This is a genomic window from Lactobacillus sp. WILCCON 0058 (assembly GCF_057198005.1).
Genome location: NZ_JBUBHM010000001.1, coordinates 2,067,142 through 2,124,812, shown reverse-complemented (window position 1 = coordinate 2,124,812; position 57,671 = coordinate 2,067,142). Strand labels below are relative to the sequence as shown.

The window sequence follows — 57,671 nt, the reverse complement described above, 5'->3', positions numbered from 1 at the left end:
TATCAGCGATAGAATATGGTTTGATACTCATTGGGCTAAGAAATAAATTTGCGCTTGATGCGTTAGAAAATATAATGATGAGGATTAAATAATTCGTATTTGCTGTCAAATATTTTTGATAATTGTAAAGATGTGTAGATGAAATGAATGATAGTGCTAAACAGTCTTTTGCTAATTTCGGTTCAGTATAAAAACTTGTGTAAATGACTGAGAGACTTAGGAAGCTTTCCGCGATAGTTCCATTAACCGCAGGGTAAGCACCCAATAGCAGAGTATATTAAAATCCCATCCTAGCAATGCTAAGATGGGATTAATCAGTTTATGGGACTTTACTTGCAGTGGAGCTGAACATTCTCAGCCCATGGTAAATAGGCTTCCAGACGTTGATTGTCTAATAATGACAGCTCATTGGGCAGCTTGTCTAGAAGATAGTTGATATATTTGAATTGATCCAAGCCATTTTGCTTGGCAGTTTCGAGTATGCTCATAATGATAGCCATGGACTTGGCGCCGGAACTACTCTGTGAAAAGAGCCAGTTCTTGCGTCCCATGACTATCTCTTTGACTGCTCGTTCTGCTCTGTTGTTGGACAGTTCAAGGCGACCATCTTTTAGAACGTTCATGAACTTGTCCATGTGCTTTATGCAATACTGGAAGGCCGTCCCCAGCTTGCCAGAAGGCAACACGGAGATTGATTTCTTGGAGCACCAGTCGGAAAACTTCTCAAGCAGAGGCTTTAATTCAGACTGACGCTTCTCGTATCTCTCTTCAGCGGAAAGATCTTCCCAAGCGTGCTCCAGGCTAAACATTTGATTACAGTAGTGGATCCCTTGATTAGCCACTGAAGTTGCGTCTGATTCTCTAGCCTTGTCTTTAGGCAAGGAGTCATGGAATTTGCGTCTTGCATGAGCCATACAGCCTACAAGAGTCACATCCTGTTGGCTTAATCGTAAATAGCCAGGATATTGATCATAATGAAGGTATCCGCTGAAGCCTATGAGGAAATCCCACGCTTCGGCGCCTTTTCGTGATCCATGGTGATACAGAACAATCGGCTTCTCGGCATGCTTGCCTGATAAGAAGGTCCAGACGTAGTCTTTGGCTCTTTCGCTGTCTAAGACTCGATATGGCGTCTCATCTGCGTGAATGACATCCAGCTTTAGCAGCTCTTTTCTCAAGAGTTCGTGAAGGCTGGATAGGTAATACTCGCAGACTTTGATGTGCCAATTCGAAACCGTCTTGTGATCAAGCGGAAGGCCCATACGCCGCAAGTCCTTCTCCTGTCGGTAGGCAGGAACCTTGAGGACATACTTCTGATAGATCGTATCAGCGATCAAAGAAGCTGAGCCAAGACTGTTGGTTAACGGTGCCTTGGGTACAGGTGCTTTGATAATCTTGTCAGCTGGTGCCTCATCACTGCAGTGCTGGCACTTGTAAGAGTGTTGGATGTGATCGATTCTCTTAACTTGGGCTGGAATGTACAGCAGCTCTTTTCTAGCACAGAAGCTGCCGATCTCTTTCAGCTCGTGCTGGCAGTCTGGACATGTAAGGTCATCCAAACGATGATGAACCTCCTCGCCCGGCAGAGAATCTAAGATATCTTGCTTTCTGCCGACTTGCTTGCGTCTCTTATAGGTAATAGTTTCGGTAACGCGAGGGTAAGTCCTCGTCATCTTGAGAGGCGTTGTCTTCCTCAAAAAGGCTCAGCTGATCTGGGTTGACAGCTCTCTTCTCGGAGGACTTGCCATAAAGCTTATTAGTCAAATAAGCAACTTGTTCAGTAAGAAGGGCAACCTGCTTGAGCAATTCTTCGTTATTTGCTTTGAGCGCTTCGATATTAGCTTTAATGCTAACTTCCCAGGCCAATCAAACTCAAGTCGCCTAATCAAGTGCTCTAAACCCGCAAAAATACTACATTTTTAGCACATCTTTGCTTGCATTGATGTGCTTTTCTATGTTATAATTTGAGTATGATATCATACTCAAAGAAGGAGGCCATCATGTACTACAATTGCCTGGTTAATATTCCTAAAAACACTGGTAAAATTTCCAGAAATAAACGGGGGAAGACTACTTACATCGAATACACTTATGCTAGAGAGTACCTTCCAGAGAAGAAATACAACGTTGCCAGAAGAACGACCATTGGGAAAGCTGACCCTAATCATCCGGGAATGATGTTCCCTAACCCCAACTTCGAAAAATTCTTCCCTGATGTTGAGATTCTCGCCGAAGGAACGACGGCTGAACCAGTCAATGAATCCAGAAGCAGCTGTATTCGAATTGGTGCCTTCTCTGTAGTCAGACGAATTATTGAAGACTACAAGCTCGCTGAACACTTGAAGCGCTGGGATGATCGGGGAAAAGGACTGCTCCTTGACATGGCCGCTTACTCTGTTATCGCAGAAAGCAACGTGGCTCAGCACTTCCCGGATTATGCCTACAACCATCCATTGATGACGCCACAGAATAAGATTTACAGCGACTCTACAATCTCTCGCTTCATTCGCGAGATCGATGACAATGACAGGGTCGACTTCTTGAACAGCTGGAACGCCACCCATGACAAGAATGAGAAAATCTACGTTTCCTATGACTCCACCAACAAGAACTGCAAGGCTGGAGATATTGAGATGGCTGAATACGGTCACCCTAAGAATGACGTTGGCGCACCAATCATCAACTACTCGATTGCTTACGATATGACCAATGAGAAGCCCCTGCTTTACGAGAGCTACCCGGGCAGTATCGTTGACGTCTCGCAGCTGAAATACATGCTGGAGAAGATTCGCGGCTACGGCTATAAGAAAATAGGCTTCATCCTTGATCGCGGGTACTTCAGTAAGGCCAATATTCAATTCATGGACTCGTGCGACTATGATTTCGTGATGATGGTTAAAGGCAGAGCCTCCTTTGTGCACGGCTTGATCATGGAGCACATGGGTGAATTCGAATCAAAGAGAGCCTGCTCAATCAAGGCATACCGGACTTACGGCATGACTGTTAAAGCCAAACTGTACGCGGATGACGACACTGACCGCTACTTCCACATCTACTACAAGGCCAAGAAGCAGGCCAGCGAGCGTGCCAGACTGGAAGCTGATCTGGACCGAATGGAAGCCGAGATGGACAAGATAAAAGGCAGAGAATACAAGCTTCCCAAACGATACGAGCACTACTTCAAGCTCACCTACCACAAAGACAAGTTCTATGGCTACGAGGAACGGGAAGATGTCATCGAACGAGAGCTGCAGCTGTGCGGCTATTTCGCGATCGTGACCTCCGAAAAGATGACCGCTTCAGAAGCTTTGAACCTTTACAAGAGCCGCGATATCTCAGAGAAGCTGTTTGGCAGTGATAAGACTTTCCTTGGCAACCGCTCATTTAGAGTCGCAAGCAGCCAGGCAGCTGAAGCTAAGATCTTCATTCAGTTCATCGCTTTGATAATCCGGGCAAGAATCTACACGCTTCTGAGAAAACGTAAAGCCGAAATGCCGGGCAAGCCTAACTATCTGAGCGTACCTTCAGCACTGAAAGAGCTCGAAAAGATTGAACTGATACGACAGCCGAACGGCAACTATAAGCTCGATCACGCAGTCACGGCTACCCAGAAAGTAATACTAGGCGCTTTTGGGCTAGACGAAGAATGGATCAAAGCACAGGCAAGACTGATTGGAAAAGACATTAAGAACGCCGCAATGCCGGAAGAACAGAAAGACGATGATGAAGAGGATTGAAATTAATGAAGGTAAGATCTTCACGTTTTTATAAAAAGTATATGAAAACGTGGAAAGACTAACATAATATGCTATGCTATTAGGCCGTTTCGATTTTCTGTGCAGCTTAAAGTCCACTGAGTTAGGTCACTGAAGTACAATAGCTATAGAGCTTTTTGTACAGTTAGAAATGTGATGAGGAAACTAGAAATGTTGGACAAGATCAGATTTGACGACTTAGTGGAAGAGTACCAGAAGGACTTTGAGTATAGAATTCATAGTGATCATTCTTTGTGGTTAGCAATAGCATGCTTTCAGAATAATTGGAGCTTAGATACCAAAGATTTTGAAAGCATGTTTGCTGATGTTGTGCGGAATGTAGGTGAAATTCTTAATCTCAATACGTTTACGTTTGATCATGATACACTGTTGGAATTAGTTGAAAGATCGCCAAAAATGGTCCGTGCAATGATGGTTGATCTGTTTGACGAAAGTCAAGACATCGTCAATCGAATCAAAAACTTTGAGCAGCAAGCCAATGAGTTGCTAAATGGGGACAATGTTTTAGATGAAGAGACGATCAGCATGTTGCTCTGTCTTAATTCACCTAATAAATACAGTGTATTTAACTTGCGAGGTTGTCAGAGACTGGCTAGCTGGCTCAAATTAGACTATGAATTCGAGCAACAAGCTACTGTCAAGAATCTACAAAATTGGTTAGTCGTAGCCCAGGAAATTATTGAGCAATTATCTGATAATCAGCTACTGCTTGATGAGTACATGTACTATCTTGAATGGGATACTGAAGAGGAGTCGAATTATCTACATTACCTATGCGACAAGTTCGGGAATGATTTTCAATGGTCTGCTGAAAAGGATTCTAAACTTTTGGTCCTAGCGTCCGATATCTGTAATTATCTTGCCCAGCATCGTGATTTGGCTCCTGCAATTGGTCAGAAGCAGTATTGGTGGCTGAATGCTAATCCCAGTTTTTGGAACTTGTCTGATTTAAAGATTGGTGAGGAGCGCTATTATACCCTTTATAGTGAAAGCGGCCATAAAAGACGGGTCTTCCAGCATTTCTTGGATGCAAAGGTTGGTGACAAGGTTATTGGCTATGAATCATATCCTAGCCGGAATGTTGTAGCTTTGATGGAAATCAGCCGGGCTAGTGATGGTGAGGCAGTCTTTTTCAAGAAAATCGAAGAATTTGAACATCCAGTGGCTTATAAAGACCTGCGGCAATGCCCGGAACTGAAAGACTTAGAAGTTTTCATCAGCCCAACCGGCTCACTATTCAAGGTAACTGAAGATGAATTCAACTTCATCATGGATAAGGTCAGAGAGCATAATCCGGTGGCATATACTAAAGAGAATTTCCTTTCAGAAGTTTACATGCCAGAAGCAGTCTATGATCGCTTAACAGCACTGTTAAAGTACAAGAAGAACATAATTCTGCAAGGTGCACCTGGCGTAGGCAAGACTTTTGCGGCTAAGCGGCTGGCGTATGCAATGATGGGGCAGAAAAAGGATGAAAATATTGAGCTGATCCAGTTCCACCAAAGCTACACTTACGAAGACTTTATGATGGGCTACAAGCCAACTGAACAGGGCTTTGAACTTCGCTATGGCAGCTTTTACCGCTTCTGCAAACGGGCAGCTGAGCATCCAGATGAACCGTTCTTCTTCATCATTGATGAGATAAATCGCGGCAACTTAAGCAAGATTTTTGGTGAGCTGCTTATGCTGGTTGAAAAGGATTACCGGGATCAGCCGATAACTTTGTCTTACACGGATGAACCATTTGCCGTCCCAAGCAATGTTTATCTGATTGGTATGATGAACACTGCTGACCGCAGCTTGTCGATAATTGACTATGCTTTGCGGCGAAGATTCAGCTTCTTTGATATGAAACCAGCTTTTGAAAGTACTGGCTTTATGAAGCAGCAACTAATTTCCGGGAATGTCACTTTTGACAGATTGATCAACCGAATTGAAGAACTCAATGATGAGATCAGCAGAGATCCTTCTCTTGGGCCAGGTTTCTGCATTGGCCACAGCTATTTTAGCAATCCCGAAGGGAAATGGACGCTTGATAAACTAAGACTGATTGTTGATTACGATATTTTGCCGATGCTGAGGGAATACTGGTTTGATGACCAGGATAAGCTGGAGCATTGGGAAAGTGCTCTGCATGAGGTTCTCAATGATTAAAGACAAGAGTATCTTCATCAAGAACGTCTACTATATGCTGAGCTATGCATTTGGCAACCTGCATGAAACAGAGTATAAAAATATCGATAAGGGAAGCTTTAATAATTTGGATAATCTGTTTGCCGCAATCTTAGCTAAGGGGATCGGCAAGCAGCTTAAACAGGGCCTGTACCGTGAATATGTAGCTTGTCATGATAATTTGCCGGCCGTCCGCGGCAAGATTGACCTGGTTGAAACTATCCGCAATCAGCTGGCTTGCCGGAAACTTATAGCCTGTGACTTTGATGAGTTATCTGCCAATAACTTATACAATCAAATTCTAAAATCGACTGCTTGGCAGCTAGCGTGGTCAAAGAAGGTTGACAAGAAATATCGGGATCAGCTCAAGAAAGAGCTGGTCTTCTTTAGTGAGATCGATATGGTTGATCTGTCTAAAGTGTCCTGGCAGAAGATCCGTTTTCACCGCTACAATCAAAGTTACCGGCTGCTACTAGGGTTATGTGAACTGCTGACTGAAGGCAAAATCATGGACACAGAGCAAGGGACATTACGGTTGACTGACTTTGCTGATGATCAGCGGATGTCGCACCTGTATGAGAAGTTCATTCTGGAGTATTATGTGCAAGAGTACGCCCAAAAGTATCGAGGCTTTACCGCGAAGGCTGCCATGATTCCATGGCAGCTGGATGATGGCAACAATAATTTATTGCCAGTAATGAAGTCGGATGTGCTTTTGTCATATGGTGGCCGGAAATTGGTAATCGATGCCAAATATTATGCTCATAGCTTACAGAGCAACTTTGACACGAAGACGATACACTCAGCTAACCTCTATCAAATTTTTGCCTATGTTAAGAATTTGGCGGCCATGCGTAGGGATGATACGGTAGCAGGGATGCTCTTGTATGCCAAGACTGACGAGGAGATTGTCCCAGATGAAGACTATCAGATGAGCGGAAACCAGATCAGCGTGAAGACCCTGGACCTGGGGCAGGAGTTTCCGTTTATCAAGGAGCAATTGGACAGAATTGTAACAGAATACTTTGTGGAATTGAGATAAATCGTAACACGTCAAAACAGGGGAAGTTTCATCCATCTGCGCCGTAATTTTTATCATTTTTGGACAAACACTTACAAATTGTCCGTTGATTTAATCCGCTTTCGGGCATATTATTGATGGTAGCCGCTGGTTGCTATTAACGATAGGCAATATATAATACAGGCTGGAGTAATTAAGGGTTCTCCTAAAACGCAAGATATGATATGTTCTATTCTGTCCGGCTTGGCGTGAGTACCGGACGGTCTGTTTGCACGTTGTAGCAACTAGCGGTTATGGTTTAAAAATGAGACAACAGTTTTTGGCGACAATCAGCCTTAAGAAAGCGTGATCCGATGTCCGAAGATCTTAAGTTGCGTATTGCACTCGTGTTTAGGGCTGAAGTTGCTGAAACTGGCTTTAACCACGTCAGTGTAGTTCACTTGATGAAGAAGAGCGGTATTAGAAGGCAGACTTTTTACGATAACTTCCAAGATAAATATGATTTGCTCGGTTATACAATCCAGGCAATGATGGAAGCCGATGTCGAAAGCAACATCGACAGGCTGGATTGGGAAGAAGTTATCGCACAAGTCTTCTATAGTGCTGAGCAGAATAGGGATTTTTACAAAAGTGTGTATTCAAGTCAAAAAGAAATCGATGTAATTGGCGAGATTTCGCGGCATATCGCAGTGCTGCTACGAAAGATCATCACAGACGAAGGCATGACCGACAACCACAGGGCCAGCGACTTTGTGACGGTTTTCAGCATTGGCTTGACCTATACGATGATTGACAACCTCTTCAGCTATCACCCGCTCGACTACGATGTAATCGCTGACCGGGTTAATAGTGCCTTGCATTTTACACTCTCTAATCACACTAGTGAGAAATAAATGTTCTTTCCGCGCCCCCCTTGAAACGTGCTCTCTTTGTGTCAAGGGGGTTCTTTGTGTGCTATAATGTAGGTACTAAGATAATGAACCGGAGTCCACATCTGATGTGCAAAAAATGGTACCAGCTGATTACTTGTGCCGAACCGGTTGGGGCGCTTAATAGGCGCTCTTTTTTTACGCACTTTTTTGAACCAACTACTCGCTCTTTCTATAGAAAATCTCTTCCCCTTTACACGCGTGCTATAATGTAAAGTCTGAGTGTCTAAGTGGAAGCTTCGGCACTTAACTGTTTAATCGTGTGTTTTTTGAGGAGGAAGAGATGAGGATATTTATGGCCGTATTATGGCCTATATTGCTGGTAGCATCTGCTGCTATGGTAACGATCAGCTATCGTAAGAAAAAATCTGGCAAGGCTGATAAAGATTACTATTCAGTTAGAGGGTGGGGCAGCTTTGCCTTTATGTCCCTGCTAGGCGTTATGATGAGCTATCTGCCGTTAGGAATTTCAAGTGTAGGCGGATGCCTCTTTATTGCCACTTTTGTTTTGATGTATTTTGCCTACAGTAAAAAAGAACACAAGTTAAAGGTACAAAAGGCTACCGCTTGGCTCTTGCTGGCCCTTTCTTTTGTGACTGTGGGTGTTGGCAGCGTAGCCGCGGAAGAATACAGTCCGCGGACCAAAGTCGTGGTTAAGTATACTGGCGCTAAGGAATACCAACAAGCAAAAGAAAAGAATGCAGCGCTGATTTCTGCCAAAAAGGCCGCCTTACTGGCCTACGCGCCTCTGGCTAAGAAGGTTAAGAAGCTGGAAGCTCAGGAAAAGGCCGAAAAAGAAGCAGCCGCAAAGGCTAAGCGGGAGCAGGAAAAGCAAGCAGCTGAAGCCAAAAAGGAGGCTGAAGCCGCCCGTAAAGCCGCGGAAAAGCAAGCCGCTGCCGCATCTAGTGCCAGTGATTCAAACACTGATGACTCAGCTGATACTTCAAGTGACCAGCGCGGTGATATGAACACGGCTGATTCTCAGAAAATCGTTGGTAATGTCAATTCCAAAATTTATCATGTCCCTGGCCAGGCCGGCTACCGGATGAATTCGTCAAACGCTGTCTACTTCAACAGTGAAGAAGAAGCGCAGAGAGCAGGTTACCGGAGGGCTAAGAGATAATGAAAAAGAAAAGAATGATTTTGATATGACCCCCGAAATTAGGACACTAATTTCGGGGGTTATTTTCATGACTAAATACACTAAAGAAATCAAACTCGCTATTTACCACGAATGGGTAGACGATCATAGAAGAGGCACCTACCTCAGCCGAAAATATGGGATGGAGCGCGGAGGAATCCAATATTTGGTAGACTTGATCCAAAAGCATGGCGAAGACATTTTGGATCGCCCACAACAGAAATATACTGCTGATTTCAAGCTTGCTGCCATTGATAGAGTTCTGCTAGGTGGTGAAGCTCTTAGGCAGGTTTCCTTAGACTTAGGGCTTACAAATACAGGAATTCTTGCAAATTGGCTTCGCTCTTTCAAAGAAAACGGGTATACTGTCATTACCAAGAAGAAAGGTAGACCACCCAAGAATGCCCAAAAGCAAGGACAAACAACGGATCAAAGAGCTGGAAGAGCAGGTAAAGAGGCTTACAGTCGAGCTTGCATACATAAAAAAATTGGAGGCCTTAATTCAAGAACGGAAGAGCCAAGAAAAGAAAAATTAGCTCGTGCAATCACTGAATTAAGGCAAGAATTGCGGCTTAGCGTTAAGTACATTATCGACGTTATCAATGCCAACCCTGGATTGCCTCATATCTCAAGAAGTAACTACTACTACCAAATCCATAAGCCTGATAAGGATTCTGGTAACCAGAAGCTGATGGATAGAATCAAAGAGATCTTTCTTGAACACAGCCGACGCTATGGGTACCGGCGAATTTACGGACAGCTTCGCCGGGAAGGCTATGAGATCAACCATAAGAAGGTGCAGAGGCTCATGCAAAAGATGGGCTTATTCGCCATCGCAATCCGCAAGAAACGTAAATACAGCAGCTATTACGGCGTTCAAGGCAAGATCAAGCCAGACTTAATCAAGCGCAATTTTTACGCAATTATTCCGGACAGACATTGGTTTACCGACGTGACTGAATTCCATCTTAAAGATCAAAAGCTCTACCTTTCTCCAATTATCGATGGTTGTACCCAAGAAATCATCTCCTACAACATTTCTAGGCACCCAGACCTTAAGCAAGTGATGACTATGCTAGATGACGCATTTGAGAAGCACCCGGCTCTTAACGGGCTTATTTTCCACTCAGACCGTGGCTGGCAATATCAGCACCAAGCATATCAAGCGGCTCTGGCTAACAGAGGGATCGATCAGAGCATGTCCAGGTTGGGTAATTCTCTTGATGACGGCTTAATGGAGGGCTTCTTCGGCATTCTTAAGCGGGAGATGTTCTACGGCCAAGAACATAAATACAAGGACTTAAATGAGCTTGAACAAGCTATTCACAAATACATCGATTACTACAACAACGTAAGAATCAAGACAGGACGAAAAAACATGACCCCGATTGAATATCGGAATCATGTTTTAACAACCTTAACGGCGTAATACTAAATTGTCCCAATTTTGGGGGTCACATCATTTTTGCTGCTGGCGCGGCTGTTCTGCTTTTTGCCGTGACTTCTACCAAGCCGGTTGATTCCCAGAATTATCCAAAAATTACCGTTAAGACCAAGCGGGTCAATAAGTATAAAGATAAGATCGAAGATTACAAGTCTGATAATCTTATTTTAGAAGCTGAGACTGATCGTATTAAAGGTGAGACAGAGGAAGCTAAGGAAAAGCTGGCCAAAATGCCGGGCAGTAAGACCAGCCAAACTACGTCCACGAAAGAAACTGCTTCTGCTAAGCCAAAGCAAACTGACCTGGCATCCCTGACTTATAGTGGGCAACTGTCTACTGAAGTAAATAACAACCAGCCCGACTTCAGTCAGAGTGACCTCTCAACCAGCCGCGGTGCCTGGCAGACCTACGGCAATCTGGACAGCTTGAACCGGGCTACTACGGCCAATGCAATGCTAAATCAGTCCTTGATGCCGACTGCTAAAAGAGAACCCTTGCACTGGGATCCAACTGGCTGGCACAATAAGCGGATTTCCAGCGGCTGGCTCTATAACCGGAGTCACTTGATCGGCTACCAGTTGACTGGGCAGAATAACAACCCGAAGAACCTAATCACTGGTACGGAAGAAATGAACGTATCAGGGATACTGCCATACGAAAATGAAGTAGCTGACTATTTGAAGGAGTCTTCAAGCAACTACGTCCGCTACCGGGTTAAGCCAATCTTTAAAGGCGATGAGCTTCTGGCCCGTGGCGTTCAAATGGAGGCCAAGTCTGTTGGCAGCAACGCGGTTTCCTTTAACGTCTATGTCTTTAACGTCCAGCCCGGCGTTGTTTTGAACTACAGTGATGGTACCAGCCGGGTACAGAATTAAATAGCATTAGAAAAAAGTTCTCTGCAACTGTTAGACTTCACTTCTAACGGAGCAGAGAACTTTTATCTTTTATGGACTTTAACCCATTACGTCAAGTGCAGTGTATTGAGCAGCACAATTCCCACGGTGAAAAATACAATGGAAACTATCGAAAGCGATATGCAAAATTTAAGATCAATTTGATATTCCCCATCGGCAAAAAGCTTCTTAATGCCGATAAACAGCATCAAAATTATCAAGTAGATGACGATTAGGTACACGCCACCAACTATGAAGGCATATCCCAGAGAAGCGCTAGACAGATTCTTTAAGTCGCTAAACAGATTTCCAAGAATCTCGACGGAGCCCATCATGGCGAAGGACATTGCTGTAAAGATTCCTAAGATCCCGACAAACTCTGAGTAGATGCTTTTTACTTTCTGTTGTGCCTTCTTGGAGTTCTTGACAGCCTTCTCAGCTGCATCGTTTGCGCTTTGGGCAGTACTGTTGATGTAGTCACGCTGGTAGCAGCTTAGCTTTATATGACGTTCAAGCCGTCTAAGATTGTCCGTCTTACTGATATCAACAAATTCTTTAATTCCTTGTGAAAGACTATCGAAATGGCTTTCATTGCTCTTGTTGCCAGTAGTAATTCCCATGAATTTTTCAAGATTGGTAAAGCTAGTTGGGGATAGAGCATATATTTTCTTGCTTATTTCAGGATATGCTCTAGCAAGGTTTTCCGTTTTGCAAAACGTAGTGAGGGCATTTATTACCTTGTCTTGGTTAGCTCTTTTGCTGCTTATATATTCTACAAAAGTGTCAATAGAGTGATTTATGATTTGCTGATCAGAGATTCGTGAAGCCATGGGCTTAAGCCTCGCAGTATTGTGAATCGAAGTTGTTGATATAGCAGCTTTCGATCTCTTGATTGGTATAGTCAGCAGCTGAATAGTTCTTTATTTCATCCTGATAGTTTGACCAACTAGAATCGTTATGAGTCAATTCCATCAGTCTCCAAGTCGGGATCTCAAGCAACTTCAGTAGTTCCGATTTAAGCTTAGGAAAAATATCGCGGCCAACGTCAGCTACAGAAATAGGAGGAATAGGTATAATCGTCAAAGTATCGAGTGAAAAGTCAAAGGCTTCATCATGAATCGGTGAAGACCCATTTGATTTAAAGCAGTCGTAAACCTCTCTTTCTATGGGGCCATACTGCCACTTGGCAAATTCTCCATTTATCAAGCGAGTTTTGTACTTGTGCAGGTAGAATCCCTGCAAGAAGAACAAAATCTTCTGAAGCTTTAAATTGGTTAATTCGATATTGTTTTCCTTAGCAGTATCGATTACAAAGTTTGAAACCCTAAAGACGTCAAATCCCTTGTCCATGTTAATCGCTCCTTTCTCTTGGTATACATTATGTTATTACCTTGGGTTCAAAAGAGCAAGGGAACGCATTCGGCCACTTAACACTATTCCGAAAGAGTAAACGATTTGCCTTACACTAAATAGAATCAGTAAGGCCCGCACCCAATCATGGATGCGGGCCTTCTTCATTTCAGCCACAATTCTTCGTATTCCCCGGCAATCGTGGGCCAGCTGTAGGCATGCGCGACCCGCCCCCGGGCCGCCTGGCCAAAGTCTTCAACCGCCTGCTGGCTGAAGCCTTCAACCTTCTCGATTAACCGCCGCAAACTCCCCGGCTCCTTGCTCCAGTAAAGGCCAGCCCGCCTGGCTACCTCCTGGTTGAAGGCAACGTCGTAGAGCAGGTTCAGCTTGGTGCTGCTGAGGCTCTCCAGAAGGGACGGATTGGTTCCGCCGACTGAGTGCCCGTGCAGGTAGGCGTAGGCATTTTCCCGGATTTTTCTGAGCAAATCCTGGTCGTAAACCGTGCCCACGAACTTGATCCGCGGGTCTTGCTTGAAGTGCAATTTCTCTTCTAGTTTTGCCAAAAAACGCTCGTTAGCCGTGGTGATAATGGCCAAATCCTTCCGGCTCTTGCTGGCCATAAATTCCTTGATCATCGTCTCAAAATTATTCTCCGGCACGAACCTGCCCACAATCAAGTGGTACTGCCGGGCGCGCAATTTTTTCTCCTTCAGCCAGTTCTTAAAAATCTGGTTGCTATCGCCTAAGGGACTAGCCGCCAGCTGACTGCCGTAAGCGATAAAGGCGGTCTCTGGCCGGTACTTGCCGTAAGTTCTTAAAATATAGCGCTCAATTTCAATCGAGTCACAGATCACCTGGTCGCAGTTTTTTACCATCAATCTTTCCGACACTTGCCAGTACTTCCGGATCAGCCAGGGCCACTTGCCCCGCCGCCATTCATGCCCGTCCGGGTTGATGAAGACCTGCCCGCCTAAGCGGTGGATCTGCTTCACGTACTTCTTCATAAAAGGCCCAATCCTACAGGCTAGGATGTAAAAAATCGGTCCCTCAAGCTCATGCCGCTTGCAATAATCGATCCCATAGTCCAGAGCCGCCAGGTCATAATAGATCGCCTGCGCCGGACCCAGCTTTTCCGGTACCCGGATCTTAAAACAATTCGCGCCCCGGTACTTAAAGCGGATGCGGCTGCCTTCCATGGCGCCATCCCCGTTTTCCTTGCAGGCCACATGGTACTGGATCTTTTCATGATCCGCGTGCTGGTTGAGGAGCTGCTTGACGAAGGTCTCATAGCCGCCATAAGAGCCCAGGCCCTTAGAACCGATAATAAATACATGTCTCTCTTTCAGAAAAATCCCTCCTCACATCCCCGTTGGCTTAAAGAGCAGGCCAAGGGTTTTAAAAATCAACCGCAAATCCAGCCACAGGGACCGCTGGTTGATGTACTTGATGTCTAATTGCACCATCTGGTCAAAATCGCCCTCGTTCCGGCACTCCACCTGCCACAGGCCAGAGCATCCCGGCTTGACTAAGAGCCTTTGCCAGTCATATGCGCTGTATTGCCTGGCTTCTTCCGGCAGGGGCGGACGGGGACCAATCAAGGCCATCTCGCCCTTAAGCACATTGACCAGCTGCGGCAGTTCATCCAAGCTATACCGCCGCATCATCTTCCCAATTTTGGTCACTCTCGGGTCATCCTTGATCTTAAACATGGCGCCCGCAATCTCATTTTTCTCCAGTAAATCTTTTTTCAGCTGGTCCGCCCCCTCGATCATGGAGCGGAACTTCCAGATTTTGAAAGCCTGCCCGCCTTGGCCCAGGCGGGTTTGCGAATATAAAACCGGTCCGCCGTCTTCTAATTTGATCTTTACCGCCAAATATAAAAGCAGGGGGGAGAAGAGGGCCAGGCCTAAGCTGCTCAAGCCCAAATCCAGCAAGCGGCTGGCCGTCCGGTAGACCGGCCGCCCCTTTACTTTCCGGTAGTTGATTTTTTCCATCAGTCATCACCTCGCTTAAACAATGCCCGCCAGTCTGCCGCCGTCAAAATGCTGCCGGCAAAGACCAGGCCGGCGAAAAAGATAGTCTGCCAGTTGACCAAATCCCAGCCGCCCGCCAGAACCGTAAAGAGAAAGGCCCAGGCCGCGTAGGTCACGTTCAAGGCCATCGCCTTGCTTGGCCCCACTTGCTCAATAGCCTTGTAGTAACAGAAGTAGGAGGCCGTTGCCATAGCGCTGGCACCGGCAAGCAAAAATCCCAGCTTACCCGGCCCTTTAGTCACCAGCTCGCCCACAAAGTCTCCCGCTTGCAGGGCCGTGACCAAAAGCATCCCCGAAATTACTGCCGCCGTAGTCTGCCTTATCTGCAAGGCCTGCCCGGTCTTGATCCCGCCCTTAAAGCACTTGGCTAAAATCACTGCCTCTAGTCCCCAGCCGCCGGCGCACATAATAGCGCTGGCCAGGCCCAAGACTATATTGTCTTCAGTCACTTGCCCGCTAGTAGTCAAGCCATATACTCCGGCTAAACTCGCTAAAAGGCAGACCCAGCGGGAGAGGGGGAGCCTTTCTCCCAATAGCAGCTGGGCCAGGAGGGCCCCAACCGCCGGAAAAAGGGCGCAGGCTACGGCCCCTAAGGCTGGCCCCATGAATTTGACCGCTAAAACATAGCCCGTCATCCCGACCGGGCCGCCAACCGCCGCGGCTAAAACGATCCAGCCGCCGCCTTTTTGCCAATTTTTCCAGGCAGACCTTTCCCCGGACGCTAATCTCTGCCCCCACAGCCAGAAGCAAGAGAGGCTGTCATGGAAAAAGGCGCAGACGAAAGGGGCTAAAAAGGCGGCCTCTAAATCCCGGCTGAAAACCGGCAGAGCCACCGCCCCGCCTAAGAGCAGGGTTTCTACTGCCCAAGTGATGCCAGCTAAAATTCCCGCTAACATGATCGCCTTCCTTCCTATTTAATAGGAATGCCCCAGCCGCTGGCAGCGGATGACCCGGCCCAGCTGGTAGATGTAGCAATACAGGCGCCCGTCATGGCGGAAGTGAAAGCCAATCGCCTCGTTGCCCCGCCCCTTGATGGGCTTGATCCGGTCCAGTTGTCCTTCATCGGTAGCTAGAATTTTGGCGCATTTTTTCAAGATATAGGACCGGGAATCCTCTTGGTAGGTCTTGTCGAACTGGCGCAAGTCTTCCAGGCTGTCGAATTCCTTGATATAGCCGGCCGGGAACCTGGCCAGCCGCATCTTGAGCAGGTCTAAGTTTTCGGCAAAAATTTCCTCCCAATACTTGCCACTGGCCGCGTCTCCCTTTTTCTCCATGATTTGAAAAAAGCGCTGGGAAAAGTCTTCCCGCCAAAAGGCATGGCCCAGCATGTACCAGGAATTTTTCGCCGACCTGGTCACGCGGTCGATATAGCCCTCCTGGTCAGTTGTGATGCCCCATTCATCAGTTTCACCCTGGCTGTACTGGCCGGCGTAGTAGCTGCCGGCCTTTTCCAGGCCCAGGCGGAAAGGGTTGGACAAAAAGTAGTTGTCTGCCGAGCAGATGAAGCTGTTTCTGATCACGCCCCGGGCCAGCCAGAGACTGGCCGCGCTGTTTTGCCGGGCATAGGCAGGGTTGTCGATCAATTTCACCCCGTACTTGCCCTTTAAGTAGTAAAAATGCTCTTTCTTGTAGCCAGTAACGATGTAGATGTCGCTGACTCCGGCCGCTTGGAGCTGGCGGATTTGCCGCTCAAGCAGGACTTCCCCCTTGACCTCGATCAGGCCCTTGGGCTTGTCATAAGACAGGGGAGCAAAGCGGGCTCCGGTCCCGCCGGCCAAGATTACCGCGTTGTCGGCGCACGTCATTAGGCCACCCCCGTTCTTTTCAAAGCTATTGCCGCGTACTCCTTGGCATAGCGGTACTGCCGCCGGCCGTAAGGGGCCAGGGCCTGCTTAGGCTGGAAGGCCTCGCACCAGTTGGACCAGAGCAGGCCGCAAATGGCCATGTAGCAGTAGATCTTGCTCTTGATATTTTCCGGGCATTTTTTCTCAAAATATAAATCCAGCAAGTGATCAAGTTCCGCCCTTTCATAGCCGGCGTAGATGGCAAACATGGCCAGGTCCACGTGCGGGTCCTGCATCCCCGCGTACTCCCAGTCGGTTAATTGCAGTTTGCTTTGTCTGCCTTCTCGGTAAAAAAGGCAGTTATCGGCCACCGGATCCAGGTGGGTCAGGCAGCTTTCCTTTGGCACTGTGTCTAAGTAGGGCTTTAAGCTAAAAATCTGCCCTTTAGTTTCCCGGTAGTCTGGGAAAAGGGAGGGGCGCGGCCCCCTAATTTGTTCATAATGCTTGATCTGGGCAAAAAGGTCGAAGCTATGTGGAACTGCGATCTTTGCCTGGTGCAGGCGTTTGATTTTTTCTATCCAGCGGACTAGGTCAGCTTCTTTTTTGGGGTTACAGGACCGGGCCTGGGGTAAAAAGGGGCTGAGCTTATAGCCGGTTTCCGGATCCAGGTAAAGGGGGGAGTCGCAGAAATTGTAGGGGGCGATGGCCTGGTAGACCGCGGCTTCCCGGGTCCGGTCGATAATTTGCCGGCCAGGCCTGGGTTGGCGGAAGTGGTAGCTTTTTCCGCCATAATCCAGGCGGAAGGAGTGGTTGGTCATGCCCTTGTGTAAAGGCACGAAATTCAGTTCATCAGGGTCAGCTTGGAAAAAGACGGCAAGCGCCGTGACTGCCCGCTGACTTAAGTAGGACATGTGGTCACCTTCTTTTTCTAAAAAACTCGAGATATATCTTGTCCTAACAGCTTAGCATGGCTGATGGATAAGATAAAATGACATCTTTTAATTGCACCAAAAATTCTGCTTATGGTTAAAAGACTATTTGGGATAGATCTTGTAGTCGTGGTGGGGATAGCGGTCCTTAGCCGGGGGCAATTTTTCATAGTCCCCGTAGTATTCCCGCAAGATGGGAGCAGGATCAGCCGGAACGCGGAAGCTGGACCCGGCAAAAGGGGCGTACTTGCCCTCCCCGAAGTGTTTTTTCTCCAGCATGTGGACCCCGCCATCCGGCCAGGCCGGGACGCCGACCTTCTGCCGGCCCTCTTTCGTTTTGGTAAAAATGATCCGCTGGATTTTTTCATCAACGGCCTGGGCAAAGCCCTCGCCCCAGATCCGGTCAACCGCCTTTTTGTAAATTTGGTGGGCACTTTTGGTCAAAAAGTTCTGGGGCCAGGTCGCCGCGTAGGCGTAGTAGGCCATGTTGACTAGCTTGCAGCGGCGGTAGAGCTGGCGGGCCACCGGGTAGGAAGAGCCGTTTTCGTCCAAGGGGTAGATGTCGGTGAAGATGCCGGCAGAAAACTGCTCGGCGGGCTTGGTGGAAACGAACTCGTAGTCCTGGTTGCTAAAGCGGGCCAGGCCATAGGGATAGCCCGGGCTGTTTTCCCGGGTCGCGATCCGGTAGGGAGCAGGAAGGTCTTTTTCGCAGTAAGCGATGAAGGCCTCGTAATCCCGCCGGGGCATCCAGATGTCGGTGTCATCGTCCCAGGGGATAAAGTCCTGGTTGCGGACGGCGCCTAAGAGGGTCCCGTAGGCCAGGTAGTAGGTCAGGTCCTGCTCTTGGCAAATCCGGTCAATTATCTGGAGATTGTCCAGTTCGACCGCTTGTATCTCGCTAATTGTGAGTTTTCGCATGTCTGTCTCCTTCAAAATTCGTTTTTTGCTTTGTAGTCAAATAATTTAGCAGGCCAAAATATGGCCCGTCAAGTCTGGAAAACTTAAGAAATTCTTTCCTCCTCGTGCAAAAAGTTGCTGGAAATTTCTGAAAAGAAGATTTTTTCCTATTAGGCGACAGCCGCAAAAAGGCGGGGGATTTTTTCACAAAGTCAGTAAAAAATAAGCACGGAATCCGGAAGAACGGGAAATGGTCTTGTACAATCCTGCACTTGTGTGCTAATTTATTGCTTACAAAATTTCACGCGAAGGAGATGACCAATGAAAACACGCGACCTGCGCAAGCTCATTAAACAGCAAGGAGGCTGGGACCTGGTCCGCCAGTACGCCGCGGCCGGCAACCTGCCCCTGGCGGCAGGGCAGCTGCTTCTGCTTGGAACGAAAGAAAAGGCCCTGGAGATCCTCCGCCTCAGCGCCCAGTACCGGGTCAAGGAGAAGCTGGCCAGGCGGTACCGGAAGGAGCTTGACCATTTGGTTAAGCTGCACAAAGATGCTGGGGAAAAAGAGAAGGATAAAAGTAAATCTGAAAATGACCAGCCCTATGTCTGGTTCTGCTGGCTGCAAGGCTTGGCCACGGCCCCGCAAGTCGTCAGAAACTGCTATAAATCAGCTTTGGCGGCTTACGCGGGAAAAGGGAAGCTGACCTTGATTACGGAAGACAACTACCAGGACTATGTGACTTTTCCGCGGGAAATCCAGGCGAAAATTAAGCGCGGAATTATAGATGGCGCGCATTTAGCCGATTTGATCCGGCTGGAGCTCTTGATCAATTACGGGGGCATCTGGACGGACGCGACCGTTTTTTACAGCGGGGATTTGCCGGATTTTCTGTTTAAAAACCGCCTCTTTGCCTACCAGATCGTCAAGCCGGGCAGGGACGGGCAAGCCATCCCCATGTCCAACTGGCTCTTGGTTGCCCCGAAAAGAAACAGGCTGCTTTTGATCACCCGGGACCTGCTCTATGCTTACTGGAGAAGGCATGACAAGTTGCTTGACTATTACATTTTCCACATCTTTTTCCAGCTGGCGGCTGAGGCCTGCCCGGAAGAATTTGCGGAGGTAATCCCTGTGGACAGCGGGGCCCCCCACCTGTTAGGCCAGCGCTTATTTGACCAGTATGAGCCGGATTTTTGGCAGGCGATTAAGGAGCAAACTAGTATCCACAAGCTGTCTTACAAGTTCCCGCCGGGGATGTTTTTGCAAAAGGGGACTTATTTTGCCCAAGTCGTGGCGAAAGGAGGCAAAAATGGCTAAAGAGAAGAAACTGGCGTTAGTGATCTGCTACTTCGGTCCTTTCCCGGCCTACGCGGATTTATTCTTCAGATCAGTTAAGGAGAATCCGGCGACTGACTTTATTTTGGCCACCGACCAGCTGGTCAAGAATCCCCCGGCCAATCTCAAGATCAAGTACCTGACTTTGGCGGATTTACGGGCAAAGTTTCAAAAGAAGCTGGGCTTTCAGATCCGGCTGCATGCGCCTTACAAAATCTGTGACTACCGGCCGGCCTTTGGCTGGCTCCTGTCCGACTGGCTCAAGGACTACCGCTATTGGGGCCACTGCGATTTGGACCAGGTCATGGGGGACTTGGAGAAATTTTTGCCGGAGAAATTACTGGAAAAATACGACAAGGTCTACCAGCATGGCCATCTGACGGTCTTTCGCAATACTTTGACCAACAACCTCCGCTTCGTGGCCAAGGGGGGTCAGAACTTTCGGCAGGTTTTCCAGACGGACCTGCCCTGCGTCTTTGACGAGGTGGAAGGAATCCAGAAAAAGTTTGCCAGACTGGGCGCCAAGTGCTGTTTAAAGCGGGACTTCGCTGATATCTATTCCTGGCGTGAGCAGATGAGGCGGACGACGTCATACTTGCGGGGGCGGGAGAAGAAAAAGCTGAACAGTGCCCGCCAGGTCTTCTTTTATGAAAAAGGCCGGGTCTACCGGGCCTACTACGCTGGCGGGAAAATGAACTATGAAGAGCTGGCCTACCTGCATTTTCCCAAAAGGCGGATGCGGCAGAATTTTTACCAAAGCGATTCCTACTTTATCGGCAAGGATGGCTTCTACGCTAAAGAACCGGGTTTTAACGTGACCATGGGGGAGATCAAGCGCTATAACGGCTTTAATCTAATTGGGGAAGCCCGGGTGAAGCTGGCTTATTGGACCTTCATCTGGAGTCGGCGCTACCACAAGTACGTCCTTAAGCGCTAGTATGGTAGTCCGCCTGCGCCGGCAGAACCTGGTCACCCTTTACTTAAGCGGGCAGATGGTCTGTTTTGCCTGCTTGAATCAAGTCTGTCCAATGCCTTTGGCCGACAGCCAGGATGAAATTTTGGCCGTTTTTTGCCTGATCGGGATCGCCTGGGCACTAATAAGTAAGCGGCTGGGCCAGGAAAAAGAGGGACTATTGTTAAAAATTTGCTTTGCCCTGATCCTTGTGGAAAGCCTGGGGTTAATCTCAAACGGGATGTCGGGGCTAATTGGCGGGACACCAGTCTTGGTCGATGCCTTTAAATTGGTCAAGCTGCCCCTGGTCCTCTTTTATGTCAGCTGTTGCTTGCGCCCCTGGGAAAAAAGGACGCTTGTGCGCAACCTGCTTTTGGCCAGTAAATGCTTTATTCTGCTGGCTTTTCTCGGCGGCATCGTCAATCTGGCGGTTGACGTTGGCTTTAGCTACGACCTCCGCTACGGGATCCGGTCCTATAAGTTCATCTATGAGAACCCGGCGGCCTTAAATGAGGTCCTGCTGGTCTCCTTAGTGCTGATTATGCTGGGGGAAGGAATTGGGGAAAAGAAGAAAAATGAGCGCGGACTTAGGCAGAGCAAGGCCTGGCTCCTTTTGTACCTGGCAACTGTAGTCATGACCTTGCGGGCCGGGGGAATCGGATCCAGCGGGATTTTGCTTCTGGGCCTGCATTTTGAGAAAAAAGGGGTCCGGCTAAGCTGGAAAAAAGGCGTCAGTGCGGCTTTTGTGGCTTTTTGCCTGGGCTATCCCCAGGTTAAGGAGTACTTCTTCAGCGAAACGGTCAGGTCGAAATTGCTTAGGCATTCCCTGATCGTCCTGCGGGACTATTTTCCTTTAGGCAGTGGCTTCGCGACTTACGGGTCAGACCAGGCCTTTAAGCACTACTCCCCCCTTTATGTCCGCTTTGGCTTCCACCACGACTACGCTTTGGCCCAGGAAACGGGCTTTGCCATGAACGACAACTTCTGGCCCATGCTTTTGGCCCAATTCGGCCTTTTTGGGGCCTTCCTATATGTGTACTGGCTAGTTGTCCAGCTGGGCTATTGTTTGAAAAAAGCTCCGCCGGGTCAGCCGCGGGCCGGGGCTCTGGGCCTCATTGCCTTTTTCCTGATCAGTTCGGCGGGCAACCCGATTTTTACCAGCGCCTCGGGAGTCTTTCTGGCAATAGCTTTGGGCTTGACCAGTGATTTTTTGCAAAAACAACAAGAAAGATAGAGGAAAAGAGAATAGAGAGAATAGAAAGAAGGTGACAGATGGAAAAAGTTGAGAAATCGCTGTCCCGCAATGCCCTGGCCAGCGGCCTGCAGACGGGGACCCGCCTAGTTTGCGCCCTGGTGACTTACCCCTATTTGGCCAGGATCTTGCGGGTTGACCAACTGGGTCAATATGACTTCGCGGCTACGGTTGTCAGCTGGGCGGCGCTAGTGGCGGGCCTGGGAATCTACGCCTATGGGGTTAGGGAAGGGGCAAAAAAGCGGGATGACCCGGAAGAGCTGTCCCGCTTTGCTTCGGAAGTCCTGGTCATCAACCTGGCCTCGACCTTACTGGCTTACTTGGGTCTGGCGGCCTGTCTGCTTTTTTCCAGCAAGCTAAGGGAATATGGACCGCTGATTTGGACCTTGAGTACTAGCATTATTTTTACCACCCTGGGCTGCGAGTGGCTCTATGCGGTTCACGAGGAATATGGCTACCTGGCCTTGCGCAATATCTGCTTTCAAATCTTGTCTTTGTTTTTGCTCTTGACATATGTCAAGGACGAGAGCGACCTTTTGCTATATGCTTGGACTACGGTCATTGCCAGCGCCGGGGCCAACTTGGTCAGCTTTATCAGATTGCGTAGGTATTGCAGCTGGTCTTTGACCTGGCGCTTTTCTTGGCAAAAGCACCTCCTGCCCATCTTCGTCTTATTCGCCAACGCTCTGGTCAACCTGCTTTATGTAAGCGCGGATGTAACCCAGCTGGGAGTGATGACCAGCGACTATTATACGGGCCTGTACTCGGTGGCCAGCAAAGTCACGGCCCTGCTTAAGCAATTGTTAGGTGCCGTCATCGTTGTTACCGTGCCGCGTTTGGCTTGCTTATATGGGCAAAAGGGCGGAGGCCTTTTTCAAAAATTGGCCCGGCAGATCGCGGATTTGCTAGTGACGCTGGCCTTGCCGGCTGCTTGCGCCTTGTTTGCCTTAGGCGAGGAGGTTGTCATTTTAACCGCGGACTTAGATTTCGCGCCGGCCGCGGGGGCCATGAAACTTCTGGGCCTGGCCTTGGTCTTCTCTCTTTTGTCCTGGTTTTATATGGCGGCGGTTTTAGTTCCGGCCCGGCAGGAGAAGGCGGCTTTGCTTGCAATCAGTATCGCTTCTGTAGTCAATATTTGCTTGAACTTCCTGCTGATCCCGGCCTTTAAGGAGGCAGGGGCGGCTTTAGCAACCTTGCTTGCCGACCTGGTGACTTGCCTGGCTTGTTACTTTTTGGCGAAAAAGTCGGCCCGCCTCTTGCCCAGCGGAAAAAAGCTGGCCAGCAGCCTGCTCGGCTGCCTCTATGTTTACTTGGTTTGCCAAGCTGCTTTAGCTAAGGGCCTAGGGCCAGGAGCGACAGTCTTTTGGGCTGCCCTCTGGGCCATCCCCGGTTACTTTGTGATTTTATATCTGCTTGGCAACCGGGTCTTACTGGAGTTTAAGCGCGGAAGTAGACGGGAGTAAGAAAGGAGGAGTTTTTGTACAAATTAGACAAAGAAACTTGTGAAACGGCAGCGCTTACAATATAATGTGGATATTAGACTGAACTAGAAAAGGAAAAGTACAAATGAATGGATTTTTAGGAGAGTTCTTAGGAACGATGATTTTGATCGTGCTGGGTGTCGGCTGCGGGGCCGGGATCAGCTTGAATAAGGCTTACGCTAAGGGGCAGGGCTGGCTGTTCGTCACCCTGGCCTGGGGGATGGCGGTAACCTTCGGCGTTTACGTGGCTGGCCAATTTGGCTCACAAGGTCACCTCAACCCAGCGGTAACTATTGGCTTCGCGGCCTTTGGCTTCTTCCCATGGAGCCAAGTTATGCCGTACTTGCTGGGGCAATTCCTGGGCGCCTTTGTCGGGGCAGCTCTGGTAATCCTGCACTACTACCCGCACTTCAAGGCGACCAAGGCTGACGAAGGCAACAGCGTGGGGATTTTCGCGACTGGCCCAGCCATCAACAATCCTGTTTTCAACTTCTTGAGTGAAACGATCGCGACTTTTGTCTTCATCTTCACCTTGCTCAACCTGGGCAACTTCACCCAAGGCTTGAAGCCATTAATTGTTGGTTTCTTAATCATGGTTGTTGGCCAGGCTTTGGGTTCAACGACTGGCTTTGCCTTGAACCCGGCCCGGGACTTCTCACCTCGTCTGGCTTACGCGATTTTGCCAGTGCCAAACAAGGGCGGGGCTAACTGGGCTTACGCCTGGGTTCCTGTCTTAGGGCCAATCGCCGGTGGTCTTTTAGCTAGCGGCCTGCAGGCATTGTTAAAGTAGAATTTTTAAGCCAAAAATTTACCCTTGAACTCCGGCGCGAGCTCAAGGGTATTTTTGCCTGGAAAAAATCGGTTATAATCTAAGGCAGAAAGGAGCCGCCATGACCGACTACTACACATCCGGTGAATTTGCCAAGCGGGCCCACGTGTCCGTCAGAACGATCCGCTACTATGACCAGCAGAACCTCCTCAAGCCTTCAGCCAGAAGCAAGGGCGGGGCCAGACGCTACAGCGACGCTGACTTCGCCAAGCTCCAGCAGATCCTCTTGTTAAAATACCTGGGCTTTTCCTTAGGGGAAATTCGCGGCTTGACCCTGGGAGCCAGCGACCGGCGCCGCCTCCTGGATTCTCTCCAAATTCAGCGGCGCCTGGTGGAAGAGCGGATTGAAGAAATGACCGCCGTTGAAGCCGCCATCGACTCAACCACCCAAACCTTGGAAGCTGGCAAGCCCGTTGACTGGAGCCGGATGTTGGAACTGCTCCACCGGTCAACCATGACCCAGAGCCTCAAGACCCAGTACCAGAACGCCACCAACATCTCTGCCCGGATCCGCCTGCACCGGGATTACTCCATGAACAAGGAGGGCTGGTTCCCCTGGCTTTTCCGCCAGCTGGACTTGACTCCTGGTTTAAAAATCTTAGAGATCGGCTGCGGGAATGGTGAACTCTGGGCTACCAGCCACGACCGCCTGCCAGAGGACTGCCAGGTTATTTTGACCGACATTTCAGAAGGGATGCTGGCCGATGCCAAAAAGGAAATCGGCGAAGACAGCCGCTTTTCCTATGACCGTTGTGATGCTGCCCACTTGCCCTTTGCCGACGAAGAGTTTGACCTGGTTGTCGCCAACCACATGCTTTTTTACTGCGACGACATCCCCCAGGTCCTTAAAGAAGTCCGCCGGGTTTTGAAAAAAGGGGGCCGCTTCTGCGCGTCAACTTACAGCAAGCGCCACATGCACGAAATCACTGACCTGGTCCAGGAGTTCAACTCCCAAATCGTCTTGTCTTCAGTCAACCTCTACGACCGCTTTGGCTTAGACAACGGCGGCGCCATCCTGGCCCCGTTTTTTGACCATGTGACCTGCCAGCGCTATGAGGATGCCATCGAATTGGGTGAAGCAGAACCCGTTATTTCTTATATCTTGTCCTGCCACGGCAACCAAAATGCCCTTCTCTTGGACCGCTACCAGGAATTCAAGCAATTTGTTGAAGACGAGGTCGCTGGAGGCTTCCACATCACTAAAGACGCCGGAGCATTTATCTGCCGCAAATAACTGCCAGTTTTTAAAAAACGGCAGTTATTTTATTTTTGCCTATTGAAGCTTACGTAACGTCATGTTTTATACTTTGAGTCAGTTAAGAGAAAAAATTGCTTAGTTTGAACTTGGAGGTTCATTTCATGAAAATTATCGTTACCGGCGGTGCCGGCTTTATCGGTTCCAACTTTGTCTTCTACATGATGAAGAAGCACCCAGACTACAAGATCATCTGCCTGGACAAGCTGACTTACGCGGGCAACCTGTCAACCCTGAAGGATGTCATGGACAAGCCAAACTTCCGCTTCGTCAAGCTGGACATCTGCGACCGCGAAGGCGTCTACAAGCTTTTTGAAGAAGAACACCCGGACGTTGTCGTTAACTTCGCCGCAGAAAGCCACGTTGACCGGTCAATCGAAAACCCGGAAATCTTCCTGCAAACCAACATCATCGGTACTTCTGTCTTGATGGACGCCTGCCGCAAGTACGGGATCAAGCGTTACCACCAAGTATCAACTGACGAAGTTTACGGCGACCTGCCGCTGGACCGGCCAGACCTCTTCTTCCACGAAGACACTCCGCTGCACACTTCCAGCCCATACTCATCATCAAAGGCCAGCGCTGACCTTTTGGTTGGGGCTTACGGCAGAACCTACGGCCTGCCTGTAACTATTTCCCGTTGCTCAAACAACTACGGCCCTTACCAATTCCCGGAAAAGCTGATCCCATTGATGATCCAAAGAGCCCTGGACGACAAGCCTTTGCCAGTTTACGGCGAAGGCCAAAACGTCCGCGACTGGCTTTACGTTGAAGACCACTGCAAGGCCATCGACCTTATTTTGGAAAAGGGGACGGTTGGTGAAGTCTACAACATCGGTGGTCACAACGAAATGCACAACATCGACATCGTTAAGCTGATCTGCGATTACTTGGGCAAGCCATACTCCTTGATCGAACACGTTACTGACCGTAAGGGCCACGACCAACGCTATGCCATCGACCCAACCAAGATTCACGAAGAACTGGGCTGGCTACCAGAAACCATGTTCAAGGACGGTATCAAGAAGACCATCCAATGGTACCTGGACAACAAGGAATGGTGGGAAAACATCATTTCCGGCGACTACCAAAACTACTACCAAGAAATGTATGGTAAAAAAGAAGTTTTAGACAAGGACTAAGGAATTAGAAAAATGAAGGGAATTATCTTAGCAGGTGGTTCAGGCACTCGTCTGTATCCATTAACCCTGGTTACCAGTAAGCAGCTTTTGCCTGTTTACGACAAGCCAATGATCTACTACCCGTTGTCAACTTTGATGCTGGCCGGGATCAAGGACATCTTGGTCATCTCCACGCCAGCTGACACTCCGCGCTTTAAGGAACTTTTGGGCGACGGGTCACAATTCGGCGTCAAGCTCTCTTACAAGGTTCAGCCAAGTCCAGACGGCCTTGCTCAAGCCTTTACCTTGGGCGAGGACTTCATTAACGGCGAACCTTGCGCCATGGTCTTGGGTGACAACATCTTCTACGGCAACGGCTTTACTGACATGCTGGAAAACGCCGCAAAAGACGCGCAAAACGGCCGGGCAACGGTTTTTGGCTACTACGTCAACGACCCGGAACGCTTTGGCGTTGTCGAATTTGACAAGGACGGTCACGCTATCTCCATCGAAGAAAAGCCGGCTCAGCCAAAGAGCAATTACGCCGTAACTGGTTTGTACTTCTACCCGGCTGGCGTGAGCGAAAGAGCTGCCCAGGTTAAGCCAAGTGCCCGCGGGGAAGTGGAAATCACTTCTTTGAACGAGATGTACTTAAACGACGGCATCCTGGACGTCCAGCTTTTGGGCCGGGGCTATGCTTGGCTGGACACCGGGACGATGAAGAGCCTGGTAGACGCTTCAAACTTCGTTAAGATGGTGGAAGAACGGACTGGGGTAAGCATCTCCGCTCCTGAAGAAATTGCCTACGTGCACGGCTGGATCGACGAAGACAAGTTGATGGAAGCAGCCAAGCACTATGGCAAGAGCCCTTACGGCCAGCACCTCAAGGCGGTGGCTGAAGGCAAGCTGAAGTATTAGTTTTTTAGAAAGAAGAATCAGAAAAATGGGTCAAATCAAAGTTGAAAAGAATGTCGGCGGTATTGAAGGTCTGGCAGTTATCACGCCAGCAGTTCACGGGGACGACCGTGGCTACTTCATGGAAACCTACAACGAAAACGACATGAAGGAAGCTGGTTTTGACATCAACTTCGTCCAAGACAACCAATCAAGTTCAACCAAGGGCGTTTTGCGGGGCCTGCACTTCCAAAAGCACTTCCCGCAATGTAAGCTGGTCCGGGCCGTTCGCGGGGACGTCTTCGACGTTGCCGTTGACCTGAGAAGCGACTCCAAGACCTACGGCAAGTGGTACGGGGTTGAACTGACCGCTGAAAACAAGAAGCAATTCTTGATTCCAGAAGGTTTTGCCCACGGCTTCCTGGTTTTGAGCGATGTAGCTGAATTCTGCTACAAGGTTAACGACTTCTGGCACCCAAACGATGAAGGCGGCATGGCTTGGAACGACCCTGAAATCGGGATTGAATGGCCACAAGTTGTTGGCGAATACCCAGGCTCAGCTGACGCCAGCGGCTACGCTTTGGAAGACGGCACTAAGCTGACTTTGTCCGACAAGGACCAAAAGTGGCAAGGGCTTAAGGACACTTTCAAGTTTTAATTGGGAGGAAAAAGCATGAAGGTTTTCGTAACTGGCGTCAACGGTCAACTGGGCCACGACGTGATGAACGAATTGGCTAAGCGCGGCTACGAAGGCGTAGGCAGCGACTTGGTTCCAGAATACAGCGGGATCGCTGACGGCTCAGCTGTTACTACTGCACCTTACGTTTCCCTGGACATTACTGATGCAGAAGGCGTAAAGAAGGCCATCAAGGAAGTAAATCCGGACGTGATCGTTCACTGCGCTGCCTGGACTGCGGTTGATCTGGCTGAAGATGACGACAAGGTTGAAGCTGTCCGCAAGGTTAACACTGAAGGTACCCAAAACATCGCCAACGTAGCCAAGGAATTAGACGTGCCAATGGTTTACATCTCCACTGACTACGTTTTCGATGGCCAGGGCACTACGCCATGGGACCCGGATTTCAAGGGCTACAAGCCAATGAACGTTTACGGGGAAACCAAGCTGGGCGGGGAACTTGCCGTATCTGAAACTTTGGACAAGTACTTCATTGTCCGCATCGCCTGGGTCTTCGGCTTGAACGGGAAGAACTTCATCAAGACCATGCTTAATGTGGGTAAGACTCATGATGAAGTCAAGGTGGTCAGCGACCAAATCGGTACGCCAACTTACACTTTGGACTTGGCCCGTCTTTTGGTCGACATGATCGAAACCGACAAGTATGGCTACTACCACGCAACCAACGCGGAATTGCCGGAAACTGCCAGCGGCTATGATGAAAACGGCACCAAGACCGGTTATATCAGCTGGTACGATTTCACCAAGGAAATCTACCGCCAGGCTGGCTACAAGACCAAGGTAACCCCGGTTACCACGGAAGAATACGGCCTCTCCAAGGCTGTACGGCCGTTCAACTCACGTTTGGACAAGAGCAAGCTGGAAAAGAACGGCTTCAAGCCGCTGCCAACTTGGCCAGACGCCGTGCACCGCTACTTGGAAGCCTTGAAGGCTGACGGCTTCTTTGACTAAGCAATTTTTGCAAGCACTGGACGATTGTCCGGTGCTTTTTTGCTAGAAAAAAAGTGCCGAATGACTGCTCAGCTAAGCAATCATTCAGCACTAATTCAAGCTGCTTAAAGTTTTTCGTATAATTCTTCTGCTAAAAGTCGGCCTTCAGTGGAGTAGCAGGCATAGGAGAAGCCACCCATGTAGTATTCGGTGAACAAGTCACTGGTTGACATTTCACCTACCGCGTAGAGGTCGCGGAAGTCAGAACCATCTGCTTTCTTTACTGCAAAGGTATCATGGTTGATCTTCACCCCGCCGATCGTGCCCCAGGAACCAGGCATTACGTAGAAGGCGTAGAGCTGCTTTTCATTCAAGGGTCTGATCTTGGATTGCGGCTTGCCGAATTCATCATTGCCATCTGCGGCAGCCTGCTTGTAGCTGGCAAAGGTCCGCTCAAGCTGCTTTTCGTCCAGGCTCAGCTTTTCAGCCAATTCAGCAACAGAAGCAGCCGTTACGTAAAGCTTGGCATTTTCATCCAGCTTATGGATTCCCTGGCGCAGAATTTCCGGCAGGTTTTCGTCATCGTAAAGCAAATAGTATCTGTCACTGCCGTGGCGGTACATTCTTGAGGTGACTTTCAAGCTGTCATAAGGTGCTTCATTGGTAAAGCGCTTGGCCTGACTGTCAATGATCATGCCGGTTGAATAGTCGGGAACGTTGTTCCAGGTAATGTATAATTGCGGGTTGAAGTCAAGATTACCATTTTTGTAAACATCGTTGTCGGAGAAGGCGGCCCCGATTTCTTGAAGCAGCTGGTAGCCGTCAGCAGTGTTTTCCCGGCTGGCCTGGTTGAAGACATGCACGCTGGCTACCGCAGGCGTGTTCTTTTTAAGCAGGTCTGGAGCATATGACGCGCCGCCAGTAGCCATAACGACGGAGCCAGCAGTAATCGTAAAGTCAGAGCCGTCTTTGCTTTCGACCTTGATGCCGGTTGCCTTGTCGCCATCTGTCAAAATTTGGGTAACCCGGCTGTTGAGGATGATCTTGCCACCATGCTTTTTGATGATGTCACTGAGAAGTTCATCGACTCTGGCCCCGTTGGCGAAATTGCCGTAAACGATCGGCCCTTGACCAATGAATGTTCCCTTGGTATTGGTCATGCTGACCAGTTGGTCAAAAGTCTTGCCGGATTCAGTCATCAGCTTCTTCATGAACTCTCTGTCGTGCGCCTTTTGGGCATCGGCGTTAACGTTGTCAACATAAGTCATGATGCTATCGATACTGTTGTCAATGCCTTGCTTTTTAGCGAGCTTGGAGTTTGCTAAGGCGTAAACGGCTCCCGCGTATCTTGAAGAGCCGCCAACTTGCTCGCCTTTGGCCACGACAACGACGTCCAGACCCTTAGTGGCAGCGAAGGCACCAGTCATTAAGCCACTTAAGCCGGCTCCGGCAATAACGACGTCGGCGGTTAAATCTTCATGGTTGATGGTCAGTGGACGGTGGTAGGCCTTGCTGGTCCAGGCAGCTAAGTTACCGCCGGCTTTTTCCACTGCATCCTCGCTGGCGGAAATAATTGCCTTTGAAGTGAGGGTAGCGCCGGAAACCGCGTCAACGTTCAAGGTCTGCTGGCTGACGATTTCCTTGGGAATCAGCTTTACGGCCTCATCGCCAACATTTGGCGTTTCATGGCTGGAGATAATTTTGAGATCGCCGATGCGGTGGTCAAAAACGTCAAGCTTAACGGCTAATTGCCCGCCGTGCCCGGATCCATAGCCGATATAGCTGCCTTCAGTTAAGGCGAGGCTGGTTGACTTTGCCTTGCCTTCGGCTTGTCTCAAGGCATCTTTCACTGCTGCTTTAACGCCTTTGGTGGTCAGGCTGGCGCCGGTTACACCGTCGATATCAGCGGATTGCTTGTCGATGATCTGCTTAGCGAGTTCTTCATCAGCGCTTTGGCCCACGTTTCTGCTTTCGTTTTTCAAGTCAAGGCTTGCCTTGGTTATCTCGCTTTCGTTGACGGTTAGTGAGACGCTTAGGTCGCCAATACCTTTGCCCTTGCCAGTGTAAGTGCCGGGGTTAAATTTGCTTTTTGTCATTGTTTTGTCTCCTATACTCTGTGTTCAATTTTTTCTCTACACATAAATCTTAATTTTTTCCCTTATCAGACAGAAGTATTAAAATGTTAGTAGCTAATAACCAGAAGTTGCAAGTAGGTAGCAAAAAATGAACGATCAACTGAAAACATTTATTGCGGTGGCTGACAACCAAAGCTTTAATAAGGCAGCCAATGAATTGTATCTTTCAGCCCCGGCAGTCATTAAGCAAGTTAACCATTTGGAAGATTCTATAAAAATAAAGTTGTTTGACCGTAATCATAATGGTGTTACGTTGACGGAAGCAGGCAAATCGTTCTATAAGGATGCCGTCAGGCTGTTATCGGCTTACGACCAGTCGATCGACCGTGCCAGAAACGCGACGGGAAAGAAGATGTCGATCAAGATCGGTGCTGGACCGCTCGCGACAGGAACAGCGACCACCAATTTGTGGGTTGAAGTTGGGAAAAGACTTCCCCAGCTTCGGTTTCAGTTCATCCCCTGTTCCTGCTCCTTGGGCAACTTTAATGAATTTTTGGCGGGAATCGGTAAAGACTTTGACTTGGTTTCTTCAGTTTATGATGAGAAGCTCTTAAGCGAGTACGATATCCAGGCTTTGCGGCTGGACATCACCCCGTTAAGACTGTCAGTCCCTGTCAATAACCCCCTGGCTAAAAAGGATGAGCTTACTTTAAGAGATTTGGATAACCAGAAGATTGCTCTGCCAGCCAAGGGGAAATTCCAGTGCTTTGACCAGGCCAGGGACTTCTTAAAGCAGAATCCGAAAATTGACCTGCAGGAGATTTCCGGCTTTGACATGAACGTACTGAATCAATGCGTTTCTAATGACTGGCTGCTTTGTTCCGCGGAGGACTGGCAAACCGCGCATCCCTTCTTGAAGGCAAAGAAGGTGGCTTGGAATTGTACCGTGCCTTTCGGCATCGTGTACAGCAAGAGGCCGTCGGCAACCGTGATTGAAGTAATCGATCTCTTAAAAGAAAGTAGCGTTTTTTAGCAAAAGGCTTCCTTAGACTAAGCAATTTTTTAAAGCACTGGATGTGAAATCCGGTGCTTTTTTGCATACTCATGGTAATCATCCAAGTGGCAGCAAATAGAGCGCGGCGTAGGACTAAACAAGCAAAATATGATATTATAGGTAATAAGGTAGATAGCGCCGTGCACACCATGTGTCAAGCGTGGTGCTGCAAAAAGATATAAACGCCCTCTTGGAATATGCTCTCAATTTCCAAGGGGGTTTTCGTTTGCCCAAAAATCGGCCAAAAATTTTTGTGGCAAGAACTTCTCCTAGAAAGGCGCTAGCGGTGGCTGGTTTACAAATAGTTTGCTGTGTAAGAATGCTGTAGTGACGGGAATCCTCTACCGAATACATGTTCCAAGAAAATCTGGCTTGGCAGGAATAGAATGGGGGCAGATGGTAGGAGGATAGGGACTATGGATTACACAGACATTCAGAACATAGAAGAAGTCGAGGCAAGTCGTCTCGATTTTAAAGAAAAAGTAGAGCTTGTCAAAGCTAAAAGCTGGCTGAAGACGGTCGTTGCTTTTGCCAATACGGATGGTGGACATATTGTTTTTGGCGTGACTGATGATCATAAATTTGTGGGACTGGAAAACCCGCAAGAGGCTTCGTCAAAGATCTCAGAAAAAATTGTCTCTATGGTATCGCCTAATCCGTTATTCACGCTTACACAAATTGGAGGTTTGCCAAAGGGGGTGGTTTGCATAGATCTTAAAGTAGAGGCGGGTCCGGATTATCCTTACCGCTACGTAAATAGCCAAAGCCGGCAAGCCTTTGTCAGAAGAGGCGACAGATCTGAGAAAGCTTCGGATGTAGAGCTTAATGCTTTGATTTTAAGAGGACAAAACAGGACCTATGACGCTTTACCAAGCTCTTATAAATTGTCTGACGTCAGTTTTACGCTCTTAGCGGCGACCTTTAAAAAGATGACCGGTGATGACTTTGACATGACAAAAGATCTTGAATCGATGGGGCTTGTCGATTCAAGTGGCAGGGTTACAAATGCCGGACTGCTAATGTGCGATCAAGGATATTTGCGGCAATCAGTGGTTGTTTGTACTAGGTGGAAGGGGGTAGAAAAAGGTTCGGTTGATGGGAAGTCAACAGCTGTAAAAATATATAGTCAAAAATAGCAATTAAAGACTACTAATGCTTATTTGTAGTCTTTTATATTCTAGGTCATGTTATCAATGTATTTGGACGATCTTCTGTGGTATAATACGGCTAGACGCGAACATAAGATCGTAAAAAGAAAGTCGTTTCCTAAAATGACCAGAAAAGTGAGAAGAACTCAAACTAAGACAGTTAGAGCCTACACCGTAAAGTTAAATGGTGACGAACTAAAAGAATTGGATGAGCTGTTCACTGCTTACGGCAAGTGCAAAGACTTCCTTTATTCACAGTTGTGCGGTATCAACCACATGATAGATGTTGCTAACTGGTATGGCCCTCGAGATAAAATCCGCGAGCATGACGGTGAAATCAAGAAAGCCCGCAAAGCGGTCAAAGACTGGAAAAAGGCCTACAAGGAGAACAAAGCTCAAGGATTGAAATCTCCCGATTCAAGAACCGTCAGACTCTCAAAGCAAAAGCTTCTGAGCGAGCAATTTGGAATTCAAGGCCGGCATGTAACAGAAGCGGTTAAAGACGTGTGCATGAATCTCAACTCCATGTGGTCAAATCTTGGCTTGAAACTGAAAAGGATGGTTCAAGCTAACGATGCATTGTCTAATGCTGAGCGCCAGTATCTCAATTATATCTTCACTTCTCCATATTACTGGCAACTCATTCTGCAGAGACGTGAGAATGAAGCACAGCCAAATGAAGAAATGAGCCAGTATCCTGCACTAAGAGCCGCTTTATCCGAGGAGCAGCTTCGTCACTGCTTTGGATATATCAGACGACTCACCAGAAAACATAAGCCCTACCCTCATTCAACCGCTGCACGATGCATGCTCTGTGACGAAATGATGTGGAGAGTTGTTGAAAAAGACGGCTCAAGCTACCTAGAAATCATGACGGCAAAATGCAGAAAGAAAAAGCAGTTTAAGCTGACAGGGCCATACTGCTATGCCAACAAGAAGAAACGTGGCGACATCCAGCTCATTCTTGATCGAGACAAGAAGCGGCTGGAAGTTCATCGTGCTATTAAAGCTGTTGCTCATGAGATCCGCAAGCCACGGAAGAAACTGGGTATGGACAAGGGATTGGCAACTCTCATCTCATGCAGCAGTGATCAAGAATATGGAGCAGATTTCAGCAAGCTGGTAGGTGCTGAAGTTGAGCGGATCGATAACCGCAATACAAATCGTAATGAGTACATACAGTCAGCTAAGGAATTAAGAGAAGAAAAGTCTGCTTTGCAAGAAAAGTTAGCCAAGGATTATTCAGCTAAGACAAAGAAACGTATCAAACACCGCATTGGAAGTCTTGAGCGCCAAATTGCTCGTCTTGAAGAACACCATCTTGGCAACAAGCTCTACCACCGCCAACACGAAAGAAAGCAACGCAATATGGAGCGGGTGATAAACACAAGCATTAGACAGATGCTTGTGGCAGAAGATCCAGATGTTCTTGTCAAGGAAGATCTGACTTTTGCTAAGGAAAAGTTGCCTAAAGCATCAAACCGCTATGAAGCAAAAGTGAGACGGAAGTTATCGTCATGGACTAAAGGAAGACTGGATAAGCGTATCGAATATTTATGTATTGGTCTGGGAATTCAAACCATTGACGTTAATCCAGCATATACGTCTCAGTTCTGTCCAAGATGTGGTGCGCATTTCAGTGAAAGAAAAGGTGCACATCATGAAACAGCCGTCTGCCCAAACTGTGGAGAAATGAACGCAAATACAGCAGCAGCGGTAAATATTTTGCAAAGAGCGGATGACAAAGAAATAACGAAATATATGCCATACAAGAATGTTAAGTTGATTCTTGAAGACCGTTACGCAAACAAACAGTTGGTGATGGCATAGTCTATCAATCAAAGCGTCACAAGCGTGGGTTCGTCCCTGCTTCAAGTCATGGACTGGGCGCTGCCCTAGAGCCTCGGCACTAGGGAAACTTAGGATATATTCCTGCCCGTTTTGTGAGACTGAGTCTTCGGGCTTTGTTAAGCAAAATATGGCGAACTCTTTGACTGTGCGTATGATAAAAGTATCAGAAGCTAAGGGAAACTTTAGTGGAGGTACATACAACTGAGCGCACAAGGCATTTCCCTGTGAAAAAGCCTAAAAAAATCCTCTAGCTGAAGCTAGAGGACAAGAATATGTTCATTAGTGTTCACTTGAATATTAATGGATATGTTTTTGAATTCGGGATGCTCTGGATGATAAAGAGTATAGAGATGCGAGTTTAATAACGCTGCTGTCAAATGCTGAGGATTTCATCCGCACTAATTCTAAAAATAGGTGGACGATTAGGGGAATGGTAAGAGAAGAGAAAAGCGATTATCCATTCAAAGCAGTTAGAGAAGTTCTCGTGAACGCTTTAATCCACCGGAACTATCAGATTTTAGGAACTGAAATTCATGTGGATATCTTTGATGACCGCATGGAGATAATGTCCCCTGGTGGAATGATGAGCGGCAGTCGTATACAGAATATGAATAAAGAACATATTCCCTCAATGAGAAGAAATGAAAAGATTTCAGATATCTTTGGGCGGCTGGGTTTTATGGATCGTAGAGGTAGCGGTATTCAGCGCATACTGAATTCGTACAAGAACTATAGCAAAGAGCCGACTTTCTATTCTGATGAAAACATCTTCCTTGTTACTATGCCCAACAGAAGCTTTACGGGCACTAAGAGAGTACAAAAAATCCCGCCACAGTATACTGGAAAAGTCACGTTAGCGAACAAATCTAAGGGTCAAACGGTTGAGAAAAGTTCGCTAACGAAGAAAGTTGTCGGCCAAACCGATAAGAAATCCACGTTAGCGAACAAATCTAAGGGTCAAACGGTTGAGAAAAGTTCGCTAACGAAGAAAGTTGTCGGCCAAGCCGATGAGAAAACCATGTTAGCGAACAAATCTAAGGAGCAAATGGCTGAGAAAGGTTCGCTAACGAAGGAAGTTGGGCCACAAACCGATGAGAAAGTCACGTTAGCGAACAAATCTAAGGGCCAAACGGTTGAGAAAGGTTCGCTAACGAAGAAAGTTGTCGGCCAAGCCGATGAGAAATCCACGTTAGCGAACAAATCTAAGGGTCAAACGGCTGAGAAAAGTTCGCTAACGAAGAAAGTTGTCGGCCGAACCGATGAGAAATCTACGTTAGCGAACAAATCTAAGGGGCAAATGGCTGAGAAAGGTTCGCTAACGAAGGAAGTTGTCGGCCAAGCCGATGAGAAATCCACGTTAGCGAACAAATCTAAGGGGCAAATGGCTGAGAAAGATTCGCTAACGAAGGAAGTTGTCGGCAAAATCGATGATAAAGTAGCGTTAGCGAATAAACTTGTCGGCCAAACCGTCGAGAAGAGTGCGTTAGCGAATAAACTTGTCGGCCAAACCGTCGAAAAAAGTGCGTTAGCGAATAAACTTAGCGGTCAAATCGTTGAAAAAAGTGCGTTAGCGAATAAACTTGGAGCACAAAATATTGAAAAGAGCTTTTTAGAGTATGAGATAAAAGCAGAAGATTTACCGATCAGATTAGACCCGCCTGCAGTAGACAATATAATTGACGCAATTGAAAAAATTGGCAAGCAAAAGAATAGACAAGGTCCCTTTCAAGCTCGAACATTAGAGAAACTAGCTGATTTTTATATGAAATATAAATCAGATTATTCATTCAATAGAGACGCATTGGCCATCTTTTTTAATATTAGGCCTGATGCGGCAACAAGGATTATACGAAAATGTTGTGACCTTGGAATTATGAGACGGGAAAAGAGAGGCGTATACTTCTTTATAAATTTAGATTAGGTAGTAAGAGCTAAAGCTTGCTGCTTTAAGGGAAAGAAGGAGGCAGGAAGATGAAGCTGTATCAGCCTTTGGAGATTACAAAATACCAGCATGAGTATGACACAGATTTCTCCGTTGAAACGGAATATCTGTGGCGTTTAAACAATGTTTCAGCAGTTGTGACTCAGATGCATCCCTTGCTTGACTACAAAAAGGACGGCCGGCAGACCGCACAGTATCCGCTCTTCTTCATTTACACGACTGAGATGGTTAAGCTGTTCAGCAAGTTTAACCGCAACTCTTGGGAGCTCGTTCAAGTAAGTCAAGATTTGCCCGAGGCAGCTGTCAGTCACTTTCTGGATGACCTCCTTCTTGACGAAATCATTAACACCAACAGTATAGAGGGCGTCGAAACCGATGCAGCCGAACTTAGCGCAATCATCAAAAGTATCGGTGATCATCCAGAAGAGCAGGGGAAGCGGCTTGGGTCAATGGTTCGCATGTACCAAGGTAGCCTTCCAAAAATCAATTGCTTACACGATTTCCGTGATATCTACGACGAACTTCTTAGAGGTGAAATTCCAGCAGACAAGCAGCCAAACGGCCAGCTTTTCCGGGATGAACTGCCCTATGGCACCATCGTAATTGGCTCAGCTACCAAAATCGTCCATGTTCCGCCGGTATCTGAACTTGCTATCTCTAAGGCCTTAAGCAGCTTGATTACCTTTATGAACAAAGCCGATTTGCCAGCAATTTTCAAAGCTCTAATAACTCACTTCTTCTTTGAAAACACGCATCCCTTCTTGGACGGCAATGGCCGGATGGGCCGGTATCTTTTGTCTGCCTATCTGTCTGGCAAGTATGATCGTTTTACTGGCTTTTCTGTTTCTACGGCAATTCATGCTCAGCTGCCTAGCTACTACCGCATCTCCAAAGAAGCTGATAGAGCAGAAAACAGGGCAGAGCTGACTTTCTTCGTTGAAGAAATGCTACGGATCTTAACTGCTGGACAGGAGAGAGTCCTAAAAAGTCTGCGCTGAAGTTGAGAGACCATGTACATGACTGTTTTTTTAGAATAACTAAGTTGTCGGCAGTGCATCTGTTTGACATGTACACGTAAGGCAGGTATAATAAAATCATGATTACTAGCATAGCAGATAAAGAGACTGAGAAAGTCTTCAATCAAATTTTTTCAAAGCGTATTCCGAAAGAAATTCAAAGAAAAGCTTTGATGAAATTGATTATGATCGATGCGGCACAATCATTAAATGACTTGCTGATGCCACCTGCAAACAGGTTGGAAAAGCTGCAAGGAAATAGAGAAGGACAATACAGCATCCGAATTAATTCGCAATACCGGATTTGCTTCAATTTCGAAGACGGAGATGCTGAAAATGTCGAAATAGTGGACTATCACTAGAGCTTAGAGGTGACCGAAATGACTGAACATATCAAGACGCCTACAGTTGGTGAAATTCTCAATGAAGAATTCATGCAGCCGTTAGACCTTAGTGCTTACAAGCTGGCACAGTACATTAATGTTCCAACGTCTAGAATCCAGGATATCTTGCATGACAGACGGAAAATCACTGCTGACACTTCACTCAGATTAGCCAAGTTCTTTGGCGTGTCAGATACTTACTTCCTTAATCTGCAGAGTGATATTGATCTGCGGGATGCAAAGAAGAAGCTTAGCCGTGACTTGTCAGCAATTAAGCCTTTTACAGAGGTACAGGCCAAAAATAAGGAATCTCTTAATTAATTTCTTGATCCAGATCAAGGCCTCGCGAATCTAACCAAGCTACAATAGCCTTATCTAAATAGATGAGGTGATCAAGATGAACGAAAAAGCAGATTTGAAAGACCGGCTGACGCCAATGCAGTATGCCGTGACCCAAAACGCGGCGACTGAACCGCCTTACACCGGTGAGTACGACGACTTTTTTGAAAAAGGAATCTACGTCGACGTAGTCAGCGGGGAAGCCCTCTTTTCCTCTTTGGACAAGTACGATTCCGGCTGTGGTTGGCCAGCCTTTACCAAGCCCCTCGCTAAACTTACCCAGCACCGGGACCAGTCCTTTGGCATGGAAAGAACCGAAGTCCGCAGCCGCCAGGCTGACTCCCACCTGGGCCACGTCTTCACCGACGGCCCCTTGGACAAGGGCGGCCTGCGCTACTGCATCAACTCTGCTGCCCTCAAGTTCATCCCTTACGACCAGCTGGAAGAAGCGGGTTACGGCGAATACCGGCAGCTTTTCGAATAAACGAAAAAACTGACGACTTCCTTGCTTTGGAAATCGCCAGTTTTCTTCTTTTCTAACCTAAAATTGCCTTGTCGCTGGCGAATTCCTCGCCGGACACGACTTCGAACTGGTGGAGCAATTTCTCCACTGTCAGTTTCTTCTTTTCTTCGCCCTTGATGTCCAAAACGACTTTGCCATCGTTCATCATAATCAAGCGGTTGCCGTGGGCAATGGCATCCCTCATGTTGTGAGTCACCATAATCGTGGTCAGTTTGCCTTCCTTGACAATCCGGTCGGTCGCGTTTAAGACCTTTTCCGCCGTCTTCGGGTCAAGCGCCGCCGTGTGTTCATCCAAGAGTAGAACCTTTGGCTTGACCAGAGTTGCCATCAGCAAGGTCAAAGCCTGTCTTTGCCCGCCGGACAAAAGGCCTACTTTAGCAGTCAACCGGTCTTCCAGGCCCAGGTTGAGCACCTTCAGCTTTTCCTTGTATTCTTCCCGTTCTTTAGCGGTAACTTCCCACTTAAGCCCTCTGCGCTTGCCCCGCCGGGCAGCTAAGGCCAAGTTTTCATCAATCTGCATGGTTGCCGCCGTCCCGGTCATTGGATCTTGGAAGACCCGGCCGATCAAAGGCGCCCGTTTAAAGTCCGGCAGGCCAGTTACGTCTTGGCCATCGATAACGATAGAGCCCGTGTCAACCGGCCAAACGCCCGCGATGGCGTTCAAGGTGGTTGACTTGCCGGCCCCGTTGCCCCCGATAACCGTCACGAAGTCGCCGTCTTCCAGCTTCAAGTTGACCCCGTTCAAGGCATGCTTTTCATTAATCGTCCCGGGGTTAAAAGTCTTGGTAATGTTGGTCAGTTCTAGCATTTTTAAGCCCCTTTTCTAGCATTCTTGCCCGCCTTGGCAAAGGAGTTCTTGGCCCGGCTTCTCAGGTATGGCACCGCCAAGAAGAGGGCAACGATGATAGCCGTGAACAGCTTCATCATGTTCGGGTTCATCTTCAGCCACAGAACCAAAGTGTAAACCACGTAGTAGATGATCGCCCCGACTACGACGAAAATCAAGTGGCCGGCAAAGTTGAGCTTCTTGCCCAAAATTGCTTCGCCTAAAACTTCACCGATGATGACAGCAGCCAGGCCGATAACGATTGACCCACGGCCGGCGTTGACGTCAGCAAAACCAGAGTACTGGGAGGACAGGGCACCGGCCACGGCAACTAAGCCGTTGGAGATGGCCAGACCTAAAACCTTCATCCGGTTGATGTTAATGCCTTGTGCCTTGCTCATTTCCGGATTGCAACCGGTCGCTCTAAGGGATGACCCAAGCTCAGTCCCGAAGAACCAGTACATCAAAGCGACCAAAGCGATGACGATCAAACCGCAGACCAAGATAGATTCGTTGACCGTCAAACCAGAGATAACCAGGCCAGGGGTCAAAGAGCTGATGGCCGTGTTGGCCTTGAAGTCCATGATGGCTAAGTTGATGGAGTAGAGGGCATACTGGGTCAAAATCCCGGCCAGGATTGCCGGAATCCCAAAGAGGGTGTGCAGCCAGCCCGTTACCGCGCCGGCCAATAGACCTGCTAAGAGGGCTACCAGAACCGTCAGCCAGGGGTTGACGCCCTTCATGATCAAGACGGCTGAGACTGCCCCGCCTGTAGCGAAGGTCCCGTCAACCGTCAAGTCCGCGATGTCCAAGATCCGGAAAGTAATGTAAACGCCCAGGGCCATAATGCCCCAGAAGAGCCCTTGCGCGACTGACGCTGGCAAACGGCCAGCCAAGTCGAGGAAGCTCAATGATGATAAGTATCCTGCCATAATGTCCTCCAGTCTCAAGCAGCTTTTTACAAAATGAAACTAAAAACTAGTTCTTGTAAGCCTTGTAGCCGGCTGGAACCTTGATGCCCAGCTTCTTGCAGATGGTTGGGTTGTATTCCTTAACTGGGTTCTTGTAGTATTGAACCGGCATTTGACCGACCTTCTTTTCGCCCTTGAGGATTTGCACGGCCATCTTGCCAGTTTGCTTGCCCAGGCCGTAGTAGTCGATAGACAGGGTGGCAACCCCGCACTTGCTCATGATCCCTTCTTCACCGGCGATGATCGGCACCTTGGCCTTCAGAGCCACGTTGTTGATGGTCTTTGCACAGGATGCGGCAGTGTTGTCGGTTGGGATGTAGATGACGTCGCTGGCACTAGCTGCCTGCTGGGTAACAGAGTTGACGTCGTTGGTGTCGGAAAAAGTGTACTTAGTGACCTTTAAGCCGTCCTTCTTGGCGTACTTGGCCACTTCATCAGCCTGGTATTTGGAGTTTGGCTCAGCTGAGCAGTAGAGGATGCCCAGCTTCTTAGCCTTAGGAACAAAGTCCTTGATCATTTTTTCCTGCTTGTCCAAAGGAGCAAGGTCGGAAGTCCCGGAAATGTTGCCGCCAACCGTACCGTTGAACTTCTTCAGGTTCAAGGCCACTTGGTAGTTGGTAACCGCCGTTCCCAAGATTGGAATTGACTTAGTAGCCGCGCTGGCTGCCTGCAGGGATGCCGTCGCGTTGGCCAAAATCAAGTCTTCATTTTCAGAAGCAAAGTTGTTGCAGATCGTGGTGGCTGTTGAGGAGTCACCTTGAGCGTTTTGCGTGTCGAACTTGACATGGCTCTTCCCCAGTTCCTTGGTGACTTCATCCTTGAAGCCCTTAGTAGCCGCGTCCAAGGCTTCGTGCTGGACCAGCTGACAGATGCCGATCTTGTAGACCTTGGAAGAAGACTTGCTGGATGATGATGACGATGATGAGCTGCAGCCAGCTGCCGTGAGCGCCATGACGGCTGCGGCAGCGGCGACCATAATTCGCTTGACCTCTTTCATGATTTGTTCCTCCCATATCAGACAAAAAGTAATTTAATATTTCTGTAATCTTTATTTCATAGTCTTAATTTTAAAGGAACTTGGCTTATTGTCAATAGATTTTTCTTTTCAACTGCTAAAAAGATCTCTATTGATAAAACTGCTTATTTTTTGTCAGAGAAAAAGAAATACCGCTAAAGATATCTGCTTAGCGGTATTTCTGAATGATTGAGTTCTGAGGATAATTAGTGATAAAAAGCTATTGATAAGAGATTAGGGAGAATAATCGGATTTTAGTCCAGCATCTTCTTCTTGAGCATAAAACTCATTTCGATAACCAAGAGGACGCAGCAGATGCCGCCGAAGATAAAGCCAAACTGGGAGCTAGTGTTGTCAAAAATCTTCCCAAAAGCAGCATAGAAATAGGTCGACACGAAGTTGGCCACGGAACCGGCTGACAGGGCCAGGCCAGTCAAGCCAGCTGAGTTTTCCTTGGTGGAATTGCGGTTGACGGCGGCCATAACGTATGGCATAAAGAGGCCGAAGGCCAGGGCAACCATGCAGTCACCGGTGATAAAGGCACCCATCCCGTCGCCCAGGCCCATGATGAAGTTGCCGGCCCCAATCAAGGCGATAGCTAAAATCCCGGCATATTTCTTGGCCAGCTGCATGTACTTGCCAAAGAAAAGGCCAGCTACCAAGGAAATGATGGCAACGCCGGCTGTAACATTGGCGGCGTCAGTCGCGGTCCCGGAATGAGTTTCCACGACTGTTAGGCTGAATTCCAGGATTCCGGAACTATAGGCCATATTAAAGAGGAACATGGCCAGCATCCACCAGATGACATTCAAGTTGAGCTTGGTCTTACCTTTAGCTGGCATATCTGCTGGAGCTTGAACTTTTTGGTCTTTTGGCAGGTAGATCCAGGTCAGGAAGAAAATGATCAAACCGATCAAGTAGACACTAAAGCCGGTCCGCCAGCTGGTTTGGATGAAGAGGCCAACGATAAAGGTCATCAAGGTGTTGGCCAGGCCGGAAAAGGCACTTTGGAAGCCCATCAGCTTGTTTCTTTCCTGGTCGGTGTAGTAGTCGGCCAAAAGGCTGGTACCGATTGGCTGAACCAGGCCCACGCTGAAACCCAAGAAGAGGCGGGCAATCAAGATGACGGTGAAGCTGCTGACAAACATGGGCACGATCCCGCTGGCCACGAAGAGCAGGGCCCCGAACATAAGCAGGTTCTTTTTGCCAAATTTGCTGGTCAAAAGGCCAACCAAAACCAGGGCTAAAAGCTGGGTGGCGTTAGGCAGGGAGACGAAGGACTTGAGCATGACGTCTGAGATGCCTGGATAGCTGGCCTTTAAGCTCGGCAGGAAGACTGAGCCCAGGCCCACCCCAGTTAAAAGCAGGGTGGAAGACAGGATCGCGGTCTTGAACATCAAGCTGCCGGAATTGACTTGCTTTTTGCTCTTACTCATTGTGTTCTCCATGACCCTAGCCTTCTTTCTGCATAATCTGGTCGATCCAGGCGAAAAGATCATCTAAGTCATAGTCGCCGCTGTGCGGGATCCCCCATGGCAGGGCAAAGTCGACTTCCTTGTCCTGGTTGGCCAAGAGGGTGGCCAGGATTACCGGAATAGCAAAGGAAGTGTCCCGGTCGCTGGCTCCGTGCCGGATCCGCCAGTACTTTGGCGTGTCTGTCTTGCCGCTGAGCAGGTGGGTAATCGGGTTGACCGCGGCGATCAAATCTGCCGGCGCCAAAGTTGTGTCTACATGGCTGTGTTCTTGAGAGAACTGGGTAAAGTGCCGGGGCTGGCCGCCAATCTCACTGAAGAGGTCGGTTTCCGGACTTTGAGCATCCAAGTCATCAAAGGCAGGAACAGCCTTCATTCTGGTGATGAAGTGGAGGTACTTGTCCCAGTCAAGGCCGGTAACCTTGCCGTCTTCAACCGTCAAGTAGTCAGCTTCCGCTAATTCCGGCTTGTCAGCCAATGCCTTTTGGGCAGAAGCCTTCAAGTATTTGACGATTAAGTCACGGAAAGAGCCGCTGCCGTCTGGGTTTAGGGAAAGAAGGGTGCCAGTTTCCGGATCCTTCAGCTCTAAGGAGTTGAGGTAGGCAATGAACTGGTCTTTTAATTGCGGGGAGAGGGCCTTTTCTTCCTCAGTCAATTCACCGGAGATTGGGACAAAGTTCGGTTCCCCATCCTTGAAGCCGTCAATCTTGGTCCGGTGCCAGTCGTTGATCCCGCAGAATTCCCATTCATAAGCGGCGTCGGCGTGTTCCAAGTTGTGGATCGGGCAGTAGGCGGAAACGGCAAAGATATCGTCAGTCCCAGGTGCTGCTCCGATTTCTGCCAGATATTTGGCAAAAAAGCTGCTGTTGCCGCTAGCACCCGTCAAGGCACTGGTCGCCCCGCCGGCACTGGTCCCGTTGGTGATGATTCTTTGGGCGTTGCCTGGCAGGCGGCCAGAGTTGTACTTAACCCAGCGAACTGCTGCCTTCATGTCGACGATAAAGGCTGGTGCCTTGCCGCTTGCCAAAGTCCGCCCGCGCAGACCAGCTGAAATTACGACATAGCCGCGCTTTAAAGCAGCCACGATGGTTTTGGAGTTGGATGGAAAATTCTTGTTGCCCGGGTAGTCGCGGGGACCTGGCATATAGCCGCCAACCGTGTTGGGCATAAAGATCGGGGCGGTTTCTCTGCTGTAGGCAGCGCACTTTTCGCCTTTAGCGTAGGCGGCGGGAGCGAATACATTCACTTTCTGAATTGGATCTGCAGGCTTAGCCACGTAGTCCAATCCTTCCCAGCTGCAGTATGCAAAGCCGTCCTCTGTCTGCTTGACCGTGTATTTTTCCGGGTCAAAAAGTAATTTTTTGCTTGCTTCTGTCATGTTTTATCTTCCTCCTTCAGATTTCTTACTTAGAATTCTAGGAGGAGAAAACGCTTTTATCAATTCGCTTTAAGCTGGGACTTATTCCAAAAGGTAATCATTTACCCAGGACGATTTCAATGAAGCGGCGGATGTGTTTGGGCGGGCGCTGCTGGTCGTCTAAGAGATGAGGGTTTACCACTAGATTGAGGTAGAGGGGCAGATCTTCTTTAAGGGGGATGATGACCGTGTCCTTGGCCTGGTAGTATTCGGCCTGCTTTCTGGGCAAAATGGCGGTGCCAGCGTCAGCTTGGACCATGGAGACCAGGTTTTCAATCCGGTTGGCGGTAAAAACTACGTTAGGGTACTTGTTCAGATCCGTTTGGTCATGATTTTCATAATAGTTGGCAAACCACTGGCTAAGCAAGCGGTATTCCGGGCTGGTCATGGGTGTGGACAAGAGGGGTTCGTCTTCGAGTTCGGCTAGACTGATTTGATCTTGGCTGGCTAAAGGCGAAGCGGCTGGGCACATGGCGACCAGATCTTCTTTTAAAATGTTGCAGCTGGCGGGAGATTTTTTAGCCGGGGCGGTTTCTCTGACGAAGACCAGGTCGACCTTGTCCTGGTCAAAGCGGGTGTTGATCTCTTCCGCGGCCAGCTCCTGGACATTGCATCTAAGGCGCGGCATGGCAATCATGGCTTGTTTGATGAGGCGTAAGAGGCCGTACTCGATCATGACGGCAGTTGAGCCGATGTTGATCTCGATCTTTTCGTTGGCTTGATTTTCCTTGAGGGCAGTCAAGAGCCACTGGTTGGCGTCCAAGATTCCGTGCCCATAGCGGACGACCAGGAGGCCGGCTTCGGTTAGTTCAAAGTTCCGCCCCTTGCGCCGGACCAATTGGCAGCCCAGGTCCTTTTCCAGACTTTGGATGTGCTTGGTCAAAGTAGACTGGGAAATGTAGAGGGCGTCGGCCGCCTTTTGGTAATTTTTGACTTGAGAGAGGGTGATAAACTGTTGCAGGTATTCGATTCGCATCTCTGAGCTCCTTTCTTTTGACCTACTTTAGCAAAAAAAGGAAAAGATTCTTTTAAACTGCATGAAAAAAGCGCTCGTTTGAGCGCTTTTTTCAGGATTATTCAGTAAAGAACTTCTGCAGGCGGCTTGCCGCGTCCTTGACTTGGGCGAGCGGGCAGGCCAGGCTGATTCTGATGAACTTATTGCCGTTGCCCCCATAAACGGTGCCAGGGTTGACGATCAAGCCCGTCTTTTCCCGCAGCTGCTGGGCAAATTCAGCGCTGTCGTCAGTGACGGAGCTGACGTCGACCCAGACCAGGTAGGTTGAATTCTCAGAAGCCAGCTTGATCTGGGGTAGATTTTTCTTCAAAAAGTCAGCCAGGTAGTTCCGGTTCTTCAAAACATAATCTTTGAGCTGATGGACCCAGGCATTGCCCTTGGTGTAGGCCGCGATAGTTGCCGGGATAGCCAGGAGGTTGGGTTCAGCAACGTCGTATTTGTTGACGGCGCGGACGAAGCGCTCGCGCAAGATTGGGTCGGACACGATCGCCGTAGCGGCGTGCAGGCCGGCCAGGTTGAAGGTTTTGCTTGGCGAAACCAGGGTGATGGCGTTCTTGATCAGCTTTTCATCCAGGGAGAAAACCGGCGTGTAGTCATCGCCTTCTAGGACCAGGTCCCCGTGAATTTCGTCACTGATGACGATGACGCCGTGCTTTTGCGCCAAAAGCAGGATCTTTTCCAGCTCCTCCTTGCTCCAGACATGGCCAGTTGGGTTGTGGGGATTGCAGAGGATCATCATGGTGGTCAAAGGATCGGCCATTTTTTCCTCAAGGTCGGCCCAGTCAACGGCATAACGAAGCTTGTCCGGGTCATAAGTCATCTGGCTGGCCAGAACCTGCCGGCCGCTGTTGATGATTGAGTTGTAAAAAGTGTTGTAGATCGGCTCCAGCATTAAGACTTTGTCGCCGGTCTGGCTGAAATGGTTGACGCTGGCCGTAATTGCCGGGATCACCCCGGTCATGAAGGTCATCCAGCTGGTTGGGGCGCTGGATGCGTGCTCTTTTGCATACCAGGACTGGACGGCCTTGAAGTATTCTTCAGTTGGGTACTCGTAGCCAAAGACCCCGCTGTCCACCTTTTCGTGCATGGCTTCTATGATCTCCGGGGCGGTCTTGAAGTCCATGTCTGCAATCGTCATCGGCAGCTCGCCGTCTTTGACCTCCCACTTGATGGAGTTGCTGGCCTTGCGGTCAATCATCGTATCAAAATCGTAGTTCATTTTTTCTCCTATTCGTGTGCTGCTAAAAGCGGAATGTTGTCATTTTTTAAATAGTTCACATATTTTTGCGCCTGCTCAGCCAGGTCGCGGTCAGAAATTGATGATGCGCCGGCCGTCACGAAAGGCGTCAAATACTTGGTGCCGATTAAGTTGCTGGTTGCCTGGAAGGGCCGGAGCAGTTCGCTTACCGTGTAGTTGACGGAGCCGCTGTGCTGGTAGTTGTCAGCCGGAGCGCCAGGGGAAACGGCAAGCAAGAGTTCCTTCCCATGCAGCTTGGTCCCGGTTGATCCGTAAGCCCAGCCGTATTCTAAAACCAGGTCTTCCCACTTCTTCAAAAGAGGCGGGCAGCTGTACCAGTACATCGGAAACTGCAGGACGATCCGGTCGCTGGCTTCCATGGCGGCCTGCTCGGCTTGGACGTCGATCTCCCAGTCAGGGTAGAGCCGGTAGAGGTCGCGGACTTCAAAGCCCGCCTCGCTGGCAGCGGCGGCCAGGGCCCGGTTGACCTTGGAAGCGGTCAGATCCGGGTGAAAAAGAAAAATCGTTGTCTTCATAAGTTTGCCTCCTGTCTCTTGTTCAGCTTAGTGCAAGCCGGAAGAAAAAAGCAAGTTTTTTGACCCGGAATGCTATTCTTCGAGGACATACTACCATTTTTAGAAAGCATTTTTCCATTGGCCACCCGCCAGTTATGCTTAAAATGTAAGATATTTGCCCGTGGCTGCAGTACTATTCCAAAGAAGAATAGCGATGTATAACTTTTATCGATTAGTTATAAGAGGCAGATGGAATTATACTAGAGAAAAAGATTGTGACGAAAATTGAATGAGAGGAGATTTCCGGAAATGAAAGAAATCAGCAATGGCTACTATGACGGCGAGCGCCCCCTGTTTGGAACCCGGGACGCGGTGATCAAGGACGTGACTTTTGGCACGGGCGAATCGCCTTTGAAGGAAGGCCGCAACCTGGACTTAGACGGGGTGCTGTTTACCTGGAAGTACCCTCTCTGGTACGACAAGCATGTCAAAGTAAAAGACACGATTTTTGAAACCATGGCCCGGTCAGGGATCTGGTATACCGACGACATTACGATCACCGACAGCAGCATCCAGGCGCCAAAGCAGCTGCGCCGCTGCGACGGGGTAACTTTGGATCACGTGCATTTTTCCAATGCGGAAGAAACCCTGTGGACTTGTAAAAATGTCCGTTTGACCAATCTGACGGTCAACGGGGACTACTTTGGCATGAACAGCGAGAACATCTACATTGACCACCTGGATTTGATCGGCAACTACTGTTTTGACGGGGCAAAGAACGTGGAAGTCCACAATTCCCGCCTGGTTTCTAAAGATGCCTTCTGGAACTGCGATAACGTGACGATTTATGATTCCAGAATCAGCGGGGAGTACCTGGCCTGGAACACCAAGAACATCACCTTGATCAACTGCACGATCGAAAGCGACCAGGGCCTGTGCTACATCGACGGGCTAAAGATGCGGGACTGCCGGACCCGGCGGACCGACCTGGCCTTTGAATACTGCCAGAATATCGATGCCGAAATCACCGGCGACATCATGAGCATCAAGAACCCGGTCAGCGGGAAGATCAAGGTCGGTCACGTAGACGACATCATCCTGGACGACCCGGAGATCGACTTTGACCAGGTTGAAATCGAGACGGCTGATTAAGCGATTTTTTAAAGAAAGGACAAGGTCTTCATGAAGACAGCAGTATTTGCGGAAAAAGGAAAAATGGCTTTGGTTGACGCGCCTAAGCCCAAGCTGGAAAAAGACGATGACGTCATCATCAGAGTAATCCGGGCCTGTGTCTGCGGGTCAGACTTGTGGAACTACCGCGACGTCGACCACGTCGGCGCTGACTCCGCCAACTCGGGCCACGAGGCCATTGGGATCGTGGTGGAAACTGGTTCAGCCATCACCACGGTCAAGCCGGGCGACTTCGTGATCGCGCCGTTCACCCACGGCTGCGGCCAGTGCCCAGCCTGCCGGGCGGGCTTTGACGGGGCCTGCCAGGGGCACACGGACAACTTCAGCGGCGAAAACCAGGCTGAATACATCCGTTTCCAGCACGGGCAATGGGCCCTGGTGAAAATTCCGGGCAAGCCGGAAGACTACAGCGAAGGGATGCTCAAGTCCTTCCTGACTTTGGCTGACGTCATGGCCACTGGCTACCACGCTGCCAGAGTCGCCGGCGTCAAGGAAGGCGACACGGTCGTCGTTATGGGCGACGGGGCAGTTGGCCAATGCGCGATTATTGCCGCCAAGATGCTGGGGGCTAAGCGGATCATTTCCACCAGCCGCCACCCGGACCGGGCCGCTTTGGCCAAGGAATTCGGGGCAACTGACAATGTGGCCGTCCGCGGCGATGAAGCGGTCAAGGCCATCATGGCTTTGACCGGGGGCTTCGGGGCTGACGCAGTTCTGGAATGCGTCGGCACTGAACAGTCAACGGCAACCGCCATGGCTGTCGGCCGTCCAGGCTCAACTGTCGGCCGGGTCGGTCTGCCACACGTGCCTGCTCAGGATATGACCAGTCCGTTTTACAGAAATATCAGCGTGGCTGGTGGTCCGGCTTCGGTAACGACTTATGACAAGGAGGTCCTTCTTGATGCCGTCCTCAAGGGTGAAATCAACCCGGGCAAGGTCTTTACCGGCAGTTTCAGCCTGGATGAAATTGACCAGGCTTACTCAGCCATGGACAAGCGCGAGGTCATCAAGTCCTACGTCATCGTTGATTAATTAGTGTATTTTGCTGTAATCGGGGAATGACAATGAAACGTACTTTGATAATAATAGGGTTTGTTTTGGCGGCCGGAGGCGTTTTTGCTTTTTACCCTGGCCAGCAGACCAGCTCTCTTTCACCAGAGTCTGCTCTAAAGGTTTCGCAGGTCAAGAAATCGTATTCTGCCGCCCAAAAGGCCAAAAAAGTAGTTCCGGTCACGGCGATGAAGGCGTCCAGCTCGAAAAAAGCGGCTGAGCCTTTAAAGAAGACTTATCCTGCCAAGCTGGTTTTTAAAAAGATGGGATACTAGCATATGAAAAAACACCAATTTGCATCAGTCATGACCGGGATTGTTTTGTTTCTGTTCCTGCCTCTGCCCTTGACCCTGCTTCTCAACCGCTATCTGGTGGACAGCCTGGCCAATCTTCTGGCGATCGACCTGGGGATCGCGGCTTATGTCTGGTGGCTGGCCATTGTTTTCCTGGCAACCCGGCCTAAGTGGCTGGAAAAGCGGCTGGGTCTGCCAGTCATGTATGCTTTGCATGGGATGCTGGGGATCGCGGCGCTTCTGGCGGTGACGGTCCACAAGCTGGATCTTTCCTCTTTCCATGCCATCATCCGGAACACGGGAAACTTTGCCTGGGGCTTAGAAATCGTGCTCATTCTCCTGGCCGTGGTCTTCCTGTCCGGCTGGCTGAGTGACCGAATCGTCTTTTTTGACCGCTTGAAGAAAAAACTGCCCCACCAGTTGAGTCTTTGGCTGCACCGGCTGAATTTTGTCGTAATTGGTTTGATTTGGCTGCATGTCCAGGTGATTCCGCGGATCAGAAATTTGCCATATTTTACTCTGGCGTTTAACCTGTACACACTGTTCTTCTTTTCCTTATACGCGTACCAGAAGTTCGTGGCAGATGGCGACCCGCGCCGGCAGGGGCAGCTGGCGGGCAGCAGAAGCTTGGCCCGCCGCGTTTTGGAAATAACCGTCAAGCTGGGAGAAGATGCCCCGAAATTGGAAGCGGATGGCTATTACTTCTTGTCCGTCAAGGCTCCGGGTTTTTCCAGAGAAAAGCATCCCTTCTCCGTTTTCAAAAGAGGAGACAAGCAAGTTTCCTTCTTGATCCATGAAGTCGGCGACTACACCCGGAAGCTGGCCGATCTGCCGGTTGGCAGCCAGGTAAATTTGGAAGGGCCGTATGGACTTTTTGACCAGATTTTAAGGGAGAATCCAGACCGGCCCCTGGTTGCTTATGCCTTGGGGACAGGGATAGCGCCCTTGATCGACCTGGCGGAAGAATATGCTGGCAAGCGGCCTGTTCACTTGATTTGGTCAAGGGGGCAGGAGGAAAATTACCTGGCTGACCGGTTCACTGGCCTGACCGAAAAGGGGGCTAAAGTGGACCAGCAGGAGCACCGCTTTAAGGATGACCAGCTTAAGGAGATCCTGACGGCTGAAGAAATCAGCCGGGGTCTCTTCCTGGTGGTTGGCTCCGGGATGGTGCTCAAGCGGGTTGAAGACAAGCTTCGCCAGTTTGACGTTGAAAAGAACCGGATTTTTGACGAAAATATCGGTATGTGAAATAACAGCACCAATTACGGTGCTGTTATTTTTTGTGTAATTATTATAACTTAAATATTATACACACCGGTAATGCTTTTGCTGATAATTCTACTTAGAGTAGCGCAATTTATAGCTTTTTAAGTAGAAAAGCATAGAAAATTAATTGTTAGTCGTTCAGCTTCATTGTAAAATTAAAATAAACGATAAAGGGAGGGTCTTGTGATGAGCAATTGCGCGGAACTTTTTGCCCAGGAAATTCCATTTCTTGAAGAGCTGAACGCCGGCCGGCTGGAGAGCTTTTTTAAGGGCGGCGGGCAGATTGTAGATTCAGAAATGCTGGACAATTTTGAGTTGCAGGATTTTGATCTGCCGTCTTTGCGCCAATACCAGGCCCTGCTGGAAGCCAGGGGAAGCCGGAGCTATGTGGCCTTGGATGACGAGAGCTTTTTGAAATCGATCGGCCTCATCAAGGAAGACCGGTCATCCAGCCAGCGGGTGTGGAAGTACACCAAGGCGGCACTTTTGCTGTTTGGCAAGTACGACTCGATCCGCTACGTTTTCCCTAGCTTTTTCATTGATTTCATCAGCAATCCCGACCAGCCCGATCTAGGCAGAATCTATACTTCTTCAGAAAATGGCTGCCCGGAAAATCTGTTTTCCTTCTACATGCAAGTCCGGCAGCGGTTTAACCGCGATATCCAGGATTCGCCGAACCGGGAGGAGGAAGATCTGGTTTTACATGAGGCCTTGGTCAATTTCCTGGTTCACGCGGATTACTCTTCCCACTTGTCCAGCAAGATCACGATGAAGGGGACGGCGATTGACTTCTTCAACCCGGGAGGGATGCAGATTTCCACCAGCGATTTCATTAAAGGTGGCAAGTCCCTGCCCCGCAACCCCTTGATTTTTTCAGCCTGCATGCGGGCAAGGCTGGGTGAAAGATCGGGCAATGGCGGCCAGCGGATCTACCAGACCATGGCCAAGCTCCAGGCGACTCAGCCGAAGTTGCTTACTGACAAGGACAGTACGGAATTGATCATTGATTTTAAGAGGGAAAACGAATAGCAGCATCGCGGGGATGCTGCTATTTTTTGCGAAAAAAGTTGTATACAGTTGTAGCTAGTTGTAGTCAGTTGTATAAGAAATCAAAAGTTGTAGTCAGTTGTATACAGTTGTAAAAACTTGTATAATAAGAATTAACACAAAGACAAACATTAAAAGGAGGGCAGACATGTATTTAGGTAAAAACCCGTTTAGTATCTCTTTTGGACGAAAACCAGTAGAATATATTACCCGTTTAAGTGACAGCAACAGAGTAATTACAACGTTTACTCAACCACCTGTAACTGATCAAGTATATATTTTGATGGGTATCAGAGGTAGCGGCAAGACGGTTCTTTTGACGGACATCTGTGAGCGGATCGGTCGAATGAAAAATTGGCTGGTAATCAAGATTAGTCCTCTAGATGATATTCTGGAAGCTTTGTACAGCGACTTGCAAAACAGCCGTTATTTCAATCCTAACAATTACGAAGCAAGTTATGGCCTTTCATTATTCGGCGCAAGTGTTACGGTTAACCACCAGCGGCCGGAGCTTAATCTGGTAGATGCCATTGACAAGACTTTGGCGGCCTTCCAAAAGCAGGGGATTAAAGTGTTAGTAGCAATCGATGAAGCAACCAACACCCCGCAGATGCAAAGATTTGCCAGTGCTTTCCAACTTTTCATCAGTAATAATCGTCCTTTGTACTTTTTGGCAACTGGCTTATATGATGAAATCATGTCCTTGCAAGATGTTAAAAATCTGACTTTCCTTTACCGGTCGCCAAAGATTGTGTTGGCGCCTTTGAACCAGATGGCGGTAGCCAATGCGTATTCCAGCATCTTCAAGCTTGATCAAGAGCAGAGTATAAAAATGGCCAAGTTGACCCGGGGCTATCCTTTTGCTTTTCAGACTCTAGGTTATGTTTGCTGGGAGCAGGGAAATTGTGAGATTGGCGAAGATACTCTGCAAGAATACGATCAGCTCTTAGCTGATGCTTCATACGCCAAGTTATGGAGTGAGCTGTCTGAATTGGATCAGCGTGTTTTGAGCGTGATTGCTGAAAACGAAGGCGGAAAGGTGAAGGAATTCCGTGAACGGCTGGAAATGAATCCTAACCTGTTCAATCAATACCGGCGCCGACTCAAGAACCAGGGCTTGATCGATACCCGCCGATATGGAACCATCTCCTTTGCCCTGCCTAGATTCGCGGAGTTTGTTCGCTTTGAAACTTATTAATCAAACGAAAATCGCAGCACCATTATCGGTACTGCGATTTTTTATCTCGATAATTTTAACCTAACTAATCGTTCTTGCGTTTTTTGCCAGTGAATGCAAAAAGAAGAGTACTAAGCAAAGTCAGAATCATTGCTGCAAGATTGTAGTTAGACTTCTTTTCACCAGTTTGTGGCAAAGTAGTTTCATTACTCTTGCTAGTAGTGACATGTTTATGTTTACTTGGCGTACCACCATGACTAAGCTGCCGGGTAGCAGGCACGTTAGGAGTAGCCGGCTTCGAAGGCACCGTTGGAGTAGTAGGCTCGTTAGGTGTAGTTGGCTTTGAAGGCACCGTTGGAGTGGTAGGCTCGTTAGGTGTGGTTGGCTTCGAAGGCACCGTTGGAGTGGTAGGTTCGTTAGGTGTGGTTGGCTTCGAAGGTACCGTTGGAGTGGTAGGCTCATTCGGTACTACCGGCGTAGTCGGTACATCTGGCGTAGTTGGTGTAGTCGGCACATCCGGTTGAGTAGGTGTAGTCGGCTTATCTGGCGTAGTTGGAGTGGTCGGCACATCCGGCGTAGTAGGTGTAGTAGGCACGTCTGGTGTAGTCGGCGTAGTAGGCACATCCGGTTGAGTAGGTGTAGTCGGTACGTCTGGTGTAGTTGGCGTAGTTGGTACGTCCGGCGTGGTTGGCGTAGTAGGCACGTCTGGAGTAGTTGGTGTAGTCGGCTTATCTGGCGTAGTTGGTACTGCTGTGTAAGGAATGACAACTTGCAAGATAGCACCATCGGTGGTGGTGTCTGCTTCCTTAAGGAGTGCCTCAGCTTGAACGCTACCAACAGTTTCCGCACTGGTTGATGCTAAAGCGCTGACTGCGCCCATGAACTGCTCGTAAATCTTGCTTGCATCGATCTTATAGTTATCGATAGCTGGGTTGCTTACCGCGCTAAAGCCGCCGGAAACCGTCCAGTCGCCGTAAGTCTTTTCGCCAGTGACGTCGTTAGTGTAAATGTCTCTAGTTAAAGTGATAGCACTAGACTTGTAATCACCGCTGATCGAGTACCGGTCACCACCTTCATCAAAGGCCGCATTAAAGATTTCCACAGCAGTAGAATCGGCCCCGATCTTGTCCTCATCAACGTATTTAATTTGCTCGCTAAGAATTTTAGTTTCTTGTGAGACAGAGATGTTCTGCTTATAAGGAACAACAACTTGCAAGATAGCACCATCGGTGATGGCATCGGCTTCCTTAAGGATTGCATCAGTCGAAACACTGCCGACGCTGTCCGCACTAGTTGACGCTAAAGCGCTGGCTGCATCCATGAACTGCTCGTAGATTTTGCTTGAATCGATCTTATAGTTTGCAACGTCCGGGTTGCTTACCGCGCTAAAGCCGCCGGAAACCGTCCAGTCGCCGTAAGTCTTTTCGCCAGTGACGTCATTAGTGTAAACGTCTCTAGTTAAGGTAACCATGCCAGACTTGTAGTCACCACTGATAGAGTACTGGTCACCGTCCTTGCCAAAGGCAGCATTAAAGATTTCCACAGCGGAAGGATCAGTCCCGATCTTGTCCTCATCGACGTACTTGATCTGCTCAGTGAGAGTCTTAGTTTCCTGTGAGACTGAGATGTTTTGCTTATATGGAACAACAACTTGCAGAACAGAACCATCAGTGATGGCATCGGCTTCCTTAAGGATTGCATCAGTCGAAACACTGCCGACGCTGTCCGCACTAGTTGACGCTAAAGCGCTGGCTGCATCCATGAACTGCTCGTAGATTTTGCTTGAATCGATCTTATAGTTTGCAACGTCCGGGTTGCTTACCGCGCTAAAGCCGCCGGAAACCGTCCAGTCGCCGTAAGTCTTTTCGCCAGTGACGTCATTAGTGTAAACGTCTCTAGTTAAGGTAACCATGCCAGACTTGTAGTCACCGCTGATAGAGTACTGGTCACCGTCCTTGCCAAAGGCAGCATTAAAGATTTCCACAGCGGAAGGATCAGTCCCGATCTTGTCTTCATCAACGTACTTGATCTGCTCAGTGAGAGTCTTAGTTTCCTGGGAAACCGAGATGTTCTGCTTATATGGAATGACAACTTGCAAGATAGCACCGTCAGTGATGGTGTCTGCTTCCTTAAGGAGTGCCTCAGCTTGAACGCTACCAACAGTTTCCGCACTGGTTGATGCTAAAGCGCTGACTGCGCCCATGAACTGCTCGTAAATCTTGCTTGCATCGATCTTATAGTTATCGATAGCTGGGTTGTTTACCGCACTAAAGCCGCCGGAAACCGTCCAGTCGCCGTAAGTCTTTTCGCCAGTGACGTCATTAGTGTAAACGTCTCTAGTTAAGGTAACCATGCCAGACTTGTAATCACCGCTGATAGAGTACTGGTCACCACCTTCATCAAAAGCCGCATTAAAGATTTCCACAGCAGAAGAATCTGCCCCGATCTTGTCCTCATCAACGTATTTGATTTGCTCGCTGAGAGTTTTAGTTTCTTGAGAAATTGAGATGTTCTGCTTATATGGAACAACAACTTGCAGGATAGCACCGTCAGTGATGGCATCGGCTTCCTTAAGGATTGCATTAGCCGAAACACTGCCAACAGTTTCCGCACTGATTGATGCTAAAGCGCTGGCTGCGCCAATGAATTGTTCGTAGATTTTGCTTGAATCGATCTTATAGTTTGCAACGTCCGGGTTGCTTACCGCGCTAAAGCCGCCGGAAACCGTCCAGTCGCCGTAAGTCTTTTTACCAGTGACGTCATTAGTATAAACGTCTCTAGTCAAAGTGACAGCACTAGACTTGTAGTCGCCGCTGATAGAGTACTGGTCACCATTGTTGCCAAAAGCCGCATTAAAGATTTCCACAGCAGAAGAATCGGCCCCGATCTTGTCCTCATCGACGTACTTGATCTGTTCACTGAGAGTTTTAGTTTCTTGAGAAATTGAGATGTTCTGCTTATATGGAACAACAACTTGCAGAACAGAACCATCAGTGATGGCATCGGCTTCCTTAAGGATTGCATCAGTCGAAACACTGCCGACGCTGTCCGCACTAGTTGACGCTAAAGCGCTGGCCACGCCCATGAACTGCTCGTAGATCTTGCTTGCATCGATCTTATAGTTATCGATAGCTGGGTTGCTTACCGCGCTAAAGCCGCTGGAAATAGTCCAGTCACCATAGCTTTTTACACCGGTCGCCTCCTCAGTGATCACATCTCTAGTCAAGGTAACCATGCCAGACTTATAGTCGCTGCTGATCGAGTATTGATCACCATTGTTGCCAAAAGCCACGGCAAAAATTTCCTCAGCAGTAGAATCTGCCCCAATCTTGTCTTCATCGACGTACTTGATCTGCTCAGTGATCGTCTTGCTTTCTCTGGTCGTGATCGTGCTGCCGCTGCCGAAGCCGCCAGCATCCCCGTTTCTGTTTAGCGGAACGTTATACGTCCCGGCGCGGCCGTCCTCAAAGTGCATGCTAGTTCCGCTCCCGGCAGAAGGCAGGGTATCTAGTTGGAAAAAGTAAGCCTTGCCCGCGTACTGGGTCAAATCAGTCTGGTCGTAAGTAAAACCATTCTCCTCAGTAGGGATGCTTGAATCATAGCCATTGCTTGTTGTTCTGGTTTGCTTTTTAATCAAGTCTCTTAAATAGTCTTGCAGGTCCGTGACAGTTGGCGTAGAAGTGATGATACTGTAGACGGTCGTGTCCCCGGTAATATTTTTTCCATCGATATAATG

General features: G+C 48.7%; 52 protein-coding genes (2 of these 52 only partly in view). 32 read left to right on the top strand and 20 right to left on the bottom strand.

Features of this window, described 5'->3' with window-relative positions; genetic code table 11:
* On the top strand, positions 1–92 hold the end of the coding sequence (locus ACYVUU_RS09855) for a flippase (protein ID WP_484500771.1). 1,360 nt of this gene lie to the left of the window's left edge; the window shows 92 of its 1,452 coding nt (coding positions 1,361–1,452); the start codon falls outside the window, past its left edge; the stop codon is at positions 90–92.
* Between the two features lie 237 nt (positions 93–329).
* Here ACYVUU_RS09855 and ACYVUU_RS09850 read toward each other — a convergent pair whose 3' ends face one another.
* On the bottom strand, positions 330–1,673 hold the full coding sequence (locus tag ACYVUU_RS09850; RefSeq protein WP_484500770.1) for an IS66-like element short variant transposase: 1,344 nt from the start codon (positions 1,671–1,673) through the stop codon (positions 330–332).
* Positions 1,630–1,866, bottom strand: coding sequence for an IS66 family transposase (locus tag ACYVUU_RS09845; protein ID WP_484500769.1), 237 nt, complete (start codon positions 1,864–1,866; stop codon positions 1,630–1,632). Before ACYVUU_RS09845 ends, ACYVUU_RS09850 begins: the two co-directional genes overlap by 44 nt.
* A gap of 134 nt (positions 1,867–2,000) precedes the next feature.
* On the opposite strand from ACYVUU_RS09845, the gene ACYVUU_RS09840 reads away from it, so the two are divergent.
* The 7 genes from ACYVUU_RS09840 (at position 2,001) to ACYVUU_RS09810 (ending at position 11,358) form a co-directional block, all read left to right on the top strand.
* The gene (locus tag ACYVUU_RS09840; protein ID WP_484500768.1) at positions 2,001–3,737 is read left to right on the top strand and encodes an IS1634 family transposase; all 1,737 of its coding nucleotides are present in this window, start codon (positions 2,001–2,003) and stop codon (positions 3,735–3,737) included.
* A 189-nt stretch (positions 3,738–3,926) separates the two neighbouring features.
* Entirely contained in the window at positions 3,927–5,930 is a 2,004-nt protein-coding gene (locus ACYVUU_RS09835) for an AAA family ATPase (RefSeq protein WP_484500767.1), read from the top strand.
* Positions 5,923–6,990 (top strand): 5-methylcytosine-specific restriction endonuclease system specificity protein McrC, encoded by a 1,068-nt coding sequence (gene mcrC, locus ACYVUU_RS09830; protein ID WP_484500766.1) that lies wholly within the window; start codon positions 5,923–5,925, stop codon positions 6,988–6,990. Before ACYVUU_RS09835 ends, mcrC begins: the two co-directional genes overlap by 8 nt.
* 332 nt (positions 6,991–7,322) lie before the next feature.
* On the top strand, positions 7,323–7,862 hold the full coding sequence (locus ACYVUU_RS09825) for a TetR/AcrR family transcriptional regulator C-terminal domain-containing protein (protein WP_484500765.1): 540 nt from the start codon (positions 7,323–7,325) through the stop codon (positions 7,860–7,862).
* A gap of 331 nt (positions 7,863–8,193) precedes the next feature.
* A complete protein-coding gene (locus ACYVUU_RS09820) occupies positions 8,194–9,021 on the top strand; it encodes a sunset domain-containing protein (RefSeq protein ID WP_484500764.1) in 828 nt (275 codons plus the stop codon).
* Positions 9,022–9,088: 67 nt separating this feature from the next.
* Positions 9,089–10,468 carry an IS3 family transposase gene (locus ACYVUU_RS09815; RefSeq protein WP_484499678.1) on the top strand — a complete coding sequence of 460 codons (1,380 nt, stop codon included), beginning with the start codon at positions 9,089–9,091 and terminating at the stop codon, positions 10,466–10,468.
* 68 nt (positions 10,469–10,536) lie between these two features.
* Positions 10,537–11,358 (top strand): DNA/RNA non-specific endonuclease, encoded by an 822-nt coding sequence (locus ACYVUU_RS09810; RefSeq protein ID WP_484500763.1) that lies wholly within the window; start codon positions 10,537–10,539, stop codon positions 11,356–11,358.
* A gap of 86 nt (positions 11,359–11,444) precedes the next feature.
* Here ACYVUU_RS09810 and ACYVUU_RS09805 read toward each other — a convergent pair whose 3' ends face one another.
* From ACYVUU_RS09805 to ACYVUU_RS09770, 8 genes are all read right to left on the bottom strand, one after another.
* Positions 11,445–12,206, bottom strand: coding sequence for a hypothetical protein (locus tag ACYVUU_RS09805; protein WP_439775955.1), 762 nt, complete (start codon positions 12,204–12,206; stop codon positions 11,445–11,447).
* A gap of 4 nt (positions 12,207–12,210) precedes the next feature.
* A complete protein-coding gene (locus ACYVUU_RS09800) occupies positions 12,211–12,726 on the bottom strand; it encodes a Panacea domain-containing protein (RefSeq protein ID WP_439775954.1) in 516 nt (171 codons plus the stop codon).
* Between the two features lie 164 nt (positions 12,727–12,890).
* Positions 12,891–14,051: a beta 1-4 rhamnosyltransferase Cps2T gene (gene cps2T / locus ACYVUU_RS09795; protein ID WP_484500906.1), complete on the bottom strand. Its 1,161-nt coding sequence runs from the start codon at positions 14,049–14,051 to the stop codon at positions 12,891–12,893.
* A gap of 33 nt (positions 14,052–14,084) precedes the next feature.
* A complete protein-coding gene (locus tag ACYVUU_RS09790; protein WP_484500762.1) occupies positions 14,085–14,720 on the bottom strand; it encodes a sugar transferase in 636 nt (211 codons plus the stop codon).
* Positions 14,720–15,655, bottom strand: coding sequence for an EamA family transporter (locus ACYVUU_RS09785; protein WP_484500761.1), 936 nt, complete (start codon positions 15,653–15,655; stop codon positions 14,720–14,722). The genes ACYVUU_RS09790 and ACYVUU_RS09785 overlap by 1 nt, the downstream gene beginning before the upstream one ends.
* Positions 15,656–15,673: 18 nt before the next feature.
* Positions 15,674–16,564, bottom strand: coding sequence for an NTP transferase domain-containing protein (locus tag ACYVUU_RS09780; RefSeq protein ID WP_484500760.1), 891 nt, complete (start codon positions 16,562–16,564; stop codon positions 15,674–15,676).
* A complete protein-coding gene (locus ACYVUU_RS09775) occupies positions 16,564–17,454 on the bottom strand; it encodes a phosphotransferase (RefSeq protein WP_439777494.1) in 891 nt (296 codons plus the stop codon). Before ACYVUU_RS09775 ends, ACYVUU_RS09780 begins: the two co-directional genes overlap by 1 nt.
* Before the next feature lie 123 nt (positions 17,455–17,577).
* On the bottom strand, positions 17,578–18,390 hold the full coding sequence (locus ACYVUU_RS09770; RefSeq protein WP_439775949.1) for a LicD family protein: 813 nt from the start codon (positions 18,388–18,390) through the stop codon (positions 17,578–17,580).
* A 300-nt stretch (positions 18,391–18,690) separates the two neighbouring features.
* On the opposite strand from ACYVUU_RS09770, the gene ACYVUU_RS09765 reads away from it, so the two are divergent.
* From ACYVUU_RS09765 to rfbD, 10 genes are all read left to right on the top strand, one after another.
* Complete coding sequence (locus tag ACYVUU_RS09765) at positions 18,691–19,683, top strand: capsular polysaccharide synthesis protein (RefSeq protein ID WP_484500759.1); 993 nt, start codon at positions 18,691–18,693, stop codon at positions 19,681–19,683.
* Positions 19,676–20,638: a DUF6625 family protein gene (locus ACYVUU_RS09760; protein WP_484500758.1), complete on the top strand. Its 963-nt coding sequence runs from the start codon at positions 19,676–19,678 to the stop codon at positions 20,636–20,638. Before ACYVUU_RS09765 ends, ACYVUU_RS09760 begins: the two co-directional genes overlap by 8 nt.
* A gap of 1 nt (position 20,639) precedes the next feature.
* Entirely contained in the window at positions 20,640–21,887 is a 1,248-nt protein-coding gene (locus ACYVUU_RS09755) for a polymerase (protein WP_439777103.1), read from the top strand.
* A 38-nt stretch (positions 21,888–21,925) separates the two neighbouring features.
* Entirely contained in the window at positions 21,926–23,368 is a 1,443-nt protein-coding gene (locus tag ACYVUU_RS09750) for an oligosaccharide flippase family protein (protein WP_484500757.1), read from the top strand.
* Positions 23,369–23,471: 103 nt separating this feature from the next.
* Positions 23,472–24,176 carry an MIP/aquaporin family protein gene (locus tag ACYVUU_RS09745; RefSeq protein ID WP_270448707.1) on the top strand — a complete coding sequence of 235 codons (705 nt, stop codon included), beginning with the start codon at positions 23,472–23,474 and terminating at the stop codon, positions 24,174–24,176.
* Between the two features lie 100 nt (positions 24,177–24,276).
* A complete protein-coding gene (locus ACYVUU_RS09740) occupies positions 24,277–25,449 on the top strand; it encodes a MerR family transcriptional regulator (protein ID WP_439777105.1) in 1,173 nt (390 codons plus the stop codon).
* Positions 25,450–25,574: 125 nt separating this feature from the next.
* Positions 25,575–26,612, top strand: a complete 1,038-nt coding sequence (gene rfbB, locus ACYVUU_RS09735; protein ID WP_484500756.1) for a dTDP-glucose 4,6-dehydratase — start codon at positions 25,575–25,577, stop codon at positions 26,610–26,612.
* A 12-nt stretch (positions 26,613–26,624) separates the two neighbouring features.
* The gene (gene rfbA / locus ACYVUU_RS09730) at positions 26,625–27,509 is read left to right on the top strand and encodes a glucose-1-phosphate thymidylyltransferase RfbA (protein WP_484500755.1); all 885 of its coding nucleotides are present in this window, start codon (positions 26,625–26,627) and stop codon (positions 27,507–27,509) included.
* Positions 27,510–27,534: 25 nt separating this feature from the next.
* Positions 27,535–28,143, top strand: coding sequence for a dTDP-4-dehydrorhamnose 3,5-epimerase (gene rfbC, locus ACYVUU_RS09725; protein WP_439775937.1), 609 nt, complete (start codon positions 27,535–27,537; stop codon positions 28,141–28,143).
* A gap of 15 nt (positions 28,144–28,158) precedes the next feature.
* On the top strand, positions 28,159–29,133 hold the full coding sequence (gene rfbD / locus ACYVUU_RS09720) for a dTDP-4-dehydrorhamnose reductase (protein WP_439775936.1): 975 nt from the start codon (positions 28,159–28,161) through the stop codon (positions 29,131–29,133).
* Between the two features lie 104 nt (positions 29,134–29,237).
* Here rfbD and ACYVUU_RS09715 read toward each other — a convergent pair whose 3' ends face one another.
* Positions 29,238–31,208 (bottom strand): FAD-dependent oxidoreductase, encoded by a 1,971-nt coding sequence (locus ACYVUU_RS09715; RefSeq protein WP_439775935.1) that lies wholly within the window; start codon positions 31,206–31,208, stop codon positions 29,238–29,240.
* A gap of 127 nt (positions 31,209–31,335) precedes the next feature.
* On the opposite strand from ACYVUU_RS09715, the gene ACYVUU_RS09710 reads away from it, so the two are divergent.
* The 8 genes from ACYVUU_RS09710 (at position 31,336) to msrB (ending at position 39,404) form a co-directional block, all read left to right on the top strand.
* Positions 31,336–32,220 carry a LysR family transcriptional regulator gene (locus ACYVUU_RS09710; RefSeq protein ID WP_484498904.1) on the top strand — a complete coding sequence of 295 codons (885 nt, stop codon included), beginning with the start codon at positions 31,336–31,338 and terminating at the stop codon, positions 32,218–32,220.
* A 437-nt stretch (positions 32,221–32,657) separates the two neighbouring features.
* On the top strand, positions 32,658–33,377 hold the full coding sequence (locus tag ACYVUU_RS09705) for an AlbA family DNA-binding domain-containing protein (RefSeq protein WP_484498905.1): 720 nt from the start codon (positions 32,658–32,660) through the stop codon (positions 33,375–33,377).
* A 135-nt stretch (positions 33,378–33,512) separates the two neighbouring features.
* Entirely contained in the window at positions 33,513–35,219 is a 1,707-nt protein-coding gene (locus ACYVUU_RS09700) for an RNA-guided endonuclease TnpB family protein (RefSeq protein WP_484500905.1), read from the top strand.
* Positions 35,220–35,670: 451 nt separating this feature from the next.
* Positions 35,671–37,161, top strand: a complete 1,491-nt coding sequence (locus ACYVUU_RS09695) for an ATP-binding protein (protein ID WP_439774869.1) — start codon at positions 35,671–35,673, stop codon at positions 37,159–37,161.
* A 50-nt stretch (positions 37,162–37,211) separates the two neighbouring features.
* Complete coding sequence (locus ACYVUU_RS09690) at positions 37,212–38,180, top strand: Fic family protein (protein ID WP_439774868.1); 969 nt, start codon at positions 37,212–37,214, stop codon at positions 38,178–38,180.
* Between the two features lie 98 nt (positions 38,181–38,278).
* Complete coding sequence (locus ACYVUU_RS09685; RefSeq protein ID WP_439774867.1) at positions 38,279–38,560, top strand: type II toxin-antitoxin system RelE/ParE family toxin; 282 nt, start codon at positions 38,279–38,281, stop codon at positions 38,558–38,560.
* An 18-nt stretch (positions 38,561–38,578) separates the two neighbouring features.
* Positions 38,579–38,902: a HigA family addiction module antitoxin gene (locus ACYVUU_RS09680; protein ID WP_439774866.1), complete on the top strand. Its 324-nt coding sequence runs from the start codon at positions 38,579–38,581 to the stop codon at positions 38,900–38,902.
* A 76-nt stretch (positions 38,903–38,978) separates the two neighbouring features.
* Positions 38,979–39,404: a peptide-methionine (R)-S-oxide reductase MsrB gene (gene msrB / locus ACYVUU_RS09675; protein WP_439774865.1), complete on the top strand. Its 426-nt coding sequence runs from the start codon at positions 38,979–38,981 to the stop codon at positions 39,402–39,404.
* A 52-nt stretch (positions 39,405–39,456) separates the two neighbouring features.
* On the opposite strand, the gene ACYVUU_RS09670 is transcribed toward msrB, so the two are convergent.
* From ACYVUU_RS09670 to ACYVUU_RS09635, 8 genes are all read right to left on the bottom strand, one after another.
* Positions 39,457–40,251, bottom strand: a complete 795-nt coding sequence (locus ACYVUU_RS09670; RefSeq protein ID WP_484498906.1) for an ABC transporter ATP-binding protein — start codon at positions 40,249–40,251, stop codon at positions 39,457–39,459.
* 2 nt (positions 40,252–40,253) lie between these two features.
* Positions 40,254–41,201, bottom strand: coding sequence for an ABC transporter permease (locus ACYVUU_RS09665; RefSeq protein WP_439774863.1), 948 nt, complete (start codon positions 41,199–41,201; stop codon positions 40,254–40,256).
* Between the two features lie 46 nt (positions 41,202–41,247).
* A complete protein-coding gene (locus ACYVUU_RS09660; RefSeq protein ID WP_439774862.1) occupies positions 41,248–42,237 on the bottom strand; it encodes an ABC transporter substrate-binding protein in 990 nt (329 codons plus the stop codon).
* 272 nt (positions 42,238–42,509) lie between these two features.
* Positions 42,510–43,691 (bottom strand): MFS transporter, encoded by a 1,182-nt coding sequence (locus tag ACYVUU_RS09655; protein ID WP_439774861.1) that lies wholly within the window; start codon positions 43,689–43,691, stop codon positions 42,510–42,512.
* 16 nt (positions 43,692–43,707) lie between these two features.
* The gene (locus ACYVUU_RS09650) at positions 43,708–45,105 is read right to left on the bottom strand and encodes a subtype B tannase (RefSeq protein ID WP_484498907.1); all 1,398 of its coding nucleotides are present in this window, start codon (positions 45,103–45,105) and stop codon (positions 43,708–43,710) included.
* Between the two features lie 97 nt (positions 45,106–45,202).
* Positions 45,203–46,120 carry a LysR substrate-binding domain-containing protein gene (locus ACYVUU_RS09645; protein ID WP_439774859.1) on the bottom strand — a complete coding sequence of 306 codons (918 nt, stop codon included), beginning with the start codon at positions 46,118–46,120 and terminating at the stop codon, positions 45,203–45,205.
* Between the two features lie 97 nt (positions 46,121–46,217).
* A complete protein-coding gene (locus ACYVUU_RS09640) occupies positions 46,218–47,378 on the bottom strand; it encodes a MalY/PatB family protein (RefSeq protein ID WP_484500754.1) in 1,161 nt (386 codons plus the stop codon).
* A gap of 8 nt (positions 47,379–47,386) precedes the next feature.
* Positions 47,387–47,932 (bottom strand): NAD(P)H-dependent oxidoreductase, encoded by a 546-nt coding sequence (locus tag ACYVUU_RS09635; protein WP_484498908.1) that lies wholly within the window; start codon positions 47,930–47,932, stop codon positions 47,387–47,389.
* A gap of 288 nt (positions 47,933–48,220) precedes the next feature.
* On the opposite strand from ACYVUU_RS09635, the gene ACYVUU_RS09630 reads away from it, so the two are divergent.
* From ACYVUU_RS09630 to ACYVUU_RS09605, 6 genes are all read left to right on the top strand, one after another.
* Positions 48,221–49,063 (top strand): DUF3737 family protein, encoded by an 843-nt coding sequence (locus ACYVUU_RS09630; protein WP_439775692.1) that lies wholly within the window; start codon positions 48,221–48,223, stop codon positions 49,061–49,063.
* Between the two features lie 30 nt (positions 49,064–49,093).
* Entirely contained in the window at positions 49,094–50,134 is a 1,041-nt protein-coding gene (locus ACYVUU_RS09625; RefSeq protein WP_439775691.1) for a zinc-binding dehydrogenase, read from the top strand.
* Positions 50,135–50,166: 32 nt separating this feature from the next.
* Positions 50,167–50,427 (top strand): hypothetical protein, encoded by a 261-nt coding sequence (locus tag ACYVUU_RS09620; protein WP_439775690.1) that lies wholly within the window; start codon positions 50,167–50,169, stop codon positions 50,425–50,427.
* A gap of 3 nt (positions 50,428–50,430) precedes the next feature.
* Positions 50,431–51,693, top strand: coding sequence for a ferric reductase-like transmembrane domain-containing protein (locus tag ACYVUU_RS09615; protein ID WP_484500753.1), 1,263 nt, complete (start codon positions 50,431–50,433; stop codon positions 51,691–51,693).
* 204 nt (positions 51,694–51,897) lie between these two features.
* Positions 51,898–52,740, top strand: a complete 843-nt coding sequence (locus ACYVUU_RS09610; RefSeq protein WP_439775687.1) for an ATP-binding protein — start codon at positions 51,898–51,900, stop codon at positions 52,738–52,740.
* 166 nt (positions 52,741–52,906) lie between these two features.
* Entirely contained in the window at positions 52,907–53,956 is a 1,050-nt protein-coding gene (locus ACYVUU_RS09605; RefSeq protein WP_484498910.1) for a P-loop NTPase family protein, read from the top strand.
* Positions 53,957–54,020: 64 nt separating this feature from the next.
* Here ACYVUU_RS09605 and ACYVUU_RS09600 read toward each other — a convergent pair whose 3' ends face one another.
* Positions 54,021–57,671 carry the 3' portion of a mucin-binding protein gene (locus ACYVUU_RS09600; RefSeq protein ID WP_484500752.1) on the bottom strand. The gene runs 1,491 nt beyond the window's last position, so the window shows 3,651 of its 5,142 coding nt (coding positions 1,492–5,142); its start codon lies off the right edge, out of view; its stop codon occupies positions 54,021–54,023.

Bases quoted from the DNA above. Each gene is read 5' to 3' on its own strand.
- ACYVUU_RS09850 (WP_484500770.1), bottom strand. From the start codon at position 1,673: ATGACGAGGACTTACCCTCGCGTTACCGAAACTATTACCTATAAGAGA.
- ACYVUU_RS09840 (WP_484500768.1), top strand. From the start codon at position 2,001: ATGTACTACAATTGCCTGGTTAATATTCCTAAAAACACTGGTAAAATT.
- ACYVUU_RS09835 (WP_484500767.1), top strand. From the start codon at position 3,927: ATGTTGGACAAGATCAGATTTGACGACTTAGTGGAAGAGTACCAGAAG.
- mcrC (WP_484500766.1), top strand. From the start codon at position 5,923: ATGATTAAAGACAAGAGTATCTTCATCAAGAACGTCTACTATATGCTG.
- ACYVUU_RS09825 (WP_484500765.1), top strand. From the start codon at position 7,323: ATGTCCGAAGATCTTAAGTTGCGTATTGCACTCGTGTTTAGGGCTGAA.
- ACYVUU_RS09820 (WP_484500764.1), top strand. From the start codon at position 8,194: ATGGCCGTATTATGGCCTATATTGCTGGTAGCATCTGCTGCTATGGTA.
- ACYVUU_RS09815 (WP_484499678.1), top strand. From the start codon at position 9,089: ATGACTAAATACACTAAAGAAATCAAACTCGCTATTTACCACGAATGG.
- ACYVUU_RS09805 (WP_439775955.1), bottom strand. From the start codon at position 12,206: ATGGCTTCACGAATCTCTGATCAGCAAATCATAAATCACTCTATTGAC.
- ACYVUU_RS09800 (WP_439775954.1), bottom strand. From the start codon at position 12,726: ATGGACAAGGGATTTGACGTCTTTAGGGTTTCAAACTTTGTAATCGAT.
- ACYVUU_RS09790 (WP_484500762.1), bottom strand. From the start codon at position 14,720: ATGGAAAAAATCAACTACCGGAAAGTAAAGGGGCGGCCGGTCTACCGG.
- ACYVUU_RS09785 (WP_484500761.1), bottom strand. From the start codon at position 15,655: ATGTTAGCGGGAATTTTAGCTGGCATCACTTGGGCAGTAGAAACCCTG.
- ACYVUU_RS09780 (WP_484500760.1), bottom strand. From the start codon at position 16,564: ATGACGTGCGCCGACAACGCGGTAATCTTGGCCGGCGGGACCGGAGCC.
- ACYVUU_RS09775 (WP_439777494.1), bottom strand. From the start codon at position 17,454: ATGTCCTACTTAAGTCAGCGGGCAGTCACGGCGCTTGCCGTCTTTTTC.
- ACYVUU_RS09770 (WP_439775949.1), bottom strand. From the start codon at position 18,390: ATGCGAAAACTCACAATTAGCGAGATACAAGCGGTCGAACTGGACAAT.
- ACYVUU_RS09765 (WP_484500759.1), top strand. From the start codon at position 18,691: ATGAAAACACGCGACCTGCGCAAGCTCATTAAACAGCAAGGAGGCTGG.
- ACYVUU_RS09760 (WP_484500758.1), top strand. From the start codon at position 19,676: ATGGCTAAAGAGAAGAAACTGGCGTTAGTGATCTGCTACTTCGGTCCT.
- ACYVUU_RS09755 (WP_439777103.1), top strand. From the start codon at position 20,640: ATGGTAGTCCGCCTGCGCCGGCAGAACCTGGTCACCCTTTACTTAAGC.
- ACYVUU_RS09750 (WP_484500757.1), top strand. From the start codon at position 21,926: ATGGAAAAAGTTGAGAAATCGCTGTCCCGCAATGCCCTGGCCAGCGGC.
- ACYVUU_RS09745 (WP_270448707.1), top strand. From the start codon at position 23,472: ATGAATGGATTTTTAGGAGAGTTCTTAGGAACGATGATTTTGATCGTG.
- ACYVUU_RS09740 (WP_439777105.1), top strand. From the start codon at position 24,277: ATGACCGACTACTACACATCCGGTGAATTTGCCAAGCGGGCCCACGTG.
- rfbB (WP_484500756.1), top strand. From the start codon at position 25,575: ATGAAAATTATCGTTACCGGCGGTGCCGGCTTTATCGGTTCCAACTTT.
- rfbA (WP_484500755.1), top strand. From the start codon at position 26,625: ATGAAGGGAATTATCTTAGCAGGTGGTTCAGGCACTCGTCTGTATCCA.
- rfbC (WP_439775937.1), top strand. From the start codon at position 27,535: ATGGGTCAAATCAAAGTTGAAAAGAATGTCGGCGGTATTGAAGGTCTG.
- rfbD (WP_439775936.1), top strand. From the start codon at position 28,159: ATGAAGGTTTTCGTAACTGGCGTCAACGGTCAACTGGGCCACGACGTG.
- ACYVUU_RS09715 (WP_439775935.1), bottom strand. From the start codon at position 31,208: ATGACAAAAAGCAAATTTAACCCCGGCACTTACACTGGCAAGGGCAAA.
- ACYVUU_RS09710 (WP_484498904.1), top strand. From the start codon at position 31,336: ATGAACGATCAACTGAAAACATTTATTGCGGTGGCTGACAACCAAAGC.
- ACYVUU_RS09705 (WP_484498905.1), top strand. From the start codon at position 32,658: ATGGATTACACAGACATTCAGAACATAGAAGAAGTCGAGGCAAGTCGT.
- ACYVUU_RS09700 (WP_484500905.1), top strand. From the start codon at position 33,513: ATGACCAGAAAAGTGAGAAGAACTCAAACTAAGACAGTTAGAGCCTAC.
- ACYVUU_RS09695 (WP_439774869.1), top strand. From the start codon at position 35,671: ATGGTAAGAGAAGAGAAAAGCGATTATCCATTCAAAGCAGTTAGAGAA.
- ACYVUU_RS09690 (WP_439774868.1), top strand. From the start codon at position 37,212: ATGAAGCTGTATCAGCCTTTGGAGATTACAAAATACCAGCATGAGTAT.
- ACYVUU_RS09685 (WP_439774867.1), top strand. From the start codon at position 38,279: ATGATTACTAGCATAGCAGATAAAGAGACTGAGAAAGTCTTCAATCAA.
- ACYVUU_RS09680 (WP_439774866.1), top strand. From the start codon at position 38,579: ATGACTGAACATATCAAGACGCCTACAGTTGGTGAAATTCTCAATGAA.
- msrB (WP_439774865.1), top strand. From the start codon at position 38,979: ATGAACGAAAAAGCAGATTTGAAAGACCGGCTGACGCCAATGCAGTAT.
- ACYVUU_RS09670 (WP_484498906.1), bottom strand. From the start codon at position 40,251: ATGCTAGAACTGACCAACATTACCAAGACTTTTAACCCCGGGACGATT.
- ACYVUU_RS09665 (WP_439774863.1), bottom strand. From the start codon at position 41,201: ATGGCAGGATACTTATCATCATTGAGCTTCCTCGACTTGGCTGGCCGT.
- ACYVUU_RS09660 (WP_439774862.1), bottom strand. From the start codon at position 42,237: ATGAAAGAGGTCAAGCGAATTATGGTCGCCGCTGCCGCAGCCGTCATG.
- ACYVUU_RS09655 (WP_439774861.1), bottom strand. From the start codon at position 43,691: ATGAGTAAGAGCAAAAAGCAAGTCAATTCCGGCAGCTTGATGTTCAAG.
- ACYVUU_RS09650 (WP_484498907.1), bottom strand. From the start codon at position 45,105: ATGACAGAAGCAAGCAAAAAATTACTTTTTGACCCGGAAAAATACACG.
- ACYVUU_RS09645 (WP_439774859.1), bottom strand. From the start codon at position 46,120: ATGCGAATCGAATACCTGCAACAGTTTATCACCCTCTCTCAAGTCAAA.
- ACYVUU_RS09640 (WP_484500754.1), bottom strand. From the start codon at position 47,378: ATGAACTACGATTTTGATACGATGATTGACCGCAAGGCCAGCAACTCC.
- ACYVUU_RS09635 (WP_484498908.1), bottom strand. From the start codon at position 47,932: ATGAAGACAACGATTTTTCTTTTTCACCCGGATCTGACCGCTTCCAAG.
- ACYVUU_RS09630 (WP_439775692.1), top strand. From the start codon at position 48,221: ATGAAAGAAATCAGCAATGGCTACTATGACGGCGAGCGCCCCCTGTTT.
- ACYVUU_RS09625 (WP_439775691.1), top strand. From the start codon at position 49,094: ATGAAGACAGCAGTATTTGCGGAAAAAGGAAAAATGGCTTTGGTTGAC.
- ACYVUU_RS09620 (WP_439775690.1), top strand. From the start codon at position 50,167: ATGAAACGTACTTTGATAATAATAGGGTTTGTTTTGGCGGCCGGAGGC.
- ACYVUU_RS09615 (WP_484500753.1), top strand. From the start codon at position 50,431: ATGAAAAAACACCAATTTGCATCAGTCATGACCGGGATTGTTTTGTTT.
- ACYVUU_RS09610 (WP_439775687.1), top strand. From the start codon at position 51,898: ATGAGCAATTGCGCGGAACTTTTTGCCCAGGAAATTCCATTTCTTGAA.
- ACYVUU_RS09605 (WP_484498910.1), top strand. From the start codon at position 52,907: ATGTATTTAGGTAAAAACCCGTTTAGTATCTCTTTTGGACGAAAACCA.